We start from the raw sequence: 57,671 nt of genomic DNA, 5'->3' as shown, positions 1-57,671 counted from the left end.
CATAGCAGACTCCTTTAATTATTTGTTGTCTCTATTTTCCCACACACAAGAAGAGAATACAAGAGAAACATGCAATCGATTGCTTTCTTGTATTCTTTTTTATAAAAGGTTAAAAAATATAAACTCAACATCAAACAACAAAAACACAGCAATCGTTTGCATTGGTAGAGATAGCGAATCCGTTACTTGATCGCAGGATGGTTCGAGCAGTTATGTTCTTTTAAAATGTCATACTTTCGCAACAAGCCAATCACCAAAGTCAAGGCTTGATAAAGCTCTGTAAAATCTGATGGGCGCATCGCTGAAACCTTCTCATTCAAGCGATCCTCAATTTGTTGTTTTTTGCGACTGAATAATTCTCTCCCCGCATCACACATGAAGACATTGACTCTGCGGCGATTGGTTTCATTGGTTTTACGCATGACAAACCCAGCTTTTTCCAATCCAGCAATTGATCGACTAATCTGTACCTTCGATGTGCCGATTTGTCTTGCTAATTCAGACATCGTAATTCCTTCATTCGTTGAAATCAACACAAGTTCCAGAATCTCCATTTTTGTCAATTTTAAATCTTCTAACCCAACTTCTTCAAACAAAAGGTTCCCTAATAGCGAGAAAACTTCTGCAAATACTGAAATATCAAACTTTTCTACTGCTTTTGGCATTTTCTCCCTCTTTTCTTTCTCTATAGTTTAGTATAAGAACTTCTGCAAAACAATAACGATTGTTGATTTTTGTTAACTGTTATGATAGCTTTTAAACAGGATGAAAAAAACATGAAAATGGCAGGAAAAGAGTGACAGCATGCTAGAATTAAAAGATATCAAGAAGTATTATACGGTTGGATCAAGTACCACCAAAGCATTAGATGGTGTTTCGGTAGCTTTCCGAAAACAAGAATTTGTAGCCATCTTGGGACCAAGCGGCTCCGGAAAAACCACCATGCTAAACGTAATCGGTGGATTAGACAACTACGACTCTGGAGACATGGTCATCAACGGGAAATCGACCAAATCATTCAAGGATCGTGATTGGGATGCCTATCGGAACAATTCGATCGGTTTTGTATTCCAAAGCTACAATTTGATCAGTCATTTAGGGATCATTGATAACGTCGAATTAGGGATGACCTTAAGTGGTGTATCAAAAGAAGTCAAACGGGCGAAAGCAGAAGATGCTCTGACACGGGTTGGCCTTGCGGATCATATGCACAAAAAACCAAATCAACTTTCTGGTGGACAAATGCAGCGGGTAGCGATTGCTCGAGCATTAGCCAACGACCCAGATATTCTTCTTTGTGATGAACCAACTGGCGCGTTGGATTCAGAGACTAGCGTCCAAATCATGAAGTTGATCCAAGAGCTTTCCAATGAAAAGCTAGTAATTATGGTTACTCATAACCCGGAACTAGCCAATCAGTATGCGGATCGTATCATCGAGTTCAAAGATGGTCGGATCTTAAAAGATTCTAACCCGCATATCGAAGGTCAAAAGAAAGATCAATTTGAATTAAAGCACACAAAAATGAGTTTTCTCACTGCATTGCGCCTTTCTTTCAATAATATTCGTACCAAAAAAGGCAGAACTTTCTTAACAGCGTTTGCCTCAAGTATTGGAATCATCGGAATCGCCATCGTCTTGTCTTTATCGACCGGATTCCAAAAGCAAATCGATAATACACAGTCTGAAACATTGGCCCGTTTCCCGATCACGATCTCTAAAGTAACGACGGAACAAGACCCTTCTGCAATCAGTACTCGTACTAAAGAAGAGAATTTCCCGTCCACTAAAGAAGTGACCGCAAAACTGAGTGACGCTGACCGGGCAACCCATATCAATAATATTGATCAGGACTTTCTTGACTATCTCAATAAAATTGATCCTGAGTTAAGCAACAACATTGGCTACACTCGTTCGACTTCGTTGAACTTACTGCGTAAGGTCGATGATAAAGTAGAACAAGTCAGCTTTTCAAATGCTTCAGCTGATAACGAGCAGACAAATGCCATGATGTCCGCAATGAGTGCTTCGACGGGAATCGGCGTTTCAACCTTCCCAGAACAACTATCTGAGGAAAACGGCAACTTCCTGAAAGACAACTATGATTTGCTGCAGGGAGAATATCCTGCATCAGCAAATGACGTTGTACTGATCGTTGACGAGAACAACGTGACGAACGTCAACGCATTGATCAACTTAGGATTTGATATCAAAGACGGCGATAAAGTGTCTTTCGATGATATCGTAGGAACAACAGTCAAGTTGGCACTTAACGATGCCTTTTATACTGAATTGCCAACTGGGAACTTTATCCCAAATCAAGATTTAACAGCTGTTTATGACAACAGTGCAAATAAAGAATTAAAAATCAGCGGGATTTTACGTATCAAAGAAAAATCTACGATGAATTTGCTTTCTACCGGGATCGCTTATAGCGATGCATTAGCCCAAGAAGTTATCAAAGAAAACAAAAACTCGGCAATCGTCAAAGCCCAAAAAGACAGTGATATCAATGTTATGACCAACGAAAAAATCGATGCTAGCACGCGCGATTCTCTAATCGATTACTTAGGTGGCAGCGACTTGCCAAACAGTATTATGATCTATCCAAATGATTTTAGTTCCAAAGAAAAAATCTTGGACTATCTTGATGCTTACAACAAAGGCAAAGATCGTAAAGATCAAATCGTTTATTCTGATTTAGCTGGAACCATGACGCAATTGACCGGCGGCTTGATGGATGCCATCACTTATGTTCTGATTGCTTTTGCCGCTATCTCATTAGTGACGAGCATGATTATGATCGGTATCATCACCTATACTTCAGTTTTGGAACGTACGAAAGAAATCGGCGTCCTAAAAGCTTTAGGTGCGCGTAAAAAAGATATCACTCGTGTCTTCGATGCTGAAACATGTATCCTTGGGATTGCTTCTGGTGCATTAGGTGTCTTGATTGCTTGGTTAGCTACTTTCCCAATCAACGCGGTCTTATACAATATGACTGATCTGGAAAATGTTGCACAACTGAATCCAGTCCATGGATTGATCTTAATTCTGGTCAGCACGATCCTAACCATGATCGGCGGCCATATCCCAGCACGGATGGCAGCAAAAAAAGATGCTGCGATCGCTTTGCGGGCAGATTAATTCTTTCTAACTAGTCACAGCTAAAGAGAGCATTGCAGCTGTCAGTTAATGGTGCTCTCAGCAAAACAAAAAGTACTCGAAAAGTCATTTTCGAGTACTTTTTGTTTTATGCCTGCGATAAGCTCTTTTGTAACCTGAAAATCCGGGTTATAGAGGACTGCTCCTTTGAGTTTGTGGATGGTCTGCTTCCACTAAAAGAAAGCATTCAGCTAGAGCAGCCAGCACTTATCTTCTATTCTCTTTAACTCTCTTTAATCTTAGTCAATGATTTCTCCATTACTGCGGATAACTCTTTGATACCAAGCAAAGCTATCTTTTTTGATTCTTTCGCCACTGCCTTTTCCATAATCATCACTATCTACATAAATAAATCCATAGCGTTTGCTCATTTCACTAGACGAACAGCTGACTATATCAATGGGTCCCCAAGCATAGTAACCGCGCAGATCCACACCATCTTTGATTGCTTCTTTCATGGCTCGAATATGATCTCGATAATACTCTATACGATAGGAATCATGAATGCTCCCATTTTCCAATTTATCAAAATAGCCAATCCCATTTTCAGTGATATAAATTGGACACTGATAGCGATCATAAAACTCATTTAAAAGAATTCTCAAGCCAATGGGATCAATTGTCCACCCCCAAGGATTTGCTGGTAGTTCCTTATTTCTGTGTGGTCCTAAATCCTTATCGTAAGAGTCTTGATCACATATTTGTGTATAGTAGTAAGAAAAAGACATAAAGTCTGCCGTATGCTTCAGTGCTTCTTCGTCATCTTCTCCAAAAGTTACATGAATGCCTTTATCATCAAAGTAACGGAAAGCATAACCAGGATAGCGGCCGCGAAGTAAGACGTCTGCAAAGAAATACTCCATTTGATTTAATTTTAATGCAGCTAGAACATCTTCCGCCTTGCTAGATGCCGCATAAGATGGACCGCCACAAAGCATCATGCCGATCTCATTATCTGGATAATGTGCATGCGCATATTTTGTAATCAATGCACTAGCAACCATTTCATTGTGTACTCCTTGATATTTAGCAGAAAGCAAATCCTCTACTGCATCCTCAGGAATTCCAAGATGATTGAACGATTCATGGACAATTAAATTGATTTGATTAACCACTATCCACTTCTTTACTTTGTCATGATAGCGATCTAGCAGAACTTGACCATAACGGACAAAGAAATCAATAACTTCTCTTGAATACCAGCCTTTATACGAAGTTGTCAAATGAAGTGGCATTTCATAGTGAGACATTGTGATCATTGGTTCCATACCATTTTTTATTATTTCATCAAATAAATCGTCATAAAACTGCAAACCCGCTTCATTCGGCTCCAACTCATCTCCGTTTGGAAAAATTCTTGCCCAGTTGATAGAAGTCCGAAATGTTTTTAGCCCTAATTCAGCAAGCAATTTCAAGTCATCTTTATACGTGTGATAGAAATCAATTCCCCACCGTTTTGGAAAAATTCGCTCTGTACTGTTCATTGCTTCTTTGATATAAGCTGTCGTTATTTCCATATTAGATTTCTTTTCTAAGTCAACATCTGGATGAAACTCATTAATATCTGCCACACACCAGCCTTTTCCGTCTACATCCCACGCACCTTCAGCTTGATTAGCTGCAATAGCACCGCCCCATAAAAAATCTTTTGGAAAACCTTCAGGTATTTTAGTCATTTTCTTCCTCTCTTTCCAGTCTACTCTCCAATTGCTCAATGCGCCGATCATAGGCTTTAAAAATTGCCAGCATGCGTTTAGCAATATTTATCTCACTGTAAATAGTCATCAATGTATCCTGTGCATGTGCGAACAACACAGAATACTCTCCATCTTCACCAGATGTTTCAGCCGTAATTGCATCTGTCTGTATGCGGTGTGCCTGTACAATCTCCTCATTTGCTTGCTTTATTTCAACTTCAGCCAGTGCAAAATCATATGATTCAATCGCTTTCAAGGCATCCATACAATGCTTTCTGGCATCTCCAGCATGTAGAATTATCTGCATGGCATGTTGAACGATTTGTTCTTTCAACATTCTAAGACCTTCTTTCACAATTATCTTTCTATACTCTTTCAGTTGCTTCAGCAGCTTCTCTTTCGCATTCTTGTTTTTCATAGGCTTTAAAAAATGGATACCAAATCGCTGCCGCCACGACAAAAACAATCAGCATTAGCAGAATGCCTGAAATTGTTCCGGTAGTTAGCCAAGTGGCAATCGGAAATGGACAGTACCACATTTGAAACATGACTGTTGGAATAGGTGCAAAAGCAATGACTTTCGTAAATAACCAGACAATTAATGGCAATATCAACCCTTGTAACCACATCGGAACCATCAATAGTGGGTTCCAAGCAATACAGCCAAAAACAATCGGTTCATTGATATTAAAAATCGTCGGAGCAACCGAAGCCGTACCCAAGGCTTTTAATTTTTTTGATTTGGAGCGCATCAACATAAAAACAAGAGGCATTGTACAGCCGATACCGCCAATCCATAGATAAGCAGAATAAATAGTTGGATCAGTTACTAAATTCATTGCCTTTCCGTCAATATTTGCTTGAATAGCAGTCAATAAAACTGGATTTAAAACAGGCGTTAATACCCATGTTGAAATTCCCAACGAATAGAGGAAACAAACAATCAACATCATCAATGAAAAGCCCCATGGCGTCTCAATCACACTTTGTAATGGCATAAAGATGGCTAGAACAGCATTGTAGACATCAAAGCCAAGAAGATCAACGAAGATCCATCCGGTAAGGACAACAATACCGATTGGCAGCATAGCATCAAACCAAGAGCGGACAAAATCGGGAATCACCGATTCCTCACTGAAAAAAGAAAACTTTCCAAATAAATTCAACACCATACCAGCGAATAGTCCTGCAACAATTGCAATAAACATTCCCCCTGCACCAAGCGCACTATGACTAAAACCAGGTTCTCCGTCAGCAATGACTTGTGGAGAAATAATAATCAAAAATAAGATGATTCCAGACATTCCAGCATTGATTCTTTGCTTACGCAGTCTTTTTTTCTCCATCAAGTTGAAAGGAATCAGAAAAGATATGACAAGTGAGATCATCCCCATCGTCCATCCGTATGGCGTCCAGAAATTGGGTAAACTTGGAAAATAATCATTTAAAATTGCCAGCATACAAAAGACCGATCCTAAGAAAATTAATGGCAAAGCCTGCATGATTGAGTCTTTAAGAGTCACGATCCAAACGTTATGATTGATTTTATTCATTTTGGGCGTAAAGCTGTTTTCCAGCCAGTTAATTAAGGATTGCATTTTATTCCCTCCATTCTGAAAGCTACTGTACCTCTTCCAACAAGTGATCCAAAGCTTGTTTTCCGTTTAATGTGGCATAGTATTCAGGATTCATCAAAATCACTTTCACTGGTGCATCACCAACAAATTCTTCTACTTCATCCAAAATATACGCTAGATGGGGACCAACCATTAACGCATCAATGTCGTCAATGTAGTTTTCAATCTCACTTTCACCGCGAGCAGTAATTTTTATGTCCAATCCTTTTTCAGCAGCAGCTTTACGAATATTAGCAGCCATAAAACCTGAGCTGGCTCCAGATCCACACACAAGTAAAACATTCAATTTTTTCATGATTTTTCTCCCCCAATTCAATTTTCATTGATAGCGCTATCAATTACAGTTATACTATAGTCAATCTACAGCGGTGAAACAAATATTCTTTTGCACTGCAGTGGTGAAAGAGAGGGTGTCAGCTAATGAAAGCAAAGTATATAAAACTTCTTCACTATCTAAATGAGCAAGACAATTGGGTTTCCTCCACTCAATTAGCGGAAAAATTTGGGTTATCCAAACGGACGATAAAATCGTATATCGCAGATATTCAAGACAATGAATCTGATTTGATCCTTTCTTCAAACAAAGGCTATCGAGTGGTAGCAAGTAATCTGGTCACTTTTTTCAATAACACAGAAACAAGTGTCCCTGAAACACCTACTGAACGAACTGCTTATCTCCTTTTGCGACTGATTTCAACTGAGGAAGCTCTGTCTGTTTATGATCTAGCAGAAGAACTATTTATCAGCGAGTCCACATTATTGAGTGATGCAAAAAAACTAAAAAAACAATGTTCTGAACTGGCTATCGAAGTCAGACTAACCAAAGATACACTACAGTTGATTGGGACAGAAAAAGCGAAAAGACAATTAATCCATCAGACATTGCTATCCGAATTGGATAATCATTTCGTTGATATGACTAAGCTACAAGAAAGTTTTATAGATTTTGACCTTGATTATATCAAGGAAATTATTGCCGAACTTTTTTCAGACTATGATTTTTTCACGAATGATTATGCGTTAACAAATATAGTTATTCATCTAGCAATTGCCGTAGACCGTATGAAAGGAAATTTTCAGTCTCCTGAAGCAGAAGCTCAACCGCCTCACTCAATCCATCCGACAGTACTAAAAATTTCCGAAAAAATCGCGGAAAAAGTAGCGGAACGGTACGGTATTCGTTTTCCCAAAGAAGAAATTCGTGATTTAGCTATCCTAATTTCAGCGAATGGAACTAGCGTGAATTTCACTCAAATTTCACCTGATGAGTTAGAGAAGGTCACGGACAAAAACTGCCTTGACTTAGTAAGAAAAATTCTAGCAAAAGTGGATGAATTATACTTTATTGATGGCAATGAACCTGAGTTCTTCATTCGATTTGCCCTCCATATAAAGAATTTACTGTATCGGATCAATAACGGCTACTCTTGTAGAAACCCAATGACAGAAACACTAAAAAAAGAATGTCCGCTCATCTATGATTGTGCCGTCCAGGTTTCTCATGTCATTCAAAAAGAAATCGGTTATACGATTAGTGAAGACGAAATTGCCTACATAGCTTTTCATTTAGGCTATGCGTTAGAAATTCAAAAACAGCGTACGAATAAAATAAACTGCACGATTCTAGTGCCTCATTACTACAACATGAATATACAGGTGATGGAAAAGCTTCAGAAAAATTTCTCTGACGACCTTGAGATCCAGAATATTCTTACTAGTGAAAAAGAGTTGCAGTATGTAGATACAGAACTGATTGTGTCTGCTGTTAAACTGAAGCAAGTGATCGCTACCCCATACGTGATCATTAATCCTTTTTTTACCCTTGAAGATCGGCAGCAAATTACCGCCAAGATCTTTGATATCAAAGAAAAAAAACGAAAAGAACAATTTGTGAAAACCTTTCTATCGCTTGTTGATAAAAAGCGATTCTCATATACAACTGAAAATCAAAACTCCGCAGAATTGCTCAAACAATTATGTGGTCAAATGAAAGAAGAAGGAATCGTGGACGAGACCTTTTATCCACAAGTAATTGAGAGGGAGCAACTTTCTTCTACTGCCTTTGGTTCAGTGGCTATTCCACATTCACTGACAATGAATGCCAATCGTACGGGGGTTGCGATTGCCGTCAATCCAAAGGGGATCCAGTGGGGAAATAATCGTGTCACATTGGTTTTTTTGATTTCCATCAATTACCATAACCGTCATGTGTTTCGGGAAATTTTTGATGATCTGGCCATGATTTGTACAGATGAACAAAACATTCATAAATTAAGTGCCATAACCACCTTCGATGAATTTGTAGACACGCTGACACAGTGTTTTATCAGCAACAACACAAAACAATGATACTTTTTATTATTGATAGCCATACACATCGTACAATAGTGGGCAGCCTCTTGGTTGTTCTTTGATTAATAAACTTGGTTATTAACATTCTAAAGGCTGCTCGTCTTGTTCTTTTGACATAATAAGAATATAAAAAAGATCCTGATAAAAGTTCATTCATCCTCCACATACAATCCAGCGTCAAGAAGCGCTCAAAATCATCAATTTTGAGTGCTTCTTGTTTTTTATGTTTCTTAAGAAAATTTTCGGTCTTTCTAAACAAGTGGGATCAAATAGATTTCCCTCATTCATCAATTCTATGTAGAGCAACATTCCCTATTTTAGATTAGGATTGATCAATCCAACAATCACCAATCACCTTGGCAAACGAAATCTGTCCTTTTCTAATATCTGTTTTTTTAGTTAATGCAAACTTTCAGAAGTTTTTCTCTTGAAAAATTCATAAACAAGGAATACAATAAGATTGTTTTTAGGTACACCTAAAAAGATAGGATGTGACAGAATGAATGAAGAAAAAAAATTGATCCAGGCAGCAAATGGACCTAGCTTGGAAGAAATAAACAATACCGTAGCTATTCCCAAGGATGGGAATTTTTGGCGTAATCTTTTAGCTTTTTCTGGCCCCGGAGCGTTAGTCGCGGTTGGGTATATGGATCCTGGTAACTGGATCACTTCAATCGGGGGTGGTGCCGAATATGGTTATCTCCTGCTATCCGTCATCTTGATTTCAAGTCTGATTGCGATGTTGCTCCAATACATGGCAGCTAAACTAGGGATTGTCACCCATATGGACCTCGCACAAGCAACCCGTAAACACACCAGTAAAAAGCTGGGCTTTTTCCTTTGGATTATTACCGAGTTGGCGATCATGGCAACAGATATCGCCGAAGTAATCGGTGGAGCAATTGCTTTGAATCTATTATTCGGTCTACCATTAGTTGTAGGGGTCTTTTTGACGATTTTCGATGTCTTTTTACTGCTTTTCTTGATGAAATTAGGCTTTCGAAAAATCGAAGCCATCGTGATGACCTTAATATTGGTGATTCTGCTTGTTTTTGCTTACGAAGTGATTATTGCTCAGCCTGATCTTCCGGCACTTGTTCAAGGCTTCATTCCCCAAAAACAAGTATTGAACCCTGGACAGCTAACCATGGCATTAGGGATCGTTGGCGCGACCGTCATGCCCCATAATTTGTATTTGCATTCGTCGATTTCACAATCAAGAAAGATTGATCGGACGAATCCGCAAGAAGTCGCTACAGCTGTTCGCTTTGCCACATGGGATTCAAATATTCAGCTTTCGGCTGCTTTTGTCGTTAATTGTCTGCTGCTGATTTTAGGGAGCGCATTGTTCTTCGGTCACAGCGAAGAAGTCGGCACTTTTTCAGCGCTGTATGATGCCTTACAAAATTCAGCGATCGCGGGAGCGGTGGCTAGTCCAGCCCTTAGTGTTCTTTTTGCCGTAGCATTACTGGCTTCCGGACAAAACTCAACTATCACTGGAACACTGACAGGACAAGTCGTCATGGAAGGCTTCATCCATATGAAGATTCCAACATGGGCAAGACGATTGATCACTCGTGGCCTTTCTGTCGTACCTGTTTTACTATGTACCCTCTACTTTGGCGGTAATGAACAGGCACTAGATAATCTTTTGATCTATTCACAGGTCTTTTTGAGTATTGCATTACCAGTCTCAATGATTCCATTGGTTTACTTTACTAGTTCCAAAAAAATCATGGGCGAAAAGTTCAAGAACCCTCTGTGGGTCACTTCTCTGGGCTGGATTTGCGCCATCGCATTAACAGTCCTCAACATTCGCTTGATCATCGAAACAATGTCTGGTATTTTTTAAAAAAAGAAAAAAGCCGCACGATCGCAGTTTTCTCTGCAGATCGTGCGGCTTTTTTTCTTTTTAGCTTTCTAGCTTTTGGTTTCTAAATCATGTAAAAACAGACCACTTAACAATTTGGGTTCAAACCATGTAGATTTAGGCGGCATAATCTCATTCGCATCGGCAACAGCCAATAAATCTTTCATCTGCGTTGGATACATCAAAAAGGCCATTGTCCATTCTCCGGAATCCACCATCCGTTCCAATTCTTCTGGACCACGAATTCCTCCTACAAAATCGATGCGCTTATCTGTGCGGACATCTTCAATACCGAGTAATGGCGCTAAGATATTTTTTTGCAAAAGAGAAACATCCAGACTTTCGACTGCGTCATTCCCTGCTTCTTTGATGGTTAAAGAGAACCATTCGTGGCCCAAATACAAATAGAAGGTTCCCTTTTGAGAAGGCTTGCTGCTAGTTGGCTTCTCAATGTGAAATTTCTCTGCTAGATGATCGAAGAAATGATCTGGAATCGGTACATTGACCACACGGTTGTATTCCCAGATCGCCAATTCATTTTCCGGAAACAAAATCGCTAAGAAGCGCTCGCTTTCCTCACTATTGTTTTTTTCCTTGCGCTTTTGCAAGCCGACTTTCACTGCCGACTCAGTACGATGATGGCCGTCAGCGATATACAACGCATCAATCGCTGAGAATTCTTGTGATAAAGCAGCAATCGCCGCAGAATCATCGATCAGCCAAACCCGATGATGGACCTCGTGGTAACTCGTGAAATCATAGATCGGTTGATGATGACTCTGCCAATCCTGGATCGTTTTTTTTAAGGACTCAGGCTGACGGTAACTTAGAAAGATTGGACTCGTGTTTGCATCACAAGCTTGGATGTGATTGATGCGGTCAACTTCTTTTTCTGGTCGAGTAAACTCATGTTTTTTGATTTTACCAGCTACATAATCCTCAATCGATGTGCAAACAACAAGCCCAGTTTGACTCCGCCCCGCCATTGTCAGCTCATATAAATAATAGGACGGTGCATTGTCTTGGATCAGCCAGTTTTTTTCTCGAAAAGCAGCCAAATTTTCTGCTGCTTTCGCATACACTTGCGGATCATAAGGAGCAATATTTGGCAGATCGATTTCTGAGCGATCGATATGAAAATAGCTGTAAGGGTTGCCGGCAGCATATGCCGCTGCTTCTTGCGTTTTGACTACATCATAGGGCAACTCCGCAATTTTCTCTGCTAAGTCAGTTTGTGGGCGGATTGCTTTAAAAGGAAAAACTTGAACCATTAATAGCCTACCTCCTGATTCTTGATCACTCGCACGCGAATAATATCTTCTTTAGCTCGTAATTTATCTGCCACCGCTTCAAGCAATGCAGCATCTGTTGCTCCGACATCCACCAATGTGTAGGCATAGTCGTCACGTCCGCGATTCAACATATTATCGATGTTGATTCCAGATTCAGCGATGATCGAGGAAATTTGTCCTAGCATATTTGGCACGTTGCGGTTAATCACTGTTAAACGATACGGCGAATGGAACGCCATTTCTACGGTTGGAAAATTCACTGAGCGTTTGATCGTCCCAAACTCCAAAAATTTCTTCAATGTGCGGGCAGCCATTTTGGCACAATTGATCTCAGCCTCTTCTGTCGATGCTCCTAAATGCGGTAGAACTAGCACGTTGTCATGGCCCAGTAAGCGTTCATCTGCAAAATCAGTTGTATAACCAGCAATCTCATTATTATCTAACGCAGCAAGAGCTGCAGCTGTATCAACGATCTCACTACGAGAAAAGTTAAACAGTTTAGCCGTTGGCTTCATTTTGGCCAATTCATTCTTGCCCACTAAATGGCGGGTGTTTTCCATCAATGGCACGTGAAGAGTAATGAAATCACAGGTTGTGAAAATTTCTGCTAAATCATTGGCCCGTTTGACTCTGCGGGAGATGGTCCACGCTGTGTCCACCGAAACATAAGGATCATAGCCCACAACTTCCATCCCTAAGCGGTAGGCATCGTTAGCGACCATGGCACCAATCGAGCCTAACCCAACCACACCAAGCTTTTTGCCTTCTAGTTCCGTACCGGCGAATTGCTTTTTGTTGGCTTCTGCCTGTTCCTCTACATCTGATCCCTTCAGTGTTTGGACCCATTGAGCACCTTGGAGAATCGGGCGAACACTTAATAACAAGCTTGCAATAACCAACTCTTTGACTGCATTTGCATTAGCTCCTGGGGTATTGAAGACGACGATGCCTTGTTCTGTACATTCTTTGACCGGAATATTGTTCGTACCAGCTCCAGCTCGCGCAATCCCTAATACACTTTTTGGAAAAGGATAGTCATGCAGCTTTTGGCTTCGCAGCAAGATTCCTTCTGGCTCATCACTTTCATTGATGGCATATTTTTCTTTGTCTAGCCTTTGAAGCCCTTCTGGTGCAATCGCATTGAATGTCTTGATCTGATACATTTATTTGACCTCCGCTTCGAATGATTTCATGAAATCGACAAGTGCCTGAACGCCTTCGATAGGGAACGCATTGTACAAACTTGCTCGCATACCGCCTACCGAACGGTGTCCTTTTAAGTTTTTAAAGCCGGCTGCTTCTGCAGCTTCATTAAATTGACGATCCAGCTCCTTATCGCCAGTGATAAAAGGAATGTTCGTTAGGGAGCGGCTATTTTTGTCTACGGGACTGCTAAACAAGTTCGATGCTTCGATCGCTTGATAGAGCAGTGCAGCTTTTTGACGGTCTTGCGCAGTAATCGCTGCTACACCGCCTAATTCTTTCAACCACTCAAAAACCAGTTTTGCGATATAAATGCTGTAAGTAGGCGGCGTATTGTAAAGGGAACCGTTGTCAGCTTGAAGACGATAGTCCAACATTGGAGCAAAGACCGCTTCTTCATTTAATAAATCTTCTCGAATAATAACCACCGTCAATCCTGCTGGTCCAATGTTCTTTTGGGCACCTGCATAGATCATACCGAAATCTTCTACACGATACTCATTGGCCAAGATATTTGATGACATGTCAGCAATGATCGGGACTTTGCCAGCATCCGGAATCGTCTGAAAAGCTGTTCCTTCAATCGTATTATTCGTAGTAATATGCAGATAAGCCGCTGTTTGGTCGATGTTATCTACTGTGATTTCTGGAATATAAGTAAAATGCTTATCTTCACTTGATGCGATCACCTCAACCGTAGCAACTGCTTCAGCCGCTTGAATCGCTTTTTTTGACCAAGAGCCCGTGTTGATATAAAGGGCCTTTTTGTTTTTCGCTAAATTTAATGGCACCATACTAAATTGCAGACTTGCTCCACCTTGCAAAAACAGCACCCGATAGTTATCCGGGATCGCCATCAATTCCCGCAAGAGGGCTTCTGCGTCTTGAATGATCTCTTCAAACAAGGAGGACCGATGACTCAGCTCCATAACGGACATCCCACTGCCACGATAATCCAAAAGCTCGGATTGAGCTCTTTCCAATACGGGGCGGGGCAAGACGGCGGGACCAGCTGAAAAGTTATAAACAGTCATACAAAAATCTCTCCTTTGTTGTTAGATGTGACACCCATTATAGCAGAAGGAGGAATATGAAAAAAGGTTAAAAATAATTAAAATTCTCAATTTTCTGAAAAAAAGATGAAAGCAATTGATGACGTTCATCAATTGCTTTCTAACCATTGCCAGATTTCATGAAATACGACTTGTTTATTGGTTTCATTTAAGATCTCGTGACGACCGCCTTCCAGCAAATAAACTGTCAGATGCCGCTGCCCTTGCTGGTTCAAATAGTTTGCTAGCTTACGGACACTCTTGCCATAATGGCCCACAGGATCTTCTTTTCCTGAAATCAGCAGTAACGGCAATTCACGATCGATTTTCTGCAACAGGCGGGGGGCACTCGCTTTTTTTGTCAATAAAAACAAATCTCGATAGGCACTTAATGAAAAATGAAATTGCGTATGCGGATCTGCTAAATAAGCATCTACTTGTTGGGGATCACTGGACAACCAATCTTTCGCCGTTCGGTTGGGCTGAAACCGCCGATTATGTTGACCAAAAACCAGATTTTCCATCACGCGATAGGGCCATGCTTGCTGTCGAAAAGGCATCAACGACTTCGTCAATAAAGCGGCACTGGTCATTTTGGCCGGCGCTTCCAGTGTCGTCCCCATAATGATTGCACCTGCCAATTTTGTATTTTTCTGATACAAAAAATTGCGCAAAACCAAAGAGCCCATACTATGACCTAAAAGATAATAAGGTTGAGCTGGAAACTGCTCCAACGCAAAACGCTGAACCAATCCTACATCTGCTACAAGATAATCCGCACCTTTTGTTTCTCCAAATGTCCCATACTCGTTTTGCTCAGCTACTGTTTTCCCGTGTCCCAAGTGATCATGACCGATCACTGTGAATCCTTTTGAAACGAGATATTGAGCAAACGGATCGTACCGTTCAATGTGTTCAATCATGCCATGGATCAGCTGAAGCATCCCTTTGGACTGTCCCTCCGGCTGCCAAATTTTCACATAAAGTTGATCTTTGCCGTTTGAAGATCGAATCATTTCTTGCCTGGTTTTCATCCATTCACCTCATTTGCATCTACTTTTACGTCTACTTTGTAAAACGATTTGCTCCGTTCCATTTGTCTTTATTATACATGGAAGAAGGAAAACTGCCTATCTTGGCCTAGAGCTCTATCAGCGGCTCATCCTAATTACTCAAAAAAAAAACAGTATCATGGCACGTCTGTCCATGACACTGCTTTAGGATGTTAGTTTGCTTCATTCGGATCGAAGAACAGCCCTAAATTGAACAAGACAGATCACAGCATGGCCATTTGAGCCACGCCATTGCTTTCAGTGTTATGATATCTAAACCACTGAAAGCAGCTCTAGAAACTATTCTCCCTCTTTTGGTATGATCTCCATCCGATCGACACTCAGTGTGTCGACCCCAATTTCTGAAGACACTTCGATTTTGATAGTGCCTGCTTTCAAATTCATAGTAGTTTGGATAGGCTGATAGTATTGTGACGGATAGACCGCCAAACGTTGGCTGTCATCATCTGTTTTCAGTTGAACATACACGGGCTCATTCAATGACAAATAATCTTGAGTTTTAAGATAAACGATGACCGTCGCTTCACTAGCCTGTCCCATTGTTGGTTGAAAAACCAAACGATCTTCGGTCGATTCAAACCCTTGAACCACTTTTTTCATCAATGCTTCCTCGTCTGTCACTGTTACTAAATCACCTTCAAGAAGCGCATCACTGGCGGTCATTCGGATCCTTTTTGCTTCACCACTGGGAAGCTTCTGTGTTTCATTATCCGCTAAAGGAACTTCTAATTTCAGCTTGTTTTCTTCCCATTTGATCGGCTGCAAACGAATCGAGCGTTGCCAGCCAGAATGATCCCAACGAGCAGCGTGAAATATCAACCAGTCTTCGGTGCCGTCTTTCGACTTGGCAAACCCATTGTGCCCGGGACCAAAAACAGTTTCTGTCTGCTGAAAAATCGGTTCGGATTCTTTCGTCCAACTTCGGGTATCTAATGGATCATCTTGGCGATCCATTGTCAAAAGTCCCAGTGCATAATCATTGTCCCAACTTCCACTAGCCGAATAGACCACATTCACCGTATCTTCTTTGATGATCACTTGAGGTGCTTCGTTAATCAACGGCGTTTGCCGCATTTCCCATTCGTATTCCGGAGTCGAAATCAGCTGCTTTTCACCAATGACTTCTGTAGGTGAGATCATTTCAGCAATATAAATATTTTGGGCAATATTTTCATATCCTTCCCAACCTGACCAAAGGAAATACCGTTGTTCGTCTAATTCGAGGACAGTTCCATCAATAGCAAACTTGTCATCCAGTCCTTTGATTTCTTCCAACTGCCAATCATCACTGTAAGGATCCTGGTTTTCGTTGACTAGTGCATACATCCGATGGGTTTCTGAGGGATGATTGGCCGCAAAATAAACGACCCACGTACCATCCAGCTGATGAAGTTCCGGCGCCCAGATACTTTCGAACTCCGCAGGCATTTCCCAGATGACTTTTTTCTCCCCCGCTGCTACTTCAGTCAGATTTTCCGAACGCCAAAGGGTTAAGTTGTTACCAGTAGTTTTCGTATAATAATAATATTCCTCATCTTGAAAAATCCACGGGTCTGCACCATCGTTGTCGATGATCGCTGTAAAATCATCAACCAGCGTTTCATGAGAAGTACCGCAACCTCCTACGAAAGGAGTCGCCAAAATCAATGCACAAATAATACCTTTTTTTCTCATTGTCTCTCCTTTCCAATGTTACCGTCTGAATATCATTCAACTTGAGAAACATGAAATTGATCATTGATAGCTTTGATTGCTGCCAAGTCCACTTTAGGCTGACGGTCATAAGTCAATAACCCATTGATCTCCTGTTCGACATCGGTCAATTGCGTATAGCAATATCCCCAGAGCCCTACTGAAGCATAGACAGCCGACAGCACCCGTTGGTAGTCCTTTAAGAATTCAACTTCATTGTCGACTGACGTATACCCCCAACCTGGTTGTCCCGATACATCAAAGCCGATGCCACCAAATTCCGTTAACAAGATTGGTTGCTCCTGATAAGAAAAGCCGTTGGCAAAAATCGGCCATGGAGTAGAAAGCCGCTTAATCAGATTTTCGCGAGTCCGGAGGGTTTCTTTAAAGTAATCATATTTCTCAGTTTCTTCTTTTTGGCCATGGGCATAGTTGTGAATGGCGCAAATATCTGTTTCTGTCATTGCCCAACCATCATTTGAGATCACTAATCGTGTTTTATCCAATGCATGCAAGAAATGATACATTGCTTGAGAGAAATGTTGCTGTGTTCGGTCAAAGGAAATCTTTGGCACGCCCCAGCTTTCATTGATCGGCACCCAAGTCACAATGGAGGGATGGCTAATGTCTCTGGCAATGATCTCGGTCCATTCCCGCATCAGTCGTTCAACAGAATCTTCATTGTAAATCGCCGGAGCCGCACATTCTCCCCAAACCAGAAAACCTAACTGATCCGCCCAGTACAAAAAGCGCGGATCTTCTGTTTTTTGATGTTTGCGGCAACCATTGAAGCCCATTTCTTTTGCTAGTAAGATGTCTTTTTTAAAGTCTTCATCTGACGGTGCAGTCAAGAGGCCACTAGGCCAGTACCCTTGATCCAAAATCAACTTTTGATAGTAAGGTTTGTTGTTCAAATAGACCATGCCGTTTTCCGTATGGATTTTACGCATGCCGAAATAACTTTTCAGGTAGTCAATTGTTTCTCCATCGTTGATTAAAGAAAGTTTAATATCAAATAACTGGGGATTTTCCGGTGTCCAAGACCAACCGTCATGATGGAAATTGCTTCTGAAAATATGTTCCTGAAAAAGATCGACATTGAACTTCATTTTTGCCGAATCTGCAGACAGTCTCCCCGCTGCGATTAGCTGTTCTTTAAAAGAGATCCGATAGTCCAGTTCACACTGCGGCTGGAACTGATTCAAGATCGTTTCAACAGTCACGGTCCCCTCATCCAAATTTGGAGTCAGATTGATTTCTTTCAAATAAGTCTCTGAAACGACTTCCAGCCATACTGGCTGCCAAATCCCGGTAGAATTCGTATACCAGATACCAGCAGATTCTGTCTCCCAGAATTGTTTTCCTCGAGGAATACTTTCATCTGCATGAGGATCAAATGCACGCACACTTATCGCTTGCTGACCGTCGACCAAATAATCGGTAATATCTACTTCAAAAGAGGTATGACCGCCTTGATGATTCGTTACATGACAACCATTGACAAAGACATCCGCCTCGTAATCCACCGCACCAAAATGCAAGACTACACGTTGACTGTCCATTGCCTGCACTGTGAATGTCCGGTAATACCAGACAATATCGTGAGGTTCTCGTTGGTTGATCCCGCTCAATTCGCTTTGATAGACGAAGGGCACCTTGATTCTATGCGGATAGGCTTCCTCCTCTTGATACCATTTCTCTTTTAGTCCTACATTTTTATCATCAAAGGCGAAGTGCCATTCTCCATTTAAATTCAGCCAGTTCTCTCGTTGAAACTGGGGTCTAGGGTATTCATTTCTGCTCATAGTTCCTCCAAAAAACAATTTATTTTATACCACTTTGCAATGACATTGATTCCATGAAACTCTTTTGCGCCACTAAATATAAAAGGAATGTCGGGATCAATGCTAAAAGAGCTCCTGCAGCTCCTACTCCCGGATACGTCATATATTGCCCTTGCAGCAACTGAAGTCCCGGCGTGATAGGCAGTTTATCAATATCGCTCATAACGATAGAAGGCCACAAGAAGTCGTTCCACGAACCAGTAAAACTAAATAACGCAACGACGGTTAAAACCGGCTTGATCAGCGGCAGAATAATATGATAAAAAATCTGAAATTCATTGGCCCCATCGATTACAGCCGACTCATCCAATTCTTTAGGAATCCCTAAGATAAACTGACGAACTAGAAAAATGTTATAGACACCTGCTGCGCCAGGAACGATCACGGCTAGAAACGTGTTGGTCCAGCCTAATGTATCCACGATTTTGAAATTGGGAATCAAATTGACGACACCAGGAAACATCATCGTTCCCAGCAATAATGCAAAAATCAAGTCTCGACCTTTAAACGTCAGCCGTGTATAGCCATAAGCCGCAAAAGAAACGATCACCATCACCAACAATGTGTGGGCTGTTGAAATGATCATCGAATTCAAAAACCAGCGAAAGACTGGCGATGAATCATTCCCCTGCAACAACCCTAAAAAGTTTGCGAAGGTCCACTCTTTAGGAATCAGGCTAAAGCCAACTTTTTGGATCTCAGCATCTGATTTGAAAGAGGTAAAAATAGCCCATATCAGAGGAAAAATCCAGACAATACAAACAATAGCTAATACGATAAATGCGACTCTTTTTCCTACTTTATTTTCTCGCATGGCTGTCCCTTACCTCTCTAATTTTTTGATCATGATAAATTGAAAGACCGAAACGATCATGATAACGATCCCTAGTAAAATCGCCATCGCCGATGACATACCGGCAACGGACGTACTACTGCCAAAAGCATTCTCTTGAATATACATCATGAGTACTCTCGTCGAATTGTTCGGACCACCCCCGGTCAGCATCAATGGCTGTCCATAAATATTGAATTGAGCAATTGTCGTCATGACTGTTGTAAAAATCAGCTGATTCCGAATACTCGGCAACGAAATCCGGAAAAACTTCACTACACTGCTGGCTCCGTCAAGCTCGGCTGCCTCCATTTGTTCCCTGGGCACACCGTTCAACGCAGCTACATAAATGATCAAATTTCCTCCTAATGTCCACCAAATCGTTACGATCAAAATCGCGATCCAGGCCCATGGTTGTGTCCCGACAAAATTGATATCTATCCCAAAAACTTCTTTGATGGGGCCAAAGGATTTACTTAACAGAAACCCCCAGATGATCATTACAGCAGAGATGGCAAACAATGTCGGCAAGTAAAGAACCGATTGAAAAAAGCGCATCATCTTTGGCTTTGCGGACAATGCAACAGCTAATAGCAATGGAATCGCGATACACAGAGGTACTGATATCACTGCAAAGAATAGCGTGTTTTTCATCCCATTGAAAAATTGCGTATGATACAGCGAGTCTTGATCAAATAGAATCGTCTTAAAATTGTCTAAACCAATAAAAATCGGTGAACTAAAAAGATCCCATTCGGTAAAGGAAACATAAACACCAATTACAGCAGGAACCAAAAAGAATAAAATAAAAAGAATCATGTGGGGACCGATAAACAAAACGGGCCAACCACTGAGCTTTTTTTTGCTACTCATACATTACGCATCCTTTCATGCCTTGATAAAATCGACTAGAAAAAGACTGTGACAAAAACCACTTCTGCATGGAAGATGCTCTTTCGTGTAAGTTGCCAAGCTAACCAGATCAAAAGGCCACTCTTTGAGAAATCTTATATGAGTCCTCTTTTGGTATGTGCCTTCTCGACATGTCTGAGCACTATCTTCTTTGCCTTCAGCTTTTGTCACAGACCCTGCGATTATTTCATTTTCTCTTCCACGACTTTTTGGATTTCACCAAAGGTATCTTTAATATCGGCTTTTCCAGTGATCATGTCCCAAGAACGATTATCGTATTCATCAAAAATGTAAGACAATCCATCGACTGCATTCACAGAGATCGCCGCCTGTCCTTTTTCTGTTTTCAACAAGAAAGATTGCGGCATCTTGACATATTCCTCATTGTCAAGCATCGCTAGTGAAGTTGGATTGGCGCCAGATTTCACCCATTCTAACTGGTTTGCCTGCAACCAAGTCAAGAAATCCACCATTCCCTCTTTCTTTTCATCAGACCGTTCTTCTTTTGTCTTAAACATCGCAAACTGATCAACTCCCGATCCTTGAACGATATTTTCCGCATCCCATTGCGGTGTAAAGGTTTCGCCCCACTCAAAGTCACTGATTTCTTCCATATTGCTCAACATCCACGTTCCTTCTGGCAAGAAGATCAGCTGTTGATTCGCAAAAAGTTTATTGGCATCTTCCCCATCTGGCACCATATAGCCCGCATCATATAAATTTTTGAATTCCTGTACCGTGTTATACGAATACTCATTATCGATATTGATCTTGCCATCTTGATCTTGCCATTGTCCGCCCATTTGCTGATATAGATTGGAATAATTCTGCATCCCCCAGGTATAACCAAAGCTATAAACGCCATCTGCTTTTGCTTTTTCACCTGCCTGATTTATTTCTTCATAAGTCACGATGCCATCATCTAATGCTCCAGGAATGTATTTGTCTACCAGATCTTTGTTGTAATACAGGACCCACGACCCCATGGTGGCTGGGATCCCATACTGGCTGTCCTCAAGAGTACCGGTATCCCAAGCTGCTTCAACATAATTGCTGCGATCTAGCTCTGTACCTTTGATCATGTCATCCCAAGAATCCAGCATCTCTTGGTTCTTATAGGTGGGAAGTGCTTCTGAAGCGACTAAAGCCAAATCTGGTACACCTTTCCCCGATTTACCTGCTGTAGTTAGTTTTGAGGTGAAGGTATCCCCTTGCATACTCACTAATTTCACTTTGAAATCCGGATCCGTCGCATTGTATTCGTCAATCGTCTTTTTGATTTTCTCCCCATCTGGTCCAGTTGTGGATGACCATAACAAAATTTCAGAACTCTTGCTTGAGTTGCCGCCGCCACTTCCACATGCTGACAATACGATGCCACACAGCAACGTCGCCCCTACTACCATAGCTGCTTTACTAAATTTCATTTTTCCACACTCCTATTATTTAACTTATTTGTAAAACGATATTCCGACTCACTTTACTTTTTTCAACAACAATAAAAACCAAACTGTTTACACCGTTAAATTAACATCAAAATAAAGCGCTGTCAACAGCTATTTAACAACTAAAATAAAATATTTATATCGTTTAACTATAGTGTAAAATCATCAAGTTATGTTATAATAAACCTGCGCAATCGATTAACTAAAAAGTATAACGAGGTGAATAGAATGGAATTAAATTTAGAGAAAACTTCTTTACCGGTTTATGAAGCTTTAGCCAATGAGACGCGTTTGGCAATTTTGAGAGAGTTAGGCGGGGAAAGAAAAAGCATCAGTGAGATTGGGGAAAAACTGGCAATCAGCAACGCACTCATGACCAAGCACATCAAAAAATTAGAGCAGGCACAATTGATCAGATTAGAAAAAGGAACGGGAAAAGATTGGAAAAAGAAGTTTCTAGCTTTAAAGACTGATTTCATCAACATCAACTTCCCCGAAAAAGTATTTCCAGAAATGAATTTGACTTCATTACCTGTGAAAATTGGTCACTTCACTGATTTTAGAGCCGAAGCTTCTTGTGGAATGGCTACAAAAGATCGTCTGATCGGCGCATTGGATGATCCTAAATCCTTTTTGGCACAAGAACGAGTAGATGCCAGTATTATCTGGTTAAACAATGGATTCTTAGAGTACAAAATTCCGAAACCGCTAAAAAATGGGGAAAAAATCGAAATGCTGGAAATCAGCATGGAGATTGCTTCTGAATTCCCTATTTCCAATAATTATTGGCCGAGTGATATTTCTTTCTATATCAACGATGTCTGTTTAGGAACCTATACTGTTCCAGGAAACTTTTCAGATGTACGGGGGGCATTGACCCCTCAATGGTGGATCGATGAGTTCAGTCAATACGGCTTGTTGAAACATCTGCGGATCAACCGTTTTGATACTTCGATCGACGGAGAAAAACTGACCGACCATAACTTAAGCGAGATCGATTTGGATCACAGTGATTTCTTTACATTCAAAATTGCAGCACCGTCAACCGCAGAAAACGCTGGCGGTCTAACTATTTTTGGCGATCGTTGGGGCAATTACCCGCAGGATCTGCTTTTCAATTTTTATATTTCGGAATAAAAAAAAGACACAGGCAAACAATCACCTGCATCACTTGATGATCTCTGTTAACTCTCCTTTGACTGCAAGATTTAACAGGGATCATTTGCTATGGCGGGATTCGTTTTTCTGTGTCTTGATTGCTCTTATTTTGCGCTGGCTACGGCAAAGATTCGTTCGATCAATTCCATGACGTTGCGAACTTCTTCATTTTTGACAATTGGTTCAGCACCGTGACGGACTACATGATAAAAATTCTTGTAGAAAGGATCAAAATCGGCTTTCGCTTCTGGAAATGGGATTGATTCTGCAGCCAATTCAGATGGCGGTGCCATTGTTTTCGTTAATCCAACACCTGCTTGGACAGGTTTAGGTGCGGCAACATCTTCGCGGCCAGTTGCCCGAACCATCTCACCATTCAATGCCCAATCTTGGATCGTAGCAGTTCCTTCAATTCCCTTAATGTACCAGCGAGGCAATTGGGTGTAATTGGAGGTCCCAACTTCCACGATTGCTTTGACACCATTTTCAAATGTGATCAAAGCAAAGAATCCATCGTCGACTTCTTCTCCCAGAATATAGCTTAAGTCAGCTTTCACATCTTTCACTGGACTGTCCACTAACCAAAGTATTTGATCCAACAAGTGAACGCCCCAGTCTAATACCATGCCGCCTCCTTGTTTTTTCACATGGCGCCAATCACCTGGGATGCCATTTGCACCTTGGACCCGTGATTCGATTTGGAAAAGATCACCGATCTGCCTATTACGATATAAATCGCGAACGATCAGAAAGTCTGGATCCCAGCGACGGTTTTGATGGACCATAAATGTATTGCCTGTTTCTTTGGCCACAGCAACGATTTCGTCTAGTTCAGCAGTGTTTAAAGCAACAGGTTTCTCACATACAACATGCTTACCCGCTCTGAGGGCTGCGATCGACAAATCCTTATGCAAATCATTCGGCGTTGCGATCAGCACTGCTTCAATGGTTTCATCTGCTAAGACTTCTTCATAACTTTTATAGATTTTATGCCCTTTTTCTTGTGAAATAGCTTGTCTTTCTTCCGAAATATCATAGGTTCCCACAATATGGATCCGTTCATTTTCATTCGGCAGGATGTTGTGCACATGGTAAGCACCCATACCGCCATAACCGATGACAACAAAATTGATTGCACTCATTTTCTATACTCCTCGTTACACCCACCACATTGCGGATGGTTCTTCTTTGATCATAATCGATTTCAAATTAGTGATTGCTCGGTTCAATCCTTCATCAACAGACATGATTGGATCTTCATGCTCGATACTCAAGACATAATCATACCCATAGATCCGCAATGCGGAAATGATGTCCGACCAAACTTGCAAGCTGTGCCCGCAGCCAACAGAGCGGAAAGTCCAAGCTCTTGTTTTGACATTGCTGTATGGCTGCATGTCTGTCAACCCATGCATGTTGATATTATCTTGATCAAGATACGTATCTTTGGCATGAAAATGATGAATCGCATCTGCTTCACCTAAAATCTTGACTGCTGCCACTGGATCGATCCCTTGCCACCACAAATGGCTTGGATCAAGGTTACAACTAATTGCTTTACCTGCAGCGTCGCGAAGTTTTAACATCGTATAAGGCGTATGAGCCAAGAATCCGCCATGCAGCTCAATACCGATTTTTACACCAGCAGCTTCTGCCTCGGTATTGATTTCTTTCCAATAAGGGATCAGCTTTTGCTCCCATTGATAGTTGTAATTATCATCGTATTCCGTTGGCCATGGCAGAACAGGCCAGTTGACTTGCGTGTCTGTTGCATTTCCTCCCGAAACACCAGAGAATCCATTGACGACAGGGACATTCATCAAACTGGCCAGCTTGATCGTTTTGCGTAATAATTCATCTGCTTCCTGCGCTTCATTTTTTAAAGGTGAAATGGGATTGTTGTGACAGCTTAACGCCGAGATTTCTAGTCCTTTGTCGGCTAATTTAGCTAAATATTCTTTCCGGTCTGCTTCACTAGCAAGCAACTTATCGATATCCAAGTGGGCATTGCCTGGAGAACCTCCTGTACCGATCTCAACTGTCTGCAATCCTTTTTCTGCAACTTCTGTGATCATTTCTTCAAAAGTTAAATGATTGAATAATGGCGTAAATACTCCTAATTTCATTTGCCTACCTCCTCATTGGCTTGATAATGGCCGTACGTTGGGTACGTATTTTCTGTTGGTGCGCACCAACGTGCCGCGTTTTTGATAACTTTTTGTACTTTTTCGTTGTAATAACTCGGAAACGTCTCATGCCCAGGTTGGAAATAAAAGATCTTGCCATTGCCACGACGGAAGGTGCAGCCGCTGCGGAAGACTTCGCCTCCTGGGAACCAGCTAACAAAGATCAATTCGTCTGGAGTTGGGATGTCAAAGTGTTCCCCATACATTTCTTCTTTCTCAAGTTCAATAAATTCGCCGACACCTTCTACGATTGGATGACTCGGGTTGATATTCCAAATTCGACAATGCTGATCATCCACGCTCCATTTCAAGTCACAGGAAGTGCCCATCAATTTCTTGAAGACTTTTGAGAAGTGACCAGAATGGAGGACAATCAGACCCATTCCTTCTAACACCCGTTGTTGAACGCGCTGAACGATTTCGTCTTGTACTTCATCATGGGCCATATGCCCCCACCAAACGAGCACATCGGTATCAGCTAATACTTCGTTTGTTAATCCGTGTTCTGGTTCATCCAAGGTTGCTGTGCGAACTTGAAAATCATCTGCTTGCAAAAAGGCAGCGATTTGTCCGTGGATTCCTTCGGGATACATTGCCTGAACGGTTTCATCTGTTTTTTCGTGTCTAAATTCATTCCAAACAGTGACATGGATCATTGGTAAACCTCCTCAACGATAGCTTTTAATTGCAAATAATCGATGGCCGTCGCTTCTAAAGGTGCGTATTTTTGGAACGCTTCTTGTTCCACGATCAACCAAGGCAATTGGAATTGTTGCGCAACTGTGACATAGTCCTTGATAGGTAAAATGCCATTATTGATTTCTGTGCTTTCTTTTGGTTCTTCCTGCATATCTTTGATATGCAAAAGACCAACGGACTCTTGATGTTCTTTCAACCAAGTGAAAACATCAGTGCCGGAATAAGCGATCCAATAAAGATCTGCTTCTAATTTAAGTGCTGGATTTTCAGCTAACAATTCTTCAATCATTGATTTATTAGGAATCTCGGTAAATTCATGGGCATGATTGTGATAGTAGCATTCAAAGCCCTGAGCAGCTGCTTTCTTAGCAACTTCTGCAAACTCTCGGGCAAACTGTTGCCATTCTGCGAATGTCTCAAATGAAGCATATGGAACCACGAGTCGGTGATTCCCGATCGCTTTTTCATAGGCCAGTGTTGCTTCAAAATGATCCCGCAATGTTTCAAAGGGTAGATGAGAAGCAGCAACTTCCAAGTCGTATTCTTTTAGCGCGTTTGCGACCTCTGTTGCGGAATAACCGTAGTAACCCGCGAATTCGACTCCGTCATACCCGCTTTTTTTGACACTTTCAAGTGCTTGGAACAAGTCTTCTTTACACGCTTCTTGGATGCTCCATAACTGTAGTCCGATTTTTGGTTTCATGCTTTGCTCCTTTTTAGCGACTGCTTTTACAAGTAGACCGGTTCGCCAGTTGCTGAGGATTTGTAGATCGCTTCTAAAATCTCAGTAACTACCATTGCCTCTTCCGGCTTGACCACAGGTTCTGTGTCATTGATGATGGCGTTGATCCAAGATTGTGCTTCCAAGATTTCAGGCGTTTCGCCGTCCCCTTCATAGAAGTCGACACCACCAGTTTCCAACTCAATATTTTTTTCATACAACAAACTATGGTCTTCGCCATTGATTGTTAAGCCATTATTCATATCCGCGCCAGCTTTGCTGCCCATCAATGTTGTTTTTGCTTCTTTGACATCTAAACTGTTCAACGCCCAGCTAGCTTCCAAGAAAATCGTTGCGCCATTTTCCATCACGACAAATCCAAAAGCAGAGTCTTCTACCGAAAACTTCTCTGGATCCCATGACCCCCAAGCGTTCGCTGCATTCTTTGTCTGAGATAATTCATGGTAAGCTTTTCCGACAACAAATTTAGGTTGGTAGTTATTCATCATCCACAATGTTAAATCAAGAGCATGCGTACCGATGTCGATCAATGGTCCGCCGCCTTGAGCTTCTTCGTCTAGAAAGACGCCCCAAGTTGGTACGGCACGACGACGGATGGCATGGGCTTTCCCAAAATAGATATTGCCTAATTGTCCTTCCGCACAAACCTCGTGCAAGTAGCGGGAATCTTTTCTAAAACGATTTTGATAACCGATCGTTAATTTTTTGCCTGTTCGATTAGCGGCATCGATCATTGCTTTTGCTTCTTCTGTCGTTTTTGCCATTGGTTTTTCGCACATTACATGGCAATCTGCTTCTAATGCTGCGATAGACAATTCCGCGTGAGAAGCATTTGGTGTACAAACATGCACAACATCTAATTCAGCTTCTGCTAACATTTCTTTGTAGTCGCTGAATACCTGGGCATCCTCTGTACCGAAAGCTGTTTTAGCTTCCACTGCTCGTTCGACGATCAAATCACAAAATGCGACCATTTCCGCTTCTTTTACTTGTGATAATGCCGGCATGTGTTTGCCATTCGCAATCCCACCGCAACCAATGATTCCAATTCTTACTGTCATCTCTTTCCTCCTGAAAACGCTTATTATTTTCTACTCATTCATTATAGCGAAAGGATTTGACAGGTTCTTCCCAATTTCCTCTTAAAAAATTCCCGAAATTTATCTTATGGAACTCTCACTAAAACGAAACAAAGACTCCTTCACACCAAATAAAAACACCCAAACAAACAGTGAACAGCCACTTAAAAATTGCGCTTGTTCAAGGGTTCGAGTGATTGACAAGATTGGCTCGTTGATCTAGCTTTCATCAAGTATTCAATTATTTAATTGTTTAATTGTTTCTGATACTGCAATGGGGATTGTCCTACGGTCTCTTTGAACACGTGATGGAACGTTTTGACACTGGCAAATCCGGCTTTTTCCGCTACTTCTGCCATTGGAAGTTTCTCGTTTGCCAAAATGAATTTGGCTTGATTGATCCGGTATTCCGTCAGAAACTGCATGAATGTTTTTCCAGTATTCGTCTTAAAAAAGCGGGTAAAGTAATGGGGACTGAAGCCAACATGCTTCGCTGTTTCTTCCATCGTTAAGACATCTTGGTAATGGGATTCAATATATTCAAACACTTCATCCAGACGTTGCAGCGTTTCTTTGTATTGAGCTGCAGAACGTTTCAAAGGAGCGATCTTTTTGGCACGTGGCGGCAACCCTTGATAACATTCGCCGATCAACTGATACAAAAATCCCATCGTCAAATAGCGTTTACCAGCTACTTGCTCTTCCTCTAACTGGTAGAGTTCGATCAACAATCCTGTGATTTTTTCGGTAAAACTGACTGGCCAATGCTTGCTGTGGGGTTCCCCCTCATCAAAAAGCGTCTTTAAAGAAAGTTCTTTTTCTCGCAAAATGGTTTCATCAAACAGCGCGAAATCAAACTGATACACATACCGCTCACTCTCTGGAGAAGCCAAAAAATAGTGCGGCTGACCGCTGGCAAAAATGTACAGCTCGCCTTCTTCCAACTCAATGATCTCATCAGCTACCCCAATATTGACTTTTCCTCGTTTCGCATAAATCAGCTCGATTTCTTTATGTACATGGGGATAAACGATCGTCAGCCCATCATTAAGGAATGTCCGAAAGCGAAAATCGCTTTCAAATTCTGGAATCTCAAGATACATACTCATACTGCTATTTACTCCTTTGCTTCCATTCTCATCCATTATAGAACAAAGAGTTTTTGTACGAAATGCTTTTCTGATTTTTTATGAAAAAATAGTCGCTGCTCGCTTTTTATGGTATCTTGTACAAAAAGGAGGTTATTATGAATTACTACGATCAGCATTTGCATACTTTTTTATCTTTTGATTCAGAAGAACGCTTCGAAAATTATTTAGCTTTTCAACCGGAATTTTTTGTGGCGACTGACCACTTTGATCTCAAGAACCCTTATTCAAATTATCGCGATGATATTCCCGATTATGAACAGCTTCAACAATGCCATCAGACTTTACAGGAACAAACAGCAACGAAACTTTTGAAAGGGATCGAAATCGGTGTCGTTCCTGGGCAAGAAACACAAATACGCGACTATCTGGATCAGCATCCTTATGACCTGAAGTTAGTGAGCATCCATCAAAACGGTTCCTTTGACTATATGGATGATGCCGTATTGGAGAAAGACAAACTTACCGTCGTCAAGTCTTATTTTGATCAGATGGCCACAGTTTTAGATACTTTTTCTGACGGACATATCCTGACCCATTTTGACTACGGGTTGCGGCGCTTCGACTTTACAGCAGAAGAACTTGCACAGCATTTCGAAAAAGAACTGACCGTTATTTTCAAGAAAGTCGTCGCTCGCGAGCTAGCTTTTGAAGTCAATGCCAAAAGCTTTGGTTCTTATCAAAATGCATCACTTTACGAATATGCGATCCCACTCTATCAAAGTGTGGGGGGCAAACTCTTTACACTAGGTTCAGATGCTCATAAGTCCAGTGATTATCGCTTGTTATTTGCCGAAATGAGCCAGATGCTGCGCTCCTTTGGTGTAGAACAATTGGCCGTCTTTCAAGGAACCGAAAGATACATGGCAGATCTGCCTGAAGGTTGAGGGAGGATGTAGCAAGCTTATCAGAAAAAACGGATATGAAAGAAACAAGTAAAACTATCTACTATATACAAACAATCCACATTACCGCTCTCGAAAAATTTCGCAAAACGGCAATGTGGATTGTCTTTTTAGTTTGCTTTTATCCTAACATAAAAACTGCTCTTCACTGGAAAAACTCGTTCTACTCAATGATGTACTCCGTAATCGAATAATAATTTTTGTCTAAATAGTCCGCCAGTTCATGAACATAATTAGGCCTTCTTTGCATCTCGAATGTAATGCCTTGATGTTTTTGTACTGGTGATCCAGAAACCAAATTCTGCTCAGCTATTTTATTTAGTGTATAAATCACAGCACATTCTTGATTTGAACGAATATGCAACCAGTTAGTTCGGGCACGATTCGACAGAGAAATCAATGGGTGCTGATTTCTTTTTTTGAAACAATACCCTAGATCTATGCCCCCACTACAAATCTTGGATAAATCCTCTTCTGAATCAAAAGCTTCCCCAATCCTCTTCTCAGTTGTAAAATCAAATTTTTGATAGCGCGTACAACTTTGAAAATCAATATATTCTCCTGTAGGAATGAACTGTTCATCGATAAGTTGGAGTTTTGCATCCGCCATCTTCAGTAAGTGATCCTCTATTGTTCTCTTTTCTCTATCTAGGTTAAAGTAAGCATGATTAGTCAAATTACATACTGTTGGAACTTCTGCTTCTCCTTCAATTTCTATGGCGAAAACATTTTTTTCTATACGATAACTGATTTTTATCGCCATTCTCTCATAGGGTCCGGAATTGTTATCTAATCTAAGTTCATAGGTCGTAAGATTCTTCTTGAAAATTCGAAACTCTCTAAGATGAAATCCAGCGGCTCCTCCATGTAAATGATTACCTTTTTCATTTTTGTCTAAAAGAATTGAATCTTTCTTATGAGATAGATAATAAGCAGGAAATGTTCTTCCTGCATTCCTTCCAATGATCGCACCAAAAAAATATGGATTAGTGCAATAATGCCATAAATCATCATAGGAGAGGACATAATTCGTTTTAGTCTTTTTGTTTATAATCTTAGTAATACAGCCTCCCATAGCTAAGAATTCAATTTGTATTTCATGATTTTCTAACGTATAACGTTTCATATCCCCCTCCCAAAAACATTGTTCATCTTCATAAAAGCTTAGACCACATATCAGCATTCAAATATCACAAACTTATCGTTTTTATTAACGATTATTTGAATCGTTTGTTTCTTTCTCACTAGTTCTCGTCAGAAATTTGTTGGTAAACGTTGGATATGTGGATTTGTAAAAATATCGCTAGCATCGTCACTAGGAGAAGAAAATTCTGAAATAACTGCACCTTCACTTGAAGCTTGAAACCAATGTTTCGTGTCGGGATCAATCGTATATTGTTGGCCTGGTAGCAACTCGATTTCATTAAAAACTGTATAAAAATTTTCCGTCTTTCGAGGAATCTGACTGCTTATCTTTCCTTTTTCTCCAGTTCCTTCTACATATAGATAGACTTTCCCACTTCGACATCGAAATGTTTCTTGTTTCCCTTTCTTGCTTCCGATCGAAGGATGAAGATGTTCTGGACAAGTTTGAAAAGGTAGCAGAACCATCTCTTTAGCACAATATCTCTCATTATTAATATAGACAATCAAATTCAATCCTTCTTCTGCAATATTGTTTAAACCAAAATCGGCATACTCGATTTGTTCTAATTCTTCTTTGGTAAAAGCAATAGGTATATTTTCGAAAAAACTTTTTACTTTCTTTTTATAATCCATCCCCTTCAATCCCACCTTTAACTGATTTTTAGCTCGTCCCAAGAGATGTCTTCTTCTTTTTCTTCAATAACTATTTCTGCATTGGGATCAACAGCTTTTTTCAAGACTATAATAGTAAGCGCAGTGGCTAAAGAACCGATAAACAAAGCACCGATAAATGCCCACGGACGAGTCATAGTAGGAATAGCAAACATACCTGAAGCTGGAATATGGCTATCGGCTCCCCAAAGCATGCTCAATCCGCCACCGATTGCTCCACCGATCCCTGTTGCAATAACATTTTTTACTAAATCATTTAAAACAATTGGAAAACATCCTTCTGTAATTTGACAGATTCCCATGGGGAACGCCGTTTTTAGCGCTTCTTTTTCTTGATTCGTGAAAATATTTTTTCTAATGACTTTCCCAATAAAAAAGGCCATCGTCAACCCAAATGGAGTTACCATAGAAGCAAGAATAAGTACTGTGATTGGTTCATAGATCCCTTCAGAAAAAAGTGCAAAAACAAACGCAAAAACAACTTTGTTGATAGCGCCTCCATAATCAATCGAAGCTAAGATACCTATGATTGCCCCATAAAGAAACAAAGAGTTTGTGTCTAATCCTCTCAAATAATTGGTCAATGATTCTGTTACCCATATAATAGGTGTCCCTACTATATAGTACATAATCACTCCGGCAATAAATGAACTAACAAAAGGGATAACCAAAGTTGGCATCAGGCCCTGCATCCATGCAGGAACGTGAATATAATGAATCATTAGTAATACGATTACTCCCGAAAAGTAGCCAGAAACAATTCCTCCCAAGAACCCCGTACCCGTACCATTAGCAACCATCCCAATAATCAATCCAGGAGCAATCCCTGGCTTATCTGCAATAGAATACGCAATAGCGGTTGAAACGATCATCGGAAGTAGTCCTAGGCCATATCCTCCCATAGTTGTCATAGCATCAGCAAATGTCCACGTTCCTTTAAAATCTTCGATGGTCGCTCCGCCCATCATATTCCCTATAGCCAAAAGAAAACCTGCAGCAACAACAATTGGTAAAAAAAACGAAATGGCGGTCATCAAATGTTTTTTGAATCCAACTTCTTTTATCAGTGTCATTTTTCGCATCCTCCTAATTTTAGTAACCGTGACAGAATCTAGTAAATATGCATAGAAAATGTTTGAAAGTAGTTTTCCTTACTAAACTCTGTCACAAACTGTTGATGGCTATACTTTTACTTGTATTTCTTCAAATTTTTCGACTAATTTTGATGGTGACTTCACGACCAATCCTGTTGGAACATCAACTACTTTTTTCCCTTTGAAACGTTCCCTGCCATTTACTTTGATATCTGCTGCGATAACAACGATATCCGCCTCTTCAATACTTTCCTTCGTTAAGACATCTTGGGTTCCAGCTAATCCTTGCGTTTCGATACTGATTTCATGTCCCCGTGCAGTAGCAGCTTTCATCAACTTCTCTTTTGCAATATAAGTATGGGCGATACCTGCTGTACAGGCTGCAATACCAACGATTTTCATTTTGGTTCCTCCTTTAGTATCGAATAGAAAATTACTAATTTCTTCCTTTTAGTCCATAGTATTGTGCCTTATTCTCAGAGTTAAAAAGTTTTATTTTTGCAATCGCTACTTTCTTCGTTTCTGCCATACAAGACGGAAATAACACATTAGGTTCCCTGATCTCTGTATTTCCGGCATTTAATACTTCTCTTAATTTATTTGCGAAAACAATTTTGATATCGGAAGAGATATTTATTTTGTTTACCCCCATTGTTACAGCTTTACTGATTTCTTCGTCAGGATTCGAGGATCCCCCATGTAGCACCAAAGGAATATCTGTTATCCGCTCAATCTCTTCAAGAATATCCAGTCTTAATTTAGGTTCCACATCTTTAGGGTAGATTCCATGAGCCGTTCCAATAGCTACTGCTAAACTATCAACTCCAGTCTTGTCAATGAAGTCTTGAGCAACTTTAGGGTCTGTGTAAATCACTTCACTGACGCCGCCTTCAACAGTATTTCCTGTATCGCCTATCGTACCAAGTTCCGCTTCCACAGAAACGCCGACTGCATGTGCCGTTTCTGCAACTTTCTTAGAAATCGCAACGTTTTCTTCATATGGTAAATGTGAGGCATCAATCATTACCGAAGTAAACCCTAATTGGATCGCATGAATCACTTGCTCATAACTGCCGCCATGGTCTAGATGAATACAAACCGGCAGTTGACTATGATTTGCCAAAAACTTCACCTGGCTGACAAAACTATCTGTCAAAAAGCTCAACTCGTCAGGATGAATAGCAATCATTACAGGAGATTGTGTTTCTTCACATGCTTCCATTACAGCATTTAGCAATTGCCCTGAGCCAGCATTAAAGGCTGGTACTGCAAACCCCTTTTCTTTTGCCACTCCTAAAATTTCTTTTCCAGATACTAACATATCTTCATTCCTACTTTCTTTTTATTATTTTTCAGTGATTAACTGATAAATTTCTTCTGGTGATGACGCATGTTTTAGGTTGTCTAAAAATTGATCATCAGCAAGCATGATGGCGACTTGTTGTAGCAACAAAATATGGGTTGTATTTACATCGGAATCTTTAACTGCGAACATAATGACAACTTTAACCTTTTCATCGTCGAGAGATTCCCACTCAATTGGCTTCTTGAGTGTTGCTACTGCAAGTGTTGTCGTTTTTACGCCTTTGGATTTCCCATGAGGGATGGCAATACCTTGTCCAATCCCAGTCTCCCCTTCTTCTTCTCTGAGATATACATCGGATAAAAACTCCTCCTTGCTGATAATAAAATCATTATTGTAAAGGATATCGACCATCTCTTTTAGCAGATCGTTTTTATTAGTTGCTAAGGAATTAATTTTGATAAGTTCCTTTCTTATAATTTTTTCCAATGCTATTGTTTTATCCACTCGCTACATCTCCTTTAGCATGTATTTTAATTTTTGAATTTGATGCTCAGTCAATAAAGGACTTATCGTTAACACAGGTATATCGACTTTTTCAATCGGCTTTTTCAAAGTTGATAGGATCAAATCAATATTTTCGTTTAGAAAGTCTTTATTCTGTTGGACTTGTCGTTGACTCATAGTTGCAACAACATTTAGATTAGGAAAGTAATTTTTCAATCGTGCTTTTAATAATTCCGATGTCCCCACTCCCGAAGAACAAACTAGAAGGATATTTCGTTGGTGTTCCTTGTTTAACTTGTATTTTTCAAAATATAAAGTTAGGTATCCAACCTCTTCTTCATTTATTTTTGTGTCGAACATCAAATCATTGTTTATTCGTTCAACGATTTTCATGAGTTTGTCAAAAGTTTCTTTATACTCAATTTTTTCTTCATTAAGGAGACTATTCTCGATAATGATACCGCTTCTTAAACGACTCAACATAGGCAAGATATGTTGCAATAAATTTTCGTGTAGCGTACGGCAGGAAGGTAGTAGACGAACATCGCTTAAATTAAAAAATTGCGTGATCAATTGTTGTGTGATCAAGCTGCCCAGTGTTTTATCAAGATTACTGCTTTCACGTGCTTGAATTCGAATAGAATAAATATTTTCAAAAATAAAATACTGTTCGATCTCACTTAAACCAATATTTAAATAGCATTCTAAGTTCTTTTTTATCTCTTTCGAGACATTTTTTAATACCTTATTTGCATCCATCAATTGTTGCTCACCTAATTCAAGTGGTTCTTGATCATCCAAATAAGAAACATTTCCTTCACGATACCGTTTAAGAACCATATAAAGATGAGTAAAAAAAGTAATATCATAGGGATAATTGATTGTCTCCCCAATCGCTCCTTCTAAGATCATTAATTGTTTATCGATAAAAAACTTATCTATTTCGTTCACTTTGATCCCTATTTCTCCCAGAGCATTTACTTTGTTTAAATCAATTATCAGCTGATTGATTGCTTTACGGATACTATTTTCTGATCCAGTGAGCCAAGCAAAATCCTGATTGATATGAAAGAGAAGGTCATACTGTTTGAACTTGTGAGCTATCTTTTTTATAAATCGTTCAGTGGTACTTTCACTGACATACGCCAGTTTAAAATGATCGCGATCAATTTTCTTGGGGTGTTTAAACAATAGTGTCAGCATAAGAGTGTTCAGCATATTCTCTTCTTGATAATCGATAATAGGATGAATAGAAATATTCATCATGCGCTTATTCAGCCTATATCCCTTTCCTGTCTCAGCAATAATGAATGATTCGCCAAATTCTTTTTCTGAGATATCATTGATCTTCTTCACGCGCCGATAAACTGTTTTATTAGACACAAACAGCTTCTCTGAGAGTTCTTTTGCTGCGATGAACTTCTCGTAATTCAACGAATGAATCAACTCATTTTCACTCGAACTAAAAACCATCTCACTCACCTCACATCTATAATTTATCATCAAAGTAGGCGGTTACATTTCAATCTATGTCCTTATCTATGGACAATCAAAGCTTAATATAATTGTACTATAGCTCCTAAATGACATAACTTGTATATGAGAATTAGAATGTATGGAGACCATGGTCTTTTTTTTAAAGAGAATAGTTTTGCGATCAAAAAAAGCTTGCCAAACAATCTGTTCAGCAAGCTCAAACTAATCTTATAAAAAGATACACCAGTATTTATAAATTAAAGAAAAGTCTCGATTCATTCAATGAGTTATTATGGATACCGTTACCCTTAAACACCCAAAACATATAGCTTCTACTACTTCGCTTCAAGCACATCTTCTTTGGCATGGATCAATTGGGTCAAGAAGTCGCAATAAGGCGTAGGAACATTGTATTTTCGACCTTTACGCGAAATAGCCCCGTTGATGTAATCGATCTCCGTTTTACGATGATTATTGATCAAATCTTGATACATGGAAGGATAGTGCAAGCCAATACCTGCAGTATCATAGGTTTTTTCAATATGGGCAACGACTTCTGGAACATCTAGTTCTACCGATTCATGAGCAGCAACAGCTGCGAATTCTCCAACAATGGTTTGCACCATTTGTCGTGCAGTGGCTGTATTTCCAAACTGTGCAATGTTGACATCCAAAATTGAACATAAACCATTCAATGTACCATTGACACAGGCTTTACGATAGATTGAATAGCGAATATTTTCAGAGTATGACGCATTCAATCCAGAAGCAGTCAGTACCTCAGCCAGTTCTTTGGCCGCTGCTTCTTTGCCTTCACCAATGTTTTGCAGCTCAACCGATCCTTCCCCAAACAATCGAACTTGCCCAGGTCCAATCAAATCTGCTGTCCATAGGGTATTTCCTAAGAAAATTTTATCGGTAGCGACATATTTTTCAATCGTATCTTCATGTCCAATGCCATTAAGTAAGCAAAGTACTCTTGTTTGATCACCGATTAGTGAAGCAATGTCTTGCATCATTTGGTCTAATTGCATCGCTTTTGTAAAAACAATGATCAGATCCGCTGGCGTATCCGCCGTTACTTCAGACTGCGCATAAATCGGAAACGATTCCGTGATTTCTTCTCCATCCAAATTTGCTTGTAGTCCATTGGTACGGATCGCTTCGATATGCGCTGGCCAACCATCGATCAACGTTACATCGTTGCCGCCTCTTTTTAATTTAATGGCAAATCGGCTGCCCATGGCACCAGCACCAGCAATAACAATTTTCATCTCTATTCCTCTTTCCTATCTGACAATTAGGTATAGTTTACTCCAAATCAAACAAATATGCGAGGGGCTTGCCTTTTTTAAAGTGAAATTTGTAAAAAAAATCAATTGGAATCGTTTGATTTTTCAGATAATTAAAGAACAAAAAAAGATCCTTTTCAGGATCTTTTAAACCGTCACTTCAGACGCTAGTTGTGCTAAAACTGCTGCTTGTTCTTCTTGAGAGATATTGTGCTCAATGACGTAACGATTGTTTTCATTGGCGGCACATTCATAGCAGCAGCCGCCTAAGTGTGCCGCTTGATTCTCTTCCGAAGTGAGGAACTGACGATTGCACTCTGGATTTGCACAATTGACGTAACGCTCACATGGTGTGCCATCGAACCAATCGCGACCGATCACGGTCTTGTCGACATGATTGATCTCAACACTGATACGTTCATCAAAGACATACATCTTACCGTCCCACAACTCTCCTTGAACTTCTGGATCATTGCCATAAGCAAAAATTCCCCCGTGAAGTTGTGCTACGTCTTGGAATCCTTCTCGCAACAACCAGCCCGAGAATTTCTCGCAGCGAATCCCACCTGTGCAGTAAGTGACCACTTTTTTATCCATGAATTTCTCTTTGTTCTCAATGATCCATTGAGGCAATTCACGGAAACTGCGGATATCGGGACGGACCGCACCTCGAAAATGACCAAGATCGTATTCATAATCATTCCGCGCATCGATCACTACGGTATTTTCATCCAACAACGCTTCTTTGAAATCTTTCGGTTCTAGATACTTTCCGGTTAGTTCTAAAGGATCGATATCATCTTCTAAGTTCAATGACACCAATTCTTTTCGCGGCCGAACAAACAATTTTTTAAAGGCGTGTTCTTCCACCTCATCGATTTTGTAGTAGATTTCTTTGAAACGGGGGTCCGCTTCCATTTTTTCCATATAGGCATCCGTTGCTTCAATCGTTCCAGAAAGCGTTCCGTTGATTCCTTCTTTCGCAACAAGAATTCGACCTTTGATACCGATCTCTTTCCCAAAAGCTAAATGCTCTTTCGCAAAACTTTCTGGATCTTCGATGGTCGTGTATTTATAAAATAATAAAACGCGATAGTTCACAGTCATTCCTCCTTTTTTCCACCCTACAGTATAAAAAAGAAAAATGAAGAACACGAATTTTATGCTTGTACATAACCACACAATCCCTTTGCTTACCTAGATACCTGTCGTTTTTTGTTGTCAGAGTGAATCAGTGCTTTTTCCTAATTGTTCAACAAAAAAGGCCGTTACCTGATCCATGGTCTCTCCACGAACTAAATGTCGTTCTTCGCGAGAGATAAATGTCAGATTCGCTTCTGGATGCCCTTGCACAAAGGTTTCTACATCGGCGTAAGGGATTTTCTCATCTTCCGTCCCATGCCAGAACAACAATGGACGTCCAGCTAGTTTTTCTGGTTGCGTCTGGAGATCATAAGCTTCGATCCATCCTAGCAGCAACTGATAGTCATCTGGGACAAAGAAACCTGCAGCACCCGCATGTTTCTGGATCCGTTCACGGTAACCGATCATCGATGGCGAGCCCATCACACACGCAGCAGCGGTGATCTCCGGATGTTGGCATAGCAAACCGCAAGTCGTCATCCCTCCCATTGAAACGCCTCCTACAGCGATTTGCCCATTTACCAAGCCTAGATTTTCAAAGAAATCCACCAAATAAGAAAACTCAAATAAGTTGGTATGAATGCTTTGCCAGAAAATCAATGAAGGAATCTCGGATAGTTGGGTCTTTCGTTCGCCATGATTGGCGGCATCAGGTAAAATCACACGAAAGTTTTCCCGTGCTAGTTTTCGACCTTGCGTCAGTACCAATTCTTTACTCGTTTGCCAACCATGATAATAAATGATCAACGGCAACGGTTCATAGATCAAATGTTCTGGAACGACTTCCAATACTGGGATATTCCCGATTTTTCTTTTACGAACTGCAATTTTCATCTCTTTCCACCTCTGCTTAAGTATACGAAAAGCTCTCCAAAGTGCCAACTGTTAGCTATGTGCCTTATCACCAATGTTGTTCACCTCAATGATCAGTTTCTCCAAAATCTCAAGTTAGTTGTAATGTTAGATCCCTAATTCTTTTAGGCAAAAATGCTCATAAACTATGTTTAGCAGTAATTCTTTTGCATTTATTCCTCCTATTGGAAAGAACTTCTAATTAGATCGTTTGGAAAGATTTCCTAGGAAAAATGTAATAAATGACCCACGACCAACTTTAGGATATAAAAATCCCCGCTAAAAAAAGCGGGGTACTTCTACTCTATGTCAACTTTCCAAGTTATTGTCTTTCCTCAACCTTGATCACTTTGTGTCTTACCTTCTGCTAACTCTTTTTCAATCATCGGATACATAGTATCTAGTCGATAAAAAAGCATGGTCACAATGGAGCAAAGAATCAATAGCATCGGCACATAGAGATACATGGCTTTGATAGCAAGAACCGCTTGCTCTGATTGGATGGCTTTATTTGGGTAGTAACTCCCCCAAGCCAATAAAGCGCCGGCTACTCCTCCAGCGATTGCTTGTGCGACTTTCCCTAGAAAGCCATTGATCGCAGACAGCGAACCTGAAACGTTGATCCCTGTTTTCCAAATGCCATAATCTACCGGATCCGCTTGCATAGAAAAATAAATACTTTCTTTGATTCCATAACCTAATCCAGAAACCACTGCTCCGATAAGAATTTCAAACGAATGATTTCCTGCTAGGAAAATGAGGGCACAACCTAAAAGTTGAACGATTGAAGAAACAATATAGAGATTTCTTTTGCCCATCTTGCTAGCGAGAAAAGGAACAAAGAAATTTGCAATCATTGGAACGACAGACATAATTGTCGCCACTGTTACAGATAAGGTTGTACTTCCAATAACGACTTGAAAATAATAGACTAGGGCTCCAGTTTGAATAAAATATCCCGTCCACATAAATAGAATATTCAAGGCAAAGATCAGCCAAGGCTTATTCTGTTTCAGTGACGAGTATACCTCACGAACTGTGACTCTTTTCTCACTCACAGGAACAGTTTCTCTCACATTAAAGAATGTGCCAAACATTAATAGACAACCAATCACACCAAAAAGTGCCATGACCCATTTAAACCCTAGCGCTTGGTCACCATTTCCCCACAAATTAACTAGAATCATGGCACTCGAACTAACAATCGTTGCCCCTAAAAAACCAAAAAACTTTCTTGATGTGGATAAAGCTGTACGCTCACTAGCGTCACTAGTCAAACTAGGTAAAATTGATGCCATTGGTACATTCACAATCGTGTAAGCAAGAGAAAGTCCGAAATATGTGACATAAGCATAAATCAATTTGCCATTATCAGAAATATTCGGTACATTGAAACACAAAAAAGCAAATAAAGCGAAAGGAATAGCTCCAAATAAGAAATAGGGACGAGATTTTCCCCATCTCGTATTGGTTTGATCAATAAGATAACCAACAATGAGATCTGTCACACCATCGAAGAATCGGGTCAAGACAAACATTAAGCTAATTGCTGCTGGACTAATTTTCATGATATCCGTGTAAAAAAATAGTAAATAAAGCGAAATCATCTGCCAGATTAAGTTGCAAGCTAAATCTGAGATTCCATAGCCGATCCGCTGGCGCCACTTTGAAATCGGCTTATTGGTGTGTTTTATATGCATTGCTTCCATTAGTCATCTCCCCTATATCAAAGGCTGCTCTGTGACGACTTTCAACGAATCTGGCGTTTCTTGCAAAAGATATTTCTTCAGTAAATAGGCCGGTGTACAACTCCAAGCATGGCAAAAACTGCTAATAATTGGACTTCCATATGGAGAAAAGTTAGGATCCTCTGGTTTAAAGGCTTCCCAAAATGTATCGGCACCCATAGTGATCATTTTTCCCCAATAGTCTTTCATCAGAGCTATAGCCTCTGACTCTAAACCAGCTATAAATAATGCTTCTACAATATGGTGATACATATAAGGCGTTGCGATTCCATTCACTGGAAAAAGCTGTTTAACGGTTTGTTCCATGATTTTACGATTGGAATCCGGATCCATCACTTCAGCTAACACCATCCAAACTTGGCTTGCAATATTGATTTCTTGGTTCTGCTCGACAAGAAATAGGTGACGTGACTCATCAAAAAGAGAGGTTCTTGCGAAGTTGCTCATTCGATCAACGGCTGCTTGATACAGCGATAGGTCGGCATCTTCTTTTTGTTGCGCTAACTGGATAAATCGTTTAAGCGTATAGATAAAAACAGCTTGTCCGGCCGTTGCCTTCTCAAATTCGTTTGACCAATCAATAAATACTGGCCACTCCTCTTGTAAATTAAGTCTGCCTTGCGCATCAACTAACCCTAGTGCTAAATCGATTTGTTTCTTCGCCACAGGATAAAGATCGTCCAACGCTTGCAGGTCATCGGTGTACTGAATGTAGTCGTATAAAATCACCGCAAAGAATAAACTATAATCAAACAAAAAGGTATCATCTGGTGTCAATACCGGTGAAGTAAACACATTTGCTGGAATTTTCCCTTCTTCCGTTGTCATCCCGCCAAACAAATATAAGCAACGTTTTGTTAACTGCTTATCGCCAAACGTATGGTAATTAGCCAGTGCCTGCAAACGAAGATCACCAATCCATAAACGCCGGTCGCGTTTTGGACCATCTTCAAAAACGGTTTGCATACAATCTGCCAATGTTTTAGCAGAAATAGTATATATGGCTTCCAATTCTTGATCTTCCACAACAATTGGCGAAACAGCATTTAAGTCAACGGAGCTTTCACTGATAAATTGTGGTTGACTAAAACTTGCTTTCCACTTAGGTGAAGTATCAATCACCTTTAGCTCGATATATCGGCAGCTATAGCGTCGCGGCAGTGACAATTTCGCCGGTAAAACATCCAAGTGAATAAACTCCTCTTGTATCCACGAGCGAGATAGCCATCCTTCATACGCACTGGATTCTACTGCTATCTCTGCTGGTATTTCAGCAAACTTGACTCGTAAATAAAGCGGTGCATCCATCGGTGAACCCACTGAATCAATGGCGATCGAAAAAGTTCCTACGAAATGATCGCCTAAATCTAACACGATCGATTCATCCCGCCCCAATGTATAACTCGGCAAGTCATTAATTGATTGCTCCTTTTTTCTTGCGCGAAATCCTGCCAATGCTCTTTCGTCAGGAATAATCTCCACAATTGATGTTGGAACAATAGGATATTTCTTAAGGTTTGGGATTGCTTCATCAGCTATAGTCAAGAGTTTTTCATCGCGATGCCAAACCACATCATCATTGATTTGAAATGTAAAAGCCATGGTCTTTTCCCCCTACTCTTCAATTGATTGAAGGTTTGTTGAATCCTGATTTTGTTCTGTTGCAATATGGTATTTCTTTTGTAAGCGCATCATGATTATTCCAGCAATCGTCGCCAATAATACAATCCCTGCAAATCCATACATCGATGTTTGGATGCGATCAGGAGCAACTAAAAAGGGCGTCACGAAAGCAAAGAGTCCGCAACACATACGTGAAAATCCATTAATAAATCCTTGCAGCGAGGCTCTGACTTCAGCAGGAAACGATTCTTGTGTCCAAACTTTATAGATTGCTTCTCCCGCTAGTGGATTTCCAAAATTATAAAAGGCGATCGTGATAGCTAATGCGATAAAACCTGCGTTGCCGCCAATCATTGCCATACCCATCATTGCTGCAAATTGCACAAAAGCGCCGACAAAAAATGCTTTGTTGCGATATTTACCACCAGCTACTGAGGCAAAGATCACCGTCGTAATCAGCGAAACAATATTCAAAATTATTCCTAGACCAGTTGCTTGGGTTTGACTTGCTCCAGCATTCGTTAAGGCAAACGTTTGGAATTGTCCCCAAGTATTTGCTAATAGATTCCAACAAACATAAAAAATCAGAATAGCGGCAAAAAAGCCAAGATACTTATTCTTTTGTTGTCCAAACAAGACTGTTTTGAAAGAAACTTCTGCCTGTCCGTTCCTTTGATCTGTTCGTACTTGACGAGCAGCCCCCTCTTCGTGAAACCGTTTGAATTTCTTGGAAGTACTTCTCCAAATCCAAGTTATCAAAGCAAAAGCAAACAGAATAACAAACACAAGCCGCGCGCCTAGCACACCATTAATTCCTGATAATAAAAATGAGCATATATAAGAGATAAAAACCCCAATCTGCCAGAAGATTTGTGTAGAAGAAACTAAACTTGCAGATGTCGTCTCATCGGGTGCATCATGGGAAACAACAGTCAAACTGATTGGTAAATCGGCTCCCGAAGCAAACCCCATCACGATCACGCCAGCCAACAATAGAAGAAAATTATTCGACAATACGCAGATTCCTGCACCTAAAGCATAAAATAAATTCAACCAATTAAATGAACGAATCAATCCGAAAGCTTGACTGATTTTCCCAGCAAATAATGATCCAAAAGCGATGGCAAACGTTAATCCTCCAGACACAATTCCCACTTGGGCACTTGATAATTCCAATCCTTTTTGCCACACTGGAATCGTCGCAGAAAGACCGACAATACAGCCAGAACCTAACATGGATCCAATACCAGCAGCTGTAGCCAACGGTGAATACTCTTTCACTAAACTTTGTTCAGAGTCCTTACTCATGTTCTTCACTCCTAATACTTTTTTTATTCAACTGTAATAAGCTTATTTACTCTTCAAATTGTAATCGTATACAGTTGTTTCCACCATGCATAAAACGCAGATGTTTTTCTCCAAACTACAGATGAGTGAAAATAAAAAAAGACTTACGATGAAGTCTTTACTATTAGCTGATTGTTTCTTTTTTGAAATTCTGACGAATACGTTTAGGGCTATTGTTTGTATATTTTGCCAATAATTTGTAGGTTGCTCCGATTGAATGAAAGCCGATTTTTTCTGTGATTTCTTCTACAGAATCATCTGTCTCTTCCATTAACTCGAGGACTACTCGGTAACGAAGGTAACTAATGATTTCTTTGTAGCTTTGTCCTGTTTTTCTTTTCAATTTATTACTCAGATAATTTGGATTATACCCAAAATGCTGCGACAAAGAAGCCAATGTCAGCGTTTTGTAATGAATCTCAATATACCTTAAAATTGAAATAATCTCTTGCTCATCCTCCTCATTGTTTTCAATACTTTTGTTCTCCATAAAGCGTGTCAGTTCAATCAAAAGTAACGAAACAAGTAAGTTGACCGACCGGATATAATAACGATCCTTGTTATAGTATTCGAGAATCATTTTTTTCATTAAAGCCTGAATGTCTTCATGACTTCCCACTTGAAAAAACAAAAATCGTTTTTGATTATCAAATTCAGAAGTGGTGCCCATCAAGAATTCGGCCAACACACCGGTTGACTTCGCCATATTTACGACAATGTCGGTCGTAATGGATTCATCTTTCAGTAAGATGTTTATCAAAATATCGTCTTTTCCTAATGGATCGATTGACTGCACGGATTCTTTATCCATTAAAATAATATCTCCTTGATTTAAGACGATTTTTTCATTGTCAACATATTGCGTGCAGCTGCCAGAAAGCATGTAGTTGAATTCAACAAATTCGTGGGTATGAGCAGGCATCTCGGAGTAACGATGGTGCTTATTGATAAAAATATTGCCATTTTGAAAAAAGTTCGCTTCTGGCATTTTAGGGACAGCAATTTCACCAAAAGGCAAATGCTGATCATTGACATTACGCTGCTCGATTCTCTGGATCCGCTCAATTTCATTTTCTTCCTGTAAGAATTGATAAAGTTCCTCAAGTGTCATTTCTAGCTCCGACCCCCTTAACATTTTATACCTATTAACCGATTGTACCATGCTTCTAATTCTATAAATAATCACAAAAAAATCACACCAATGTTTTGGTGTGATCACATGTATCAGGAATGTAACACAGCTTCTCGTGCTAGTGCCAGACAGCCTAATGTTCCTGCATTGTCTTCTAATTCAGGTGTCACGATGTAGTCTGCAACTGCTGGTGTTTTGACATAGCCGTTGACCAATCGTTCAAAAGCTTGATGAACCTTTTCCACCATGTGACGCTGCTTCATTACGCCACCACCAAAAATAATGACATCCGGTGAAAGCATCAATGTAGTGTTGTAGGCGCATTGCGCGATATATTCAGCTTCGATGCTCCAGAAAGGCTCATCTTCAGACAATTCCTGTCCTTTCTTTCCTAAGCGTTTTTCAATCGCTGGACCTGCGGCCATCCCTTCGAGACAGTTGCCATGAAATGGACAGCTGCCTTCGAATGAATCATCAGGATGAGGCACTACCAGCATATGTCCCATCTCCGGATGACTGAATCCCTCAACAAAGCGGCCATCTTGTAATGCACCGCCGCCAACACCGGTGCCGATCGTATAATAAACTACACTGGATAGTCCTTTTCCTTTACCGAAAACATATTCCCCATAAGCTGCAGCATTGACATCTGTAGTCCAAGCAATGGGGATAGGAAAGGCTTGTTTCATCGTACCTACAAAATCAAAATTCTGCCAAGCTAATTTGGGTGTGGAGGTAATGTAGCCATACGTTGCGGAATCTCGATGGATATCGATTGGGCCAAAGGAACCAATACCGATCCCTACTAACTGGTCTTCATACTTTTTGAAAAAATCGATCACTAATGCCATTGTTTCTTCTGGTGTGGTGGTGGGAAAACTGACCCGTTCTTTAATGGCCATTTCTTCATCACCAATCGCACAAACAAATTTTGTACCGCCTGCTTCTATCGATCCGTACATCTTTTCGTCTCCTTTTCCATCGTTGCTTTCATTTTCTGTTTAAGTACTGGCAGAACTCGCAGCTGCACCATCATCGGCTTTTACGCGATCGATGGCAATGACGAGACAAATAATCAAGTCCTCCAGATCTTCCTCATAAACCGTTACTTCATAGGTATCCCCCCATGAGATCCAGCGTTTATGTATCTCAGCAATTTGACGTCCCTGTCGATTGACGACAAAGTCCATGTCCCACCAATTCCCCTGAATTTCAATTCCTTGGGCATGGATGGAATAACGCGCTTTGAAAAGCGTGAATTCTTTTTCTAGAACAATTGCTTCTTCTCCATGTACCTCAACAAAAAACTTGGGCAATAGACTAAACACTTTCTTTGTGACTTCACCGATTTGCTGTTGTCGTTCATCATAAATCGCAAAGCTTTTAGGAATCTTCATGAAACTCCCTTCGACAAAATAGCGTGGCTTTTGCTGCTCATCCATGACAGTAAATTTTTCACCGATACTGAAGACTTTTTGCTTGATGTAAAGTTTTTTCATTTGATTACACCGCCTTTTCTTTCACATCGCCTGTATTGATCACCGGTTGAGTGCCTTTGTCAGTAATGATCGATACGAGTAAATTGTTGATCAATTGGACTTTTCGATCGTCAGTAAAGTTAATATCCTGGCCATCTTCGATCTGTTCCAAGGCCATTTGTGTCATGGAGACCGCTCCTTCAACAATGATTTGTCGTGCCGATAAAATTGCTTTGGCTTGCTGACGCTGCAACATGGCACTAGCGATCTCAGTGGCATACGCCAAGTGATTCAACCGCGTCTCGATCACCTCGACACCGGCTACCGCTAAACGCTCTTGCAGTTCTTGTGCCAGTTCTTCAGAAACTTCATTGGTATTGCCTCGCAAAGTCAAATCATCATCATTAAAAGTGTCATAAGGATACTGGGTAGCGATATGGCGAATCGCTGTTTCACTTTGGATCTCAACAAAATCTTGGTAGTAGTCGACATCGAACAATGCTTTGGCCGTATCTACGACTCGAAAGACGACGACTGCTGAGATTTCGATCGGATTGCCATCAGAATCATTGACCTTCAATAAAGAGCTATTGAAGTTACGGACTTTCAGTGATACATTGATTTTCTGTGTTAACGGCACAGTCACAAAGAGTCCATTATCTTTGATGGTACCTAAATATTGACCAAAGAAAAGAATCGCTTTCGCTTGATTCGGCTGCACAATCGTCAATGAACTAATGAACAAGATAGCGATGATCCACAACACGACACTGATGACTAACTCCCAAACCGCATTGCGGACAATCCCATCATAAAAGAGATAGCCGCCGCCGATCATTAAGGCGATCAAGACGATCAGTGCTAAGTAACCGTTAACATGAAACGTTTGTTTTTCTTTCATCTTTACTCCCTCATTTCTTTTAATACCATATTACCTTTGTTCACAAAAGACTTCAATTCTTCTTCTCATTTTTTTAACCCCTTTCATAGACCTGCGATCATACTATTTTGCAATCAACCAAATTCCCGCTACAATGAAATGAGAGTCAATTGACAAGAAAGGGGTATCCAAATGGCACAAAAAATTTCATTAGAAAACGTAAAATGGTCATTAGAAGAAATCATTCAGACTGTTGGGACTGATCTATCTTCTGTTGTCGAAATTCAAAATCAAGAAGGAATCGATGTCGTGGTGATTGCCAAAGATGAATGGCAGCACCTCTTAGAACTACTCGATGCGCGCCATGCACAAGGCTATCGAATCGATCAAGAACTGCCAACGGATATATTGATTGACGTTGCTGATAGCGACAACGAATACCAACAAACAGCTGAACTAGAGATGGAATTACCGGAACGTGTCCATCCAGCACCAGACTTTGAATTAGACTCAGAAGAAATCGTTGAAAGCGATGATGTGCTGGATTAAGCTGAAAAAATAGACTACTGTGAAAAATCTTCCCCTAAAAATAGCATCCATTCGACCAATAGCTGAGCAATGTCGGAATACTTCCAGACCTTTCAGGTCATGTCGCATTTGCGGCATAGTTGACGTATTCTAAACATTGCTCGGCTCTTTATTATCAAAAATCGCGTGCTTCATTTTTTGTACGATTGCTCACGTGCTTATGGAGTTCCGCCTAGCACGCAATCAATCAACTGACTTGTTTTTCCGATCTGCACCGGGGGATGCCACGATCGTTTTTAAGCGTTCGATCGCCGCTTGTAGTTCAACGCGTGCTTCTTCTTCCGGTTCTAGTTCTTCGCACTGCTGTAAGCGTTCTAGCCATTGTTCGGGTTCTTTGATACCTAATTGTCCAATGGCCCAATAGGCTGTTCCACGAATGACAGGTCGGACGTCTTCTGTCGCACACCGCCAGATGGCTGGCAATGCGGTACGATCTCCCAGATTTGCTAAGGCAATGATCGCATTACGCTGCAATGGTTTCTTCCCGCGCCAAGAACCAGATAAATGCCCAAACTGATTCTTAAAAGCTTTATTTGATAAAGAAAGCATTGGCTGCAACTTAGGATAAACGGTTTCTACTTCCGGTTCCATTTCCTGATGAAAATGGAAATCCTTGCCTCGATTGTAGGGACAGACCAACTGACAAATATCACAGCCATAGATGACATTATGCATCTTTTTACGATATTCCTCAGGCATCATGCCTTTTGTTTGTGTCTGATAGGAAAGGCAGCGCTGTGCGTTCATTCGCCCATCCCCTAAGAGCGCTTTTGTAGGACAGGCAGTAACACAGCGCATACAATCCCCACAGCCAAAGGGTACCGCTTCATCTGTTTCGAAGGAAATATTGGTGACGATCTCGCCTAAATAAACAAAAGAACCAAATTCTTCCGTGATCAATAAGCCATTGCGGCCAATGAACCCCAAACCAGCACGCTGTGCAACTGCCACATCCACCAGCTCACCGGTATCCACTTGCGGGGCAAACCGCCAGTTTTCTGCTTCTTCCAGATTCTCTGCTTGCGCTTTGATAAACTGGATCAATTTTTCTAAGCGATCACGTAGAATATCATGGTAATCGATCCCCCAAGAGGCGCGGGCAAACATCCCCCGTTTCTCATCTCGCGGCACTTTCTCTTTGATTTTTGTCGGATATGCCAGAGCGATCGCAATGATTGTTTGCGGATTTTCAAAGGTTCTTTCTGGATATATCCGCTCTTCGATCACTTGATGTTCGAAACCAGATGTATGGCCTTTCGCGCGCTGCTCCCTCAACGAGGACTCTAATTCATAAAACGGTTCAGCAGAAGCAAAGCCGATTTTATCAATACCTAAACGCTTGCTTTCTGCGATGATTTTCTCTTTTAAAGACATGATATACTCCTATCCAACATGTGTTCATCAGACCTTCGTCTTTGCTTTTTCTATTATACGAGACCACTTCCGATTAGTCGAATCGCTGCCCTCAAAAAATTCAAACAAAAAACTACCTAAACGCTCGGCGTCTATCTCCCAGTCTTTTTAGGAGATCAGCTGCCTCAGCATTCAGATAGTTTTCCTTGAATACCCCTCCATACAGCGCATTTCTGAGCTATCTAGAAGGGAGATCGTTTGATTGTATTATTTTTGTTACACCTATTAAACGTTTACCAACTAGCTTTTTTTACACCTGGCAATTTGCCTTCATGTGCCAATTGTCGAAAAGTGATCCGTGAAAGACCAAATTTACGCATATAGCCCCGTGGACGACCATCAGTCATATCCCGATTCTTCAAGCGATTCGGATTAGAATCTTTAGGCAATTTTGCTAAAGCTTGGTAATCTTTTGCTTGTTTCAATTGGTAACGGATCTCTGCGTATTGCTCGATCATTGCGGCTTGTTTTTTTGCTTTTGCTTGTTTTGATTTTTTGGCCATTATTTTCTCCTTTGTTTTTTCTATCCATCATTCTAAAAAGAAAAGAAATCAGCTAGCAGAGTCCTCCATTTTCGATTCAAAAACAACAAATCGAAATCATTACTATTTGAGCATTATGACTATATCAAGTTTCTGGGAACAAGTCAATGAAAAGCCCCTTCTTTCGAACAAACCGCTACTGTTTTTTAAGATTTCAATTATTTTTTCATCATTTCTTGCAATGACTTCTTGGCATGCTAGACTAAACAAGGAATCTGAAAGAAATGGAGAATTATATGAAGCAAATAGATACGGGACTTACCTCAGAAGAAGTCACACAACGAACCGAACAAGGCCAACACAACGATTATGAAACAAAAACATCGAAGTCTACGACAGCAATTTTTAAGGACAATATCCTCACATTGTTCAATTTGCTGAACTTGTTGATTGGTGTCTGTCTTCTGGCAGTTGGCGCCTATTCCAATTTATTTTATCTGGTAATCATTTTGATCAATATCACTGTAGGGATCAGTCAAGAGATCCATGCTCGAAATCTAGTCAAAAAACTCTCGATCATCGCCCAACAAGAAATACGTGTGATACGAGATGGCGTTACACAGTCGGTGGATGCCAAATCCCTGGTCCTTGATGATCTTGTTGTCATTGGTGCAGGAGAACAGATTCCAGCCGACATGGTGGTTTTATCTGGACAAGCCGATGTCAATGAGTCGATGCTGACAGGCGAAGCCGATCTCGTCGTCAAAGAAAACGACGCGACTCTCTTATCTGGCAGTTTTGTCGCCAGTGGAGAGGTCACTGCAAAAGTGATCCGCGTAGGAGCAGAGAATTATGCGGCAAAATTAAGCAATGAAGCCAAAACACATAAACCGCTGCGTTCAGAGCTAGTTTCTTCGATTCGCAAAGTCACAAAATTCACCAGTCTAGTGATTGTTCCATTAGGGGTGATCCTATTTCTACAAGCTTATTTATTTCGTGGCAGTGACTTAAAAGAAGCAGTGATCGTTTCGTCTGCTGCTTTATTGGGAATGCTGCCTAAAGGACTCGTCCTATTGATCAGCATTGCTTTGACCACGGGTGTCATCAAACTAGCCAAAAAAAGGATCTTAGTCCAAGATATGTACGCGATCGAGACACTGGCCCATGTCGATACCCTCTGTTTAGACAAAACCGGCACATTAACGGAAGGTCGATTATCCGTCGAATCGATCCAGTCAATCGATGACATCCAAGATATAACGGCAATCTTAGGCAGTTATTTGGCTGCCAGTACCGACAACAATGTGACGATGCAAGCGTTGCGCCAAACCATCACCGGATCTCATCATTACCAGTCCTTTGCAGCAATGCCGTTTTCTTCTGATCGAAAATGGGGTGCTATCGCATTTCACGAATTAGGGGCAGTCTACCTAGGAGCACCTGAAAAGACGATCGCCAACCAACAGCTGCCGCAAATTCAAGAAGCGCAATCGGCTGGTTTAAGAGTCCTCGTCTTGACTCTTGATCCTCATTATAACGACGCCAATCAGCCCTTTGATCCAGCTAAGGCTGCCCCGCTGGCAGTTCTTGTTCTTGCTGATGTGATTCGGGAAAATGCAGAAAGCACATTGGCCTACCTGTCTGCAGAAGGAGTGGACTTGAAAGTGATCTCGGGTGACAATCCGATCACTGTTGCAGCCATCGCCAAACGCGCCGGATTGCCTAATTCCGAGAACTATATCGATCTTTCCCAACTAACTGAAGAAGCAGACGTTCGTCAAGCTGCCCAAACCTATACCGTTTTTGGGCGAGTGACGCCTCAGCAAAAGAAACTGCTAGTTTCTGAGTTGAAGGCACTAGGCAATACGGTCGCCATGACTGGAGACGGCGTCAATGACGTGTTGGCACTGCGTGAAGCCGATGTCAGTATCGCTATGGCTGCTGGGGACAGTGCGGCTCGTCAAATCGCGAATCTGGTTTTATTAGATTCCGATTTCACGACACTGCCAGCAGCACTCTTTGAAGGTCGCCGTGTCGTTAATAATGTGACGAAAGTATCTGGGATCTTTTTTATCAAAACGATCTACAGTTTCCTATTGTCCTTACTATGTGTTGCCACTTCTACGGCATTTCCTTTTATTCCGATCCAAATCACATTATTGGATCTGGCGATTGAAGGATATCCTTCCTTCTTCCTTTCCTTTGAAGAAGACAAAAAGCGAATCACCGGCCGTTACTTGCCTACCGCATTGCTGCGAGCGTTGCCGAGCGCACTCTTGGTGCTTCTGAATTATTTCGCTGTACAGTTCCTGCAAACTGACTATGGCTGGGAACCAATGACCGCAACTACATTGTTCTATTATCTGCTGATCGGCATCAGTTGTTTAGCTGTGATCCGCAGCTGTTTGCCGCTAAATCCATTGCGCTTATTTTTGATCGTAACCACGATTAGCGGAACATACATCGCCGCAATGCTCTTCCATCACATTTTAGAAGTAGGCTTTTTGACTAGCATCACCTTGCCAATCTTTGTTGGATTGATGGCGATCAACTGCTTATTGCAGTGGGGGCTATCTGCCCTTGCAACACAGATCACCCGCCGGCTAGAGCAAAACGCTACGGCTTGATCAATGGAAAAAAATGATTCCGGACAACTATGATAAATTCTCCTAATTAAGGATATTTATTTGTAGTTGCTCGGTTTTTTTATCTGTTCTTCAATTATTTTCTATTTATATAGTGGAGCAATCGTCATCCATGCAAGTTTTGCGAAATTTGTTATACTTTTAGTGAAGGCGGTTTCGTCTACTGCCGCTGAATCTATTTAAGAAAGCGTTGGTGAATCGAAATGAAGAAAAGTATTTTACTTGTTTCTCACAGTCAACAACTGACAGACGGACTGAAAGCCATGATCGAAGACATGTCGGACAGCGAAACAGTCACTCTTTTTTCATTGGGTGGAACAGCTGAAGGCGAATTAGGGTCTGATCCGACAAAAATCGTTGAAGCGGTCAATCAGTCTCCGGATGCCGAACAGATTCTCGTTTTTGCTGATTTGGGTAGTGCCGTACTAAACGCAGAGCTAGCCTATGATATGTTGGAACCGGAACAGCAAACCCGCTATCACTTGATTGATGCACCGCTTGTAGAAGGTGCTTTTGCCGCAGCAATCACCGCTGGATTCAGTGATGACCTATCCCAGATCACAGCAGAAGCCCAAAAAGCAGCTGAGAAAGGATGGAATCAATAATGAAAAAAATAATCAATGATCCTTCAGCGATCGTCGAAGAAATGCTAGCTGGTCTGGTTGCCAGCTATCCGCAACTGGTTCATCAAGTCGAAGACTCCCGAGTCGTAGCAAAAAACGCCACCCACGAACAAGTTGGCTTAGTCTCAGGCGGAGGCAGCGGACACGAACCGGCACACGCTGGGTTTGTTGGTGATGGTATGTTGAGTGCCGCCGTCTTGGGAGACGTCTTCACTTCTCCAACACCAGATCAGATCCTGACTGGGATCAAAGAAGCCGATCAAGGGCAAGGCGTGCTTTTGATCGTTAAAAACTATACGGGAGATATCCTAAACTTTGAAATGGCCAAAGATATGGCTGAGATGGAAGACATCACTGCTGAAATCGTCGTCGTAGATGATGATATTGCCGTCGAGAACAGTACCTATACTGCTGGAAAACGAGGCGTGGCTGGAACCATTCTCGTTCATAAAATTTTGGGTGCTGCTGCTCGTCAAGGACGTTCATTAACTGAATTAAAAGAATTAGGTGAAGCATTAGTTCCGACCATCAAAACCATTGGTGTTGCCTTAAAAGCAGCAACCGTTCCAGAAGTGGGTAAACCTGGTTTTGAATTAGCAGATGATGAAATCGAGTATGGCGTGGGGATCCATGGAGAACCTGGTTATCGCCGGGAAAAATTGAAACCATCGAAAGAGCTAGCCAAGGAATTGGTGGACAAAATTTTAGCTGATTATGAACAAACACCGAAAAAAGTTGGTGTCTTGATCAACGGCATGGGCGGTACACCGCTGATGGAACAGTTCGTCTTTGCCAACGATGTACAGAAATTGCTCGCAGACAAAGACATTTCTGTCACATTCCATAAAGTCGGCAACTATATGACTTCTATCGATATGCAAGGTCTATCATTGACCATGATCGATTTCAGTAACAACGATGCGACGGATGCGCTCAACGAACCTGTTGAAACGATTGCTTGGTAAAGGAGGAATTTTCAATGCAAATGACAACAGAGATGACCCAACAATGGTTAAATGCATTTACAAAAGCCATTGAGGAAAATAAAGGCTATTTAAGTGATCTAGATACCCCTATTGGTGACGGCGATCACGGCAACAATATGGCTCGCGGCGTCGCAGCCTATCAAGAAGCATTTGCAAAACAACAGCCTAAAACAATCACAGACACATTCAAAGTACTCTCGATGGCATTGATTTCTAAAGTTGGTGGTGCTTCAGGTCCACTTTATGGCTCAGCATTCATGAACATGACCAAAGCTACAAAAGAACTGGAAACAATTGATTCGTATGAACAATTAGGAAGCATCATCGAAGAAGGGCTTAATGGGATCAAAGCTCGAGGCAAAGCAGAATTCGAAGACAAAACGATGGTCGATGTCTGGCAACCTGTTGCCGCAGCGTTAAAAAACGGCAGTCTGACTAAAGAACAAATCGAGGAAGCCAAAGAACATACAAAAGACCTAGTCGCCAAAAAAGGCCGTGCTTCTTATTTAGGCGAGCGGGCAATCGGACATATCGATCCAGGTGCCGCTTCCAGTGCATTGTTGTTTGAAACGCTTGTTGCAACGATTGGATAAAGATCCTCATTCCACTTAGGAAAGGCGATACAAAAAACCGAGAGATCTCTTGCGATTCTTGAAGATAAACAAGAATCTGTGCTTGAGACCTCTCGGTTAGTTTATTTTTCTAAGAAATAGTCAACGCCATTATTGCAAAATAGCTTGAGAAACTAGTGTACAATATTGCAACATGCCATCAGGATTTGGATGAACTCGATCTTCATAGAACCACTCTTCATGTTCATTACTTAAATCATACCAATCGATCAATGTCATATTGTCGTATTTAGCAGCCATTTTCTCCAGCATGCTGTTGACCTCATTTTGCCATCTTTGCGTAGGTACCCGCACATTGATCCAATAGACTTTGCGATCGCCAATTTCTTTCATCAAATTATCGAATTGGGTTTCTGTAAAGGACCCATTCGTTCCTAGACCGATCAATACCGTATCTCGTAACAAATCTTTTTCTTTCAACGCTTTGATCAGTTCCGGACTCTCATACAATTGTCGTCCCACATCCCCATCAACGACAGCTTTGGGAAAAATTTCTTGCAAGTCGGCAGTGGCATCCAGCATAACAGAATCACCAAAAGCGGTAATTTCCAGCTCTTCGGCCTTCTTCACCTGGGCTTCTGTCAACCCATATTTTTCCATTACTGATTGTTCGGCTTCCGTTGCCTTTGAAGAATTGTCTCCTGTACTTTCTGTATCCGAGCCATTCGCATTTTTTTGTGTCTGTTCTGCCGCTTTTTTATTGGCAGCAATATTTTCTTTTAACTGCTGCTGTTGCGCATCTACATAATTCACCGGAGCGGTAGCTATTCCATAAAGAGCAACTAAGGAAACAAGCAGTCCTGGAAGCAGCCAAGGCTTTTGTCGACTGATCACCGGCTTACTGAACCAATTGCGCACCGTGCGGAAAGTATCTTTGTAGTGGAATTTCCGCAACGGATTTTCGATAAACCGATAGGACAATTCACTGATCAAGAGAATCAATACAATCTCAATCAATGTATGCAGGAGAACATTTTCGCCGACATTCCCAATCTTTGCTTCATAAAAAATCATCACAGGGAACTGATACAAATAAATCCCATAACTCCGCTTGCCGATGTAACTGAATAACGGATTTGTCAGCCAACGGTTCAGACTAGCTCCAGGATGGGCAGTGACCGCCACCAAGATCGTACAAAGCAAGCTGACTAGCAGCATTCCTCCGTAATAAACAAAGGAAAGATGATCATCTAGCACAAAAAATGTTATCACTAAACCAATAAAAGAAAGACCACCAGCTAGGTTCAATACCCGCTTCGCTTTCTTCGGAATTTCTTTTTTTAAATGGGTGCTGGGCCAAATGAAAGCCAGCGCACTTCCCATCCAAATCGAAAACAAACGCGTGTCGGTACCATAATAAACTCGAGTAGGGTCTGCCCCTGGTGAATACCAGATCGCTAATAAAAGAGCCGAAAGTAACGAGCAGCCGATCACGATTTTAAAAATCGTCCCACGATTTTTGACTAACTTCATCAATAAAATAAAGAGTAACGGCCAAATCAAATAATTCTGCCCTTCAACAGCCAAAGACCATAGATGCGTAAAGGGAGATTCATTGCCGAATCGGTCAAAATAAGAAAGACCGTGATTGATCTGCCACCAGTTGTTGACATACAAGAGACTGCTGACGACGACTCCCCGCAGATTATTCAGTAAATTCCGCTGGAACAATGTAATATAGGCAGCAGACAGAAGCAGCATCACCACCATGCCAGGATACAGTCGTTTCATCCGGCGGACATAAAAATCTTTGACAGCAATACGACCGTTCTGGTCCCACTCCTGTCGAAGCAAATCGGTGATCAAATAACCAGAAACTACAAAAAAAACAGGAACTCCTAAATACCCGCCTCGCATTTGAGTAGGTAATAAATGATATAAGATAACGCCGATCACGGCTAATGTACGGATACCGTCGAAACCAGTGATATAGCGGCTTGTTTTTAACCGTTTGTTCATTCTCCAACCACTTTTCTTTTTTTTGATCAACTGTTTTTCGTAAGAAACAGTCAATGTGGAACCATTAAAAAATAATGACCCATTTCTTCATAATTTACCAGATAAAGCAACAAGAAAGCTAGCAAGAATACTCTATTTTCTAAAAAAATTAATTTTTACAAAAAGAAAAAAGCATCTCATCACGAAACGCTTTGATCCAAGCTCTCCTATAATTCTTCTTCATAAAAACGACCCAATATTTGTACATTTTCAGCAATACTGACAAATGCCTTGGGATCTGCTTCTTTCATGGCAGAACGTAACATCGGCAACTCGAAGCGTGTAACGACAGTCAATAATACTGTCTGTTTATCATGCTTGTAGGCTCCTTCTGCTTCATTGATGATCGTAATTCCTCGGCGCAGACTTTTCTGGATCGTATGGATGACTTCTTCAGGACTTCTCGTAATAATCGTTACCTGCATTTTCTTTTGCTTGGTAAAAACAGCATCGGTCACTTTACCACTGACAAAAATCGCAATGGCACTATATAGCGCATACTGCCAGCCGAACAGGATACCCGCAGCAAACATGATGGCAATATTGAAAAAAATAGAGATGGACCCGATGGTTTTCCCCGTACGTTTCCGGATCGCGATACTTACAAAATCGAGGCCGCCAGAGGAAA

The 57,671-nt window shown here is 40.9% G+C and carries 52 protein-coding genes (2 of these 52 running past the window's edge); 10 read left to right on the top strand and 42 right to left on the bottom strand.

Translation table 11 applies throughout. The annotated features are described in order from the left end of the window. Together FE005_RS06885 and FE005_RS06880 are read right to left on the bottom strand one after the other, a co-directional pair. Nucleotides 1-3, bottom strand: partial view of a glycoside hydrolase family 13 protein gene (locus FE005_RS06885; RefSeq protein ID WP_103300397.1) — the 5' end (the start) only. Its footprint begins 1,782 nt before the window's first position; 3 of the gene's 1,785 nt are visible here — the first part of the coding sequence; its start codon is at nucleotides 1-3; the stop codon falls past the left edge of the window. Nucleotides 4-182: 179 nt separating this feature from the next. Continuing rightward, the gene (locus FE005_RS06880; protein ID WP_103300396.1) at nucleotides 183-665 is read right to left on the bottom strand and encodes a MarR family winged helix-turn-helix transcriptional regulator; all 483 of its coding nucleotides are present in this window, start codon (nucleotides 663-665) and stop codon (nucleotides 183-185) included. A 139-nt stretch (nucleotides 666-804) separates the two neighbouring features. On the opposite strand from FE005_RS06880, the gene FE005_RS06875 reads away from it, so the two are divergent. After that, the gene (locus FE005_RS06875; protein WP_103300395.1) at nucleotides 805-3,147 is read left to right on the top strand and encodes an ABC transporter ATP-binding protein/permease; all 2,343 of its coding nucleotides are present in this window, start codon (nucleotides 805-807) and stop codon (nucleotides 3,145-3,147) included. A 257-nt stretch (nucleotides 3,148-3,404) separates the two neighbouring features. Here the strand turns inward: FE005_RS06875 and FE005_RS06870 are convergent, their stop codons facing one another. Genes FE005_RS06870 through FE005_RS06855 form a run of 4 tightly spaced genes read right to left on the bottom strand, consistent with a single transcriptional unit; the run spans nucleotide 3,405 to nucleotide 6,794 of the window. Continuing rightward, nucleotides 3,405-4,841: a glycoside hydrolase family 1 protein gene (locus FE005_RS06870; RefSeq protein WP_138371523.1), complete on the bottom strand. Its 1,437-nt coding sequence runs from the start codon at nucleotides 4,839-4,841 to the stop codon at nucleotides 3,405-3,407. Continuing rightward, nucleotides 4,834-5,199 carry a PTS lactose/cellobiose transporter subunit IIA gene (locus tag FE005_RS06865; protein WP_138371522.1) on the bottom strand — a complete coding sequence of 122 codons (366 nt, stop codon included), beginning with the start codon at nucleotides 5,197-5,199 and terminating at the stop codon, nucleotides 4,834-4,836. The genes FE005_RS06870 and FE005_RS06865 overlap by 8 nt, the downstream gene beginning before the upstream one ends. A 28-nt stretch (nucleotides 5,200-5,227) precedes the next feature. Next, nucleotides 5,228-6,460, bottom strand: a complete 1,233-nt coding sequence (locus tag FE005_RS06860; protein ID WP_003128746.1) for a PTS sugar transporter subunit IIC — start codon at nucleotides 6,458-6,460, stop codon at nucleotides 5,228-5,230. A gap of 22 nt (nucleotides 6,461-6,482) precedes the next feature. Further along, complete coding sequence (locus tag FE005_RS06855; RefSeq protein ID WP_138371521.1) at nucleotides 6,483-6,794, bottom strand: PTS sugar transporter subunit IIB; 312 nt, start codon at nucleotides 6,792-6,794, stop codon at nucleotides 6,483-6,485. A 125-nt stretch (nucleotides 6,795-6,919) separates the two neighbouring features. On the opposite strand from FE005_RS06855, the gene FE005_RS06850 reads away from it, so the two are divergent. Both FE005_RS06850 and FE005_RS06845 read left to right on the top strand, forming a co-directional pair. Continuing rightward, entirely contained in the window at nucleotides 6,920-8,848 is a 1,929-nt protein-coding gene (locus tag FE005_RS06850; RefSeq protein WP_138371520.1) for a BglG family transcription antiterminator, read from the top strand. Between the two features lie 502 nt (nucleotides 8,849-9,350). Then, nucleotides 9,351-10,703, top strand: a complete 1,353-nt coding sequence (locus tag FE005_RS06845) for an Nramp family divalent metal transporter (RefSeq protein WP_103300391.1) — start codon at nucleotides 9,351-9,353, stop codon at nucleotides 10,701-10,703. 68 nt (nucleotides 10,704-10,771) lie between these two features. Here FE005_RS06845 and FE005_RS06840 read toward each other — a convergent pair whose 3' ends face one another. From FE005_RS06840 to FE005_RS06800, 9 genes are all read right to left on the bottom strand, one after another. Then, on the bottom strand, nucleotides 10,772-11,992 hold the full coding sequence (locus FE005_RS06840) for a DUF1015 domain-containing protein (protein ID WP_138371519.1): 1,221 nt from the start codon (nucleotides 11,990-11,992) through the stop codon (nucleotides 10,772-10,774). Then, a complete protein-coding gene (locus tag FE005_RS06835) occupies nucleotides 11,992-13,176 on the bottom strand; it encodes a phosphoglycerate dehydrogenase (RefSeq protein WP_138371518.1) in 1,185 nt (394 codons plus the stop codon). The genes FE005_RS06840 and FE005_RS06835 overlap by 1 nt, the downstream gene beginning before the upstream one ends. Then, nucleotides 13,177-14,250 (bottom strand): 3-phosphoserine/phosphohydroxythreonine transaminase, encoded by a 1,074-nt coding sequence (serC, locus tag FE005_RS06830; RefSeq protein ID WP_138371517.1) that lies wholly within the window; start codon nucleotides 14,248-14,250, stop codon nucleotides 13,177-13,179. Between the two features lie 128 nt (nucleotides 14,251-14,378). Continuing rightward, a complete protein-coding gene (locus FE005_RS06825; RefSeq protein ID WP_138371516.1) occupies nucleotides 14,379-15,302 on the bottom strand; it encodes an alpha/beta fold hydrolase in 924 nt (307 codons plus the stop codon). Between the two features lie 318 nt (nucleotides 15,303-15,620). Continuing rightward, complete coding sequence (locus FE005_RS06820) at nucleotides 15,621-17,015, bottom strand: glycoside hydrolase family 43 protein (protein ID WP_103300386.1); 1,395 nt, start codon at nucleotides 17,013-17,015, stop codon at nucleotides 15,621-15,623. Between the two features lie 32 nt (nucleotides 17,016-17,047). Next, nucleotides 17,048-18,838: a glycoside hydrolase family 2 protein gene (locus FE005_RS06815; RefSeq protein WP_138371515.1), complete on the bottom strand. Its 1,791-nt coding sequence runs from the start codon at nucleotides 18,836-18,838 to the stop codon at nucleotides 17,048-17,050. 19 nt (nucleotides 18,839-18,857) lie between these two features. Continuing rightward, complete coding sequence (locus FE005_RS06810; RefSeq protein ID WP_003128734.1) at nucleotides 18,858-19,691, bottom strand: carbohydrate ABC transporter permease; 834 nt, start codon at nucleotides 19,689-19,691, stop codon at nucleotides 18,858-18,860. A 9-nt stretch (nucleotides 19,692-19,700) separates the two neighbouring features. Continuing rightward, complete coding sequence (locus FE005_RS06805) at nucleotides 19,701-20,582, bottom strand: carbohydrate ABC transporter permease (RefSeq protein ID WP_003128733.1); 882 nt, start codon at nucleotides 20,580-20,582, stop codon at nucleotides 19,701-19,703. A 221-nt stretch (nucleotides 20,583-20,803) separates the two neighbouring features. Next, nucleotides 20,804-22,048, bottom strand: coding sequence for an extracellular solute-binding protein (locus tag FE005_RS06800; RefSeq protein WP_138371514.1), 1,245 nt, complete (start codon nucleotides 22,046-22,048; stop codon nucleotides 20,804-20,806). A gap of 246 nt (nucleotides 22,049-22,294) precedes the next feature. On the opposite strand from FE005_RS06800, the gene FE005_RS06795 reads away from it, so the two are divergent. Beyond that, nucleotides 22,295-23,203: a transcriptional regulator gene (locus FE005_RS06795; RefSeq protein WP_138371513.1), complete on the top strand. Its 909-nt coding sequence runs from the start codon at nucleotides 22,295-22,297 to the stop codon at nucleotides 23,201-23,203. Nucleotides 23,204-23,328: 125 nt separating this feature from the next. On the opposite strand, the gene FE005_RS06790 is transcribed toward FE005_RS06795, so the two are convergent. The 6 genes from FE005_RS06790 to FE005_RS06765 form a co-directional block, all read right to left on the bottom strand. Continuing rightward, on the bottom strand, nucleotides 23,329-24,366 hold the full coding sequence (locus FE005_RS06790; RefSeq protein ID WP_138371512.1) for a Gfo/Idh/MocA family protein: 1,038 nt from the start codon (nucleotides 24,364-24,366) through the stop codon (nucleotides 23,329-23,331). Nucleotides 24,367-24,381: 15 nt separating this feature from the next. Then, the gene (locus FE005_RS06785) at nucleotides 24,382-25,350 is read right to left on the bottom strand and encodes a sugar phosphate isomerase/epimerase (RefSeq protein WP_138371511.1); all 969 of its coding nucleotides are present in this window, start codon (nucleotides 25,348-25,350) and stop codon (nucleotides 24,382-24,384) included. After that, the gene (locus tag FE005_RS06780; protein ID WP_138371510.1) at nucleotides 25,347-26,066 is read right to left on the bottom strand and encodes a ThuA domain-containing protein; all 720 of its coding nucleotides are present in this window, start codon (nucleotides 26,064-26,066) and stop codon (nucleotides 25,347-25,349) included. The genes FE005_RS06785 and FE005_RS06780 overlap by 4 nt, the downstream gene beginning before the upstream one ends. Next, complete coding sequence (locus FE005_RS06775; RefSeq protein WP_138371509.1) at nucleotides 26,063-26,812, bottom strand: sugar phosphate isomerase/epimerase; 750 nt, start codon at nucleotides 26,810-26,812, stop codon at nucleotides 26,063-26,065. The genes FE005_RS06780 and FE005_RS06775 overlap by 4 nt, the downstream gene beginning before the upstream one ends. Nucleotides 26,813-26,838: 26 nt before the next feature. Continuing rightward, the gene (locus FE005_RS06770; RefSeq protein ID WP_003128720.1) at nucleotides 26,839-27,912 is read right to left on the bottom strand and encodes a Gfo/Idh/MocA family protein; all 1,074 of its coding nucleotides are present in this window, start codon (nucleotides 27,910-27,912) and stop codon (nucleotides 26,839-26,841) included. Between the two features lie 263 nt (nucleotides 27,913-28,175). Next, nucleotides 28,176-29,039 carry an AraC family transcriptional regulator gene (locus FE005_RS06765; RefSeq protein ID WP_003128718.1) on the bottom strand — a complete coding sequence of 288 codons (864 nt, stop codon included), beginning with the start codon at nucleotides 29,037-29,039 and terminating at the stop codon, nucleotides 28,176-28,178. 137 nt (nucleotides 29,040-29,176) lie between these two features. On the opposite strand from FE005_RS06765, the gene FE005_RS06760 reads away from it, so the two are divergent. After that, nucleotides 29,177-29,965 carry a PHP domain-containing protein gene (locus FE005_RS06760; protein ID WP_103300381.1) on the top strand — a complete coding sequence of 263 codons (789 nt, stop codon included), beginning with the start codon at nucleotides 29,177-29,179 and terminating at the stop codon, nucleotides 29,963-29,965. Between the two features lie 181 nt (nucleotides 29,966-30,146). On the opposite strand, the gene FE005_RS06755 is transcribed toward FE005_RS06760, so the two are convergent. From FE005_RS06755 to FE005_RS06675, 17 genes are all read right to left on the bottom strand, one after another. Next, on the bottom strand, nucleotides 30,147-31,109 hold the full coding sequence (locus FE005_RS06755) for a hypothetical protein (protein ID WP_138371508.1): 963 nt from the start codon (nucleotides 31,107-31,109) through the stop codon (nucleotides 30,147-30,149). A 128-nt stretch (nucleotides 31,110-31,237) separates the two neighbouring features. Further along, nucleotides 31,238-31,762, bottom strand: coding sequence for a D-lyxose/D-mannose family sugar isomerase (locus tag FE005_RS06750; protein ID WP_138371507.1), 525 nt, complete (start codon nucleotides 31,760-31,762; stop codon nucleotides 31,238-31,240). 17 nt (nucleotides 31,763-31,779) lie between these two features. Continuing rightward, nucleotides 31,780-32,874: a PTS fructose transporter subunit IIC gene (locus FE005_RS06745; RefSeq protein ID WP_138371506.1), complete on the bottom strand. Its 1,095-nt coding sequence runs from the start codon at nucleotides 32,872-32,874 to the stop codon at nucleotides 31,780-31,782. A gap of 108 nt (nucleotides 32,875-32,982) precedes the next feature. After that, entirely contained in the window at nucleotides 32,983-33,297 is a 315-nt protein-coding gene (locus FE005_RS06740; RefSeq protein WP_138371505.1) for a PTS fructose transporter subunit IIB, read from the bottom strand. A gap of 34 nt (nucleotides 33,298-33,331) precedes the next feature. Beyond that, nucleotides 33,332-34,216, bottom strand: coding sequence for a ketose-bisphosphate aldolase (locus FE005_RS06735; RefSeq protein ID WP_138371504.1), 885 nt, complete (start codon nucleotides 34,214-34,216; stop codon nucleotides 33,332-33,334). A 24-nt stretch (nucleotides 34,217-34,240) separates the two neighbouring features. Then, nucleotides 34,241-34,705 (bottom strand): PTS sugar transporter subunit IIA, encoded by a 465-nt coding sequence (locus FE005_RS06730; protein WP_138371503.1) that lies wholly within the window; start codon nucleotides 34,703-34,705, stop codon nucleotides 34,241-34,243. A gap of 3 nt (nucleotides 34,706-34,708) precedes the next feature. Continuing rightward, the gene (locus tag FE005_RS06725) at nucleotides 34,709-36,178 is read right to left on the bottom strand and encodes a PRD domain-containing protein (RefSeq protein WP_138371502.1); all 1,470 of its coding nucleotides are present in this window, start codon (nucleotides 36,176-36,178) and stop codon (nucleotides 34,709-34,711) included. Nucleotides 36,179-36,516: 338 nt separating this feature from the next. After that, complete coding sequence (locus FE005_RS06720; RefSeq protein WP_138371501.1) at nucleotides 36,517-37,455, bottom strand: 2-dehydropantoate 2-reductase; 939 nt, start codon at nucleotides 37,453-37,455, stop codon at nucleotides 36,517-36,519. Nucleotides 37,456-37,620: 165 nt separating this feature from the next. After that, nucleotides 37,621-38,574, bottom strand: coding sequence for a rhodanese-related sulfurtransferase (locus FE005_RS06715; protein WP_138371500.1), 954 nt, complete (start codon nucleotides 38,572-38,574; stop codon nucleotides 37,621-37,623). 120 nt (nucleotides 38,575-38,694) lie between these two features. Then, nucleotides 38,695-39,450, bottom strand: a complete 756-nt coding sequence (locus FE005_RS06710; protein ID WP_138371499.1) for an alpha/beta fold hydrolase — start codon at nucleotides 39,448-39,450, stop codon at nucleotides 38,695-38,697. A gap of 353 nt (nucleotides 39,451-39,803) precedes the next feature. Then, complete coding sequence (locus FE005_RS06705; protein ID WP_138371498.1) at nucleotides 39,804-41,177, bottom strand: MFS transporter; 1,374 nt, start codon at nucleotides 41,175-41,177, stop codon at nucleotides 39,804-39,806. 12 nt (nucleotides 41,178-41,189) lie between these two features. Further along, entirely contained in the window at nucleotides 41,190-42,818 is a 1,629-nt protein-coding gene (locus FE005_RS06700) for a family 78 glycoside hydrolase catalytic domain (protein WP_138371497.1), read from the bottom strand. Between the two features lie 12 nt (nucleotides 42,819-42,830). Further along, a complete protein-coding gene (locus FE005_RS06695; RefSeq protein ID WP_103300373.1) occupies nucleotides 42,831-44,147 on the bottom strand; it encodes an MFS transporter in 1,317 nt (438 codons plus the stop codon). A 163-nt stretch (nucleotides 44,148-44,310) separates the two neighbouring features. After that, a complete protein-coding gene (locus FE005_RS06690; RefSeq protein WP_103300372.1) occupies nucleotides 44,311-45,297 on the bottom strand; it encodes a helix-turn-helix domain-containing protein in 987 nt (328 codons plus the stop codon). A gap of 113 nt (nucleotides 45,298-45,410) precedes the next feature. Further along, nucleotides 45,411-46,280, bottom strand: a complete 870-nt coding sequence (gene scrK, locus FE005_RS06685) for a fructokinase ScrK (protein ID WP_138371496.1) — start codon at nucleotides 46,278-46,280, stop codon at nucleotides 45,411-45,413. A 39-nt stretch (nucleotides 46,281-46,319) separates the two neighbouring features. Next, nucleotides 46,320-46,817: an LURP-one-related/scramblase family protein gene (locus FE005_RS06680; protein ID WP_003128705.1), complete on the bottom strand. Its 498-nt coding sequence runs from the start codon at nucleotides 46,815-46,817 to the stop codon at nucleotides 46,320-46,322. A 4-nt stretch (nucleotides 46,818-46,821) separates the two neighbouring features. Further along, nucleotides 46,822-47,697: an SPFH domain-containing protein gene (locus FE005_RS06675; RefSeq protein WP_003128704.1), complete on the bottom strand. Its 876-nt coding sequence runs from the start codon at nucleotides 47,695-47,697 to the stop codon at nucleotides 46,822-46,824. A gap of 171 nt (nucleotides 47,698-47,868) precedes the next feature. Here FE005_RS06675 and FE005_RS06670 point away from each other — a divergent pair, with 171 nt between their 5' ends. Continuing rightward, nucleotides 47,869-48,225 carry a hypothetical protein gene (locus tag FE005_RS06670; protein WP_003128703.1) on the top strand — a complete coding sequence of 119 codons (357 nt, stop codon included), beginning with the start codon at nucleotides 47,869-47,871 and terminating at the stop codon, nucleotides 48,223-48,225. Between the two features lie 222 nt (nucleotides 48,226-48,447). Here FE005_RS06670 and queG read toward each other — a convergent pair whose 3' ends face one another. Both queG and rpsN read right to left on the bottom strand, forming a co-directional pair. Next, the gene (gene queG / locus FE005_RS06665) at nucleotides 48,448-49,638 is read right to left on the bottom strand and encodes a tRNA epoxyqueuosine(34) reductase QueG (RefSeq protein ID WP_021149159.1); all 1,191 of its coding nucleotides are present in this window, start codon (nucleotides 49,636-49,638) and stop codon (nucleotides 48,448-48,450) included. Between the two features lie 272 nt (nucleotides 49,639-49,910). After that, nucleotides 49,911-50,180 carry a 30S ribosomal protein S14 gene (gene rpsN / locus FE005_RS06660; RefSeq protein WP_003128701.1) on the bottom strand — a complete coding sequence of 90 codons (270 nt, stop codon included), beginning with the start codon at nucleotides 50,178-50,180 and terminating at the stop codon, nucleotides 49,911-49,913. A gap of 275 nt (nucleotides 50,181-50,455) precedes the next feature. Between rpsN and FE005_RS06655 the strand changes: the two genes are divergently transcribed. The 4 genes from FE005_RS06655 (at nucleotide 50,456) to dhaL (ending at nucleotide 55,006) form a co-directional block, all read left to right on the top strand. Next, nucleotides 50,456-52,786, top strand: a complete 2,331-nt coding sequence (locus FE005_RS06655; RefSeq protein ID WP_138371495.1) for an HAD-IC family P-type ATPase — start codon at nucleotides 50,456-50,458, stop codon at nucleotides 52,784-52,786. A gap of 221 nt (nucleotides 52,787-53,007) precedes the next feature. Further along, nucleotides 53,008-53,409: a dihydroxyacetone kinase phosphoryl donor subunit DhaM gene (dhaM, locus tag FE005_RS06650; RefSeq protein ID WP_003128685.1), complete on the top strand. Its 402-nt coding sequence runs from the start codon at nucleotides 53,008-53,010 to the stop codon at nucleotides 53,407-53,409. Then, nucleotides 53,409-54,392 (top strand): dihydroxyacetone kinase subunit DhaK, encoded by a 984-nt coding sequence (gene dhaK / locus FE005_RS06645; protein WP_060813028.1) that lies wholly within the window; start codon nucleotides 53,409-53,411, stop codon nucleotides 54,390-54,392. Before dhaM ends, dhaK begins: the two co-directional genes overlap by 1 nt. Before the next feature lie 14 nt (nucleotides 54,393-54,406). Continuing rightward, complete coding sequence (gene dhaL / locus FE005_RS06640; protein ID WP_003128682.1) at nucleotides 54,407-55,006, top strand: dihydroxyacetone kinase subunit DhaL; 600 nt, start codon at nucleotides 54,407-54,409, stop codon at nucleotides 55,004-55,006. 129 nt (nucleotides 55,007-55,135) lie between these two features. Here dhaL and FE005_RS06635 read toward each other — a convergent pair whose 3' ends face one another. Both FE005_RS06635 and FE005_RS06630 read right to left on the bottom strand, forming a co-directional pair. After that, nucleotides 55,136-57,004, bottom strand: a complete 1,869-nt coding sequence (locus FE005_RS06635) for an acyltransferase family protein (RefSeq protein WP_096711010.1) — start codon at nucleotides 57,002-57,004, stop codon at nucleotides 55,136-55,138. A 206-nt stretch (nucleotides 57,005-57,210) separates the two neighbouring features. After that, nucleotides 57,211-57,671: the 3' portion of a YitT family protein gene (locus FE005_RS06630; RefSeq protein ID WP_060813031.1), read on the bottom strand. It continues 415 nt past the right edge of the window; only the last 461 of its 876 coding nucleotides appear in the window; its start codon lies beyond the right edge, outside the window — the gene reads right to left on this strand; the stop codon is at nucleotides 57,211-57,213.

This window comes from Enterococcus sp. M190262 (assembly GCF_005843965.1).
Classification (GTDB): Bacteria; Bacillota; Bacilli; order Lactobacillales; family Enterococcaceae; genus Enterococcus_D; species Enterococcus_D gallinarum.
The sequence above is the reverse complement of the archived record's forward strand: the minus strand, read 5'-3'. Positions and strand labels throughout refer to the sequence as shown.

Excerpts from the sequence above, each read along its gene's own strand:
- FE005_RS06790 (WP_138371512.1), bottom strand. The coding sequence starts at position 24,366 with ATGAGTGCAATCAATTTTGTTGTCATCGGTTATGGCGGTATGGGTGCT.
- FE005_RS06750 (WP_138371507.1), bottom strand. The coding sequence starts at position 31,762 with ATGGATTATAAAAAGAAAGTAAAAAGTTTTTTCGAAAATATACCTATT.
- FE005_RS06710 (WP_138371499.1), bottom strand. The coding sequence starts at position 39,450 with ATGAAAATTGCAGTTCGTAAAAGAAAAATCGGGAATATCCCAGTATTG.
- FE005_RS06870 (WP_138371523.1), bottom strand. The coding sequence starts at position 4,841 with ATGACTAAAATACCTGAAGGTTTTCCAAAAGATTTTTTATGGGGCGGT.
- FE005_RS06825 (WP_138371516.1), bottom strand. The coding sequence starts at position 15,302 with ATGAAAACCAGGCAAGAAATGATTCGATCTTCAAACGGCAAAGATCAA.
- FE005_RS06850 (WP_138371520.1), top strand. The coding sequence starts at position 6,920 with ATGAAAGCAAAGTATATAAAACTTCTTCACTATCTAAATGAGCAAGAC.
- FE005_RS06780 (WP_138371510.1), bottom strand. The coding sequence starts at position 26,066 with ATGATCCATGTCACTGTTTGGAATGAATTTAGACACGAAAAAACAGAT.
- FE005_RS06770 (WP_003128720.1), bottom strand. The coding sequence starts at position 27,912 with ATGACAGTAAGAATTGGAATCATTGGTTGCGGTGGGATTGCGAATGGC.
- FE005_RS06880 (WP_103300396.1), bottom strand. The coding sequence starts at position 665 with ATGCCAAAAGCAGTAGAAAAGTTTGATATTTCAGTATTTGCAGAAGTT.
- FE005_RS06695 (WP_103300373.1), bottom strand. The coding sequence starts at position 44,147 with ATGAGTAAGGACTCTGAACAAAGTTTAGTGAAAGAGTATTCACCGTTG.
- FE005_RS06805 (WP_003128733.1), bottom strand. The coding sequence starts at position 20,582 with ATGAGTAGCAAAAAAAAGCTCAGTGGTTGGCCCGTTTTGTTTATCGGT.
- FE005_RS06670 (WP_003128703.1), top strand. The coding sequence starts at position 47,869 with ATGGCACAAAAAATTTCATTAGAAAACGTAAAATGGTCATTAGAAGAA.
- FE005_RS06735 (WP_138371504.1), bottom strand. The coding sequence starts at position 34,216 with ATGTTAGTATCTGGAAAAGAAATTTTAGGAGTGGCAAAAGAAAAGGGG.
- FE005_RS06785 (WP_138371511.1), bottom strand. The coding sequence starts at position 25,350 with ATGAAATTAGGAGTATTTACGCCATTATTCAATCATTTAACTTTTGAA.
- FE005_RS06720 (WP_138371501.1), bottom strand. The coding sequence starts at position 37,455 with ATGAAAATTGTTATTGCTGGTGCTGGTGCCATGGGCAGCCGATTTGCC.
- FE005_RS06855 (WP_138371521.1), bottom strand. The coding sequence starts at position 6,794 with ATGAAAAAATTGAATGTTTTACTTGTGTGTGGATCTGGAGCCAGCTCA.
- FE005_RS06845 (WP_103300391.1), top strand. The coding sequence starts at position 9,351 with ATGAATGAAGAAAAAAAATTGATCCAGGCAGCAAATGGACCTAGCTTG.
- FE005_RS06875 (WP_103300395.1), top strand. The coding sequence starts at position 805 with ATGCTAGAATTAAAAGATATCAAGAAGTATTATACGGTTGGATCAAGT.
- dhaK (WP_060813028.1), top strand. The coding sequence starts at position 53,409 with ATGAAAAAAATAATCAATGATCCTTCAGCGATCGTCGAAGAAATGCTA.
- FE005_RS06795 (WP_138371513.1), top strand. The coding sequence starts at position 22,295 with ATGGAATTAAATTTAGAGAAAACTTCTTTACCGGTTTATGAAGCTTTA.
- FE005_RS06755 (WP_138371508.1), bottom strand. The coding sequence starts at position 31,109 with ATGAAACGTTATACGTTAGAAAATCATGAAATACAAATTGAATTCTTA.
- FE005_RS06745 (WP_138371506.1), bottom strand. The coding sequence starts at position 32,874 with ATGACACTGATAAAAGAAGTTGGATTCAAAAAACATTTGATGACCGCC.
- FE005_RS06810 (WP_003128734.1), bottom strand. The coding sequence starts at position 19,691 with ATGCGAGAAAATAAAGTAGGAAAAAGAGTCGCATTTATCGTATTAGCT.
- FE005_RS06705 (WP_138371498.1), bottom strand. The coding sequence starts at position 41,177 with ATGGAAGCAATGCATATAAAACACACCAATAAGCCGATTTCAAAGTGG.
- scrK (WP_138371496.1), bottom strand. The coding sequence starts at position 46,280 with ATGTACGGATCGATAGAAGCAGGCGGTACAAAATTTGTTTGTGCGATT.
- FE005_RS06835 (WP_138371518.1), bottom strand. The coding sequence starts at position 13,176 with ATGTATCAGATCAAGACATTCAATGCGATTGCACCAGAAGGGCTTCAA.
- FE005_RS06820 (WP_103300386.1), bottom strand. The coding sequence starts at position 17,015 with ATGAGAAAAAAAGGTATTATTTGTGCATTGATTTTGGCGACTCCTTTC.
- FE005_RS06860 (WP_003128746.1), bottom strand. The coding sequence starts at position 6,460 with ATGCAATCCTTAATTAACTGGCTGGAAAACAGCTTTACGCCCAAAATG.
- FE005_RS06690 (WP_103300372.1), bottom strand. The coding sequence starts at position 45,297 with ATGACACTTGAGGAACTTTATCAATTCTTACAGGAAGAAAATGAAATT.
- dhaM (WP_003128685.1), top strand. The coding sequence starts at position 53,008 with ATGAAGAAAAGTATTTTACTTGTTTCTCACAGTCAACAACTGACAGAC.
- FE005_RS06765 (WP_003128718.1), bottom strand. The coding sequence starts at position 29,039 with ATGAGTATGTATCTTGAGATTCCAGAATTTGAAAGCGATTTTCGCTTT.
- serC (WP_138371517.1), bottom strand. The coding sequence starts at position 14,250 with ATGACTGTTTATAACTTTTCAGCTGGTCCCGCCGTCTTGCCCCGCCCC.
- FE005_RS06635 (WP_096711010.1), bottom strand. The coding sequence starts at position 57,004 with ATGAACAAACGGTTAAAAACAAGCCGCTATATCACTGGTTTCGACGGT.
- rpsN (WP_003128701.1), bottom strand. The coding sequence starts at position 50,180 with ATGGCCAAAAAATCAAAACAAGCAAAAGCAAAAAAACAAGCCGCAATG.
- FE005_RS06680 (WP_003128705.1), bottom strand. The coding sequence starts at position 46,817 with ATGAAAAAACTTTACATCAAGCAAAAAGTCTTCAGTATCGGTGAAAAA.
- FE005_RS06800 (WP_138371514.1), bottom strand. The coding sequence starts at position 22,048 with ATGAAATTTAGTAAAGCAGCTATGGTAGTAGGGGCGACGTTGCTGTGT.
- dhaL (WP_003128682.1), top strand. The coding sequence starts at position 54,407 with ATGCAAATGACAACAGAGATGACCCAACAATGGTTAAATGCATTTACA.
- FE005_RS06865 (WP_138371522.1), bottom strand. The coding sequence starts at position 5,199 with ATGTTGAAAGAACAAATCGTTCAACATGCCATGCAGATAATTCTACAT.
- FE005_RS06815 (WP_138371515.1), bottom strand. The coding sequence starts at position 18,838 with ATGAGCAGAAATGAATACCCTAGACCCCAGTTTCAACGAGAGAACTGG.
- FE005_RS06700 (WP_138371497.1), bottom strand. The coding sequence starts at position 42,818 with ATGGCTTTTACATTTCAAATCAATGATGATGTGGTTTGGCATCGCGAT.
- FE005_RS06675 (WP_003128704.1), bottom strand. The coding sequence starts at position 47,697 with ATGAAAGAAAAACAAACGTTTCATGTTAACGGTTACTTAGCACTGATC.
- FE005_RS06655 (WP_138371495.1), top strand. The coding sequence starts at position 50,456 with ATGAAGCAAATAGATACGGGACTTACCTCAGAAGAAGTCACACAACGA.
- FE005_RS06775 (WP_138371509.1), bottom strand. The coding sequence starts at position 26,812 with ATGAAACCAAAAATCGGACTACAGTTATGGAGCATCCAAGAAGCGTGT.
- FE005_RS06740 (WP_138371505.1), bottom strand. The coding sequence starts at position 33,297 with ATGAAAATCGTTGGTATTGCAGCCTGTACAGCAGGTATCGCCCATACT.
- FE005_RS06760 (WP_103300381.1), top strand. The coding sequence starts at position 29,177 with ATGAATTACTACGATCAGCATTTGCATACTTTTTTATCTTTTGATTCA.
- queG (WP_021149159.1), bottom strand. The coding sequence starts at position 49,638 with ATGTCTTTAAAAGAGAAAATCATCGCAGAAAGCAAGCGTTTAGGTATT.
- FE005_RS06725 (WP_138371502.1), bottom strand. The coding sequence starts at position 36,178 with ATGGTTTTTAGTTCGAGTGAAAATGAGTTGATTCATTCGTTGAATTAC.
- FE005_RS06840 (WP_138371519.1), bottom strand. The coding sequence starts at position 11,992 with ATGGTTCAAGTTTTTCCTTTTAAAGCAATCCGCCCACAAACTGACTTA.